Annotated in this window: 43 protein-coding genes (2 of these 43 cut by a window edge); 13 read left to right on the plus strand and 30 right to left on the minus strand. The window is 71.8% G+C overall.

From position 1 onward, the window contains the following. Positions 1-964: the 5' portion of an MFS transporter gene (locus ACH4U8_RS35150; RefSeq protein ID WP_395782449.1), read on the minus strand. Its footprint begins 485 nt before the window's first position; 964 of the gene's 1449 nt are visible here — the first part of the coding sequence; its start codon is at positions 962-964; its stop codon lies off the left edge, out of view. Between the two features lie 199 nt (positions 965-1163). On the opposite strand from ACH4U8_RS35150, the gene ACH4U8_RS35155 reads away from it, so the two are divergent. The 3 genes from ACH4U8_RS35155 to ACH4U8_RS35165 all read left to right on the plus strand — a co-directional run bounded on the left by ACH4U8_RS35155 (position 1164) and on the right by ACH4U8_RS35165 (position 4143). Further along, on the plus strand, positions 1164-1901 hold the full coding sequence (locus ACH4U8_RS35155) for a TetR/AcrR family transcriptional regulator (protein ID WP_360309329.1): 738 nt from the start codon (positions 1164-1166) through the stop codon (positions 1899-1901). Between the two features lie 75 nt (positions 1902-1976). Next, the gene (locus tag ACH4U8_RS35160; RefSeq protein WP_379989230.1) at positions 1977-2732 is read left to right on the plus strand and encodes a sulfite exporter TauE/SafE family protein; all 756 of its coding nucleotides are present in this window, start codon (positions 1977-1979) and stop codon (positions 2730-2732) included. 97 nt (positions 2733-2829) lie between these two features. Continuing rightward, positions 2830-4143, plus strand: coding sequence for a DUF445 domain-containing protein (locus tag ACH4U8_RS35165; RefSeq protein WP_395782450.1), 1314 nt, complete (start codon positions 2830-2832; stop codon positions 4141-4143). 33 nt (positions 4144-4176) lie between these two features. Here the strand turns inward: ACH4U8_RS35165 and ACH4U8_RS35170 are convergent, their stop codons facing one another. Continuing rightward, positions 4177-5781 (minus strand): acyl-CoA synthetase, encoded by a 1605-nt coding sequence (locus ACH4U8_RS35170; protein WP_395782451.1) that lies wholly within the window; start codon positions 5779-5781, stop codon positions 4177-4179. 291 nt (positions 5782-6072) lie between these two features. On the opposite strand from ACH4U8_RS35170, the gene ACH4U8_RS35175 reads away from it, so the two are divergent. Next, positions 6073-7719, plus strand: coding sequence for a protein kinase (locus ACH4U8_RS35175; RefSeq protein ID WP_395782452.1), 1647 nt, complete (start codon positions 6073-6075; stop codon positions 7717-7719). A gap of 92 nt (positions 7720-7811) precedes the next feature. Here the strand turns inward: ACH4U8_RS35175 and ACH4U8_RS35180 are convergent, their stop codons facing one another. The 5 genes from ACH4U8_RS35180 to ACH4U8_RS35200 all read right to left on the minus strand — a co-directional run bounded on the left by ACH4U8_RS35180 (position 7812) and on the right by ACH4U8_RS35200 (position 13983). Then, positions 7812-8612, minus strand: a complete 801-nt coding sequence (locus tag ACH4U8_RS35180; protein ID WP_379989226.1) for a crotonase/enoyl-CoA hydratase family protein — start codon at positions 8610-8612, stop codon at positions 7812-7814. 75 nt (positions 8613-8687) lie between these two features. Beyond that, the gene (locus tag ACH4U8_RS35185) at positions 8688-9815 is read right to left on the minus strand and encodes an acyl-CoA dehydrogenase family protein (protein ID WP_379989224.1); all 1128 of its coding nucleotides are present in this window, start codon (positions 9813-9815) and stop codon (positions 8688-8690) included. A 33-nt stretch (positions 9816-9848) separates the two neighbouring features. Beyond that, entirely contained in the window at positions 9849-11039 is a 1191-nt protein-coding gene (locus tag ACH4U8_RS35190) for an acyl-CoA dehydrogenase family protein (protein WP_360309317.1), read from the minus strand. A gap of 111 nt (positions 11040-11150) precedes the next feature. After that, on the minus strand, positions 11151-13370 hold the full coding sequence (locus ACH4U8_RS35195; RefSeq protein WP_395782453.1) for an acyl-CoA dehydrogenase: 2220 nt from the start codon (positions 13368-13370) through the stop codon (positions 11151-11153). Between the two features lie 118 nt (positions 13371-13488). Then, entirely contained in the window at positions 13489-13983 is a 495-nt protein-coding gene (locus ACH4U8_RS35200) for a pyridoxamine 5'-phosphate oxidase family protein (protein WP_360309313.1), read from the minus strand. A 135-nt stretch (positions 13984-14118) separates the two neighbouring features. On the opposite strand from ACH4U8_RS35200, the gene ACH4U8_RS35205 reads away from it, so the two are divergent. The 3 genes from ACH4U8_RS35205 (at position 14119) to ACH4U8_RS35215 (ending at position 16274) form a co-directional block, all read left to right on the plus strand. Continuing rightward, positions 14119-14934, plus strand: coding sequence for an SDR family oxidoreductase (locus ACH4U8_RS35205; protein ID WP_360309311.1), 816 nt, complete (start codon positions 14119-14121; stop codon positions 14932-14934). A 162-nt stretch (positions 14935-15096) separates the two neighbouring features. Then, the gene (locus tag ACH4U8_RS35210) at positions 15097-15357 is read left to right on the plus strand and encodes a PIN domain-containing protein (protein WP_395782454.1); all 261 of its coding nucleotides are present in this window, start codon (positions 15097-15099) and stop codon (positions 15355-15357) included. 59 nt (positions 15358-15416) lie between these two features. Then, entirely contained in the window at positions 15417-16274 is an 858-nt protein-coding gene (locus ACH4U8_RS35215) for a 3-hydroxybutyryl-CoA dehydrogenase (protein WP_360309307.1), read from the plus strand. A 76-nt stretch (positions 16275-16350) separates the two neighbouring features. Here the strand turns inward: ACH4U8_RS35215 and ACH4U8_RS35220 are convergent, their stop codons facing one another. Then, positions 16351-17973 (minus strand): MDR family MFS transporter, encoded by a 1623-nt coding sequence (locus ACH4U8_RS35220; protein WP_395782455.1) that lies wholly within the window; start codon positions 17971-17973, stop codon positions 16351-16353. Between the two features lie 178 nt (positions 17974-18151). Here ACH4U8_RS35220 and ACH4U8_RS35225 point away from each other — a divergent pair, with 178 nt between their 5' ends. Together ACH4U8_RS35225 and ACH4U8_RS35230 are read left to right on the plus strand one after the other, a co-directional pair. After that, a complete protein-coding gene (locus ACH4U8_RS35225) occupies positions 18152-18388 on the plus strand; it encodes a LapA family protein (RefSeq protein WP_360309303.1) in 237 nt (78 codons plus the stop codon). Between the two features lie 22 nt (positions 18389-18410). After that, positions 18411-19538, plus strand: coding sequence for a hypothetical protein (locus ACH4U8_RS35230; RefSeq protein WP_395782456.1), 1128 nt, complete (start codon positions 18411-18413; stop codon positions 19536-19538). An 82-nt stretch (positions 19539-19620) separates the two neighbouring features. On the opposite strand, the gene ACH4U8_RS35235 is transcribed toward ACH4U8_RS35230, so the two are convergent. After that, positions 19621-21507, minus strand: a complete 1887-nt coding sequence (locus tag ACH4U8_RS35235) for an ABC transporter permease/substrate binding protein (RefSeq protein ID WP_395782457.1) — start codon at positions 21505-21507, stop codon at positions 19621-19623. Further along, positions 21500-22891 carry a glycine betaine/L-proline ABC transporter ATP-binding protein gene (locus ACH4U8_RS35240; RefSeq protein ID WP_360309297.1) on the minus strand — a complete coding sequence of 464 codons (1392 nt, stop codon included), beginning with the start codon at positions 22889-22891 and terminating at the stop codon, positions 21500-21502. The genes ACH4U8_RS35235 and ACH4U8_RS35240 overlap by 8 nt, the downstream gene beginning before the upstream one ends. Before the next feature lie 574 nt (positions 22892-23465). On the opposite strand from ACH4U8_RS35240, the gene ACH4U8_RS35245 reads away from it, so the two are divergent. From ACH4U8_RS35245 to ACH4U8_RS35255, 3 genes are all read left to right on the plus strand, one after another. After that, a complete protein-coding gene (locus ACH4U8_RS35245; RefSeq protein WP_360309295.1) occupies positions 23466-24245 on the plus strand; it encodes a hypothetical protein in 780 nt (259 codons plus the stop codon). A 70-nt stretch (positions 24246-24315) separates the two neighbouring features. After that, a complete protein-coding gene (bioA, locus tag ACH4U8_RS35250) occupies positions 24316-25629 on the plus strand; it encodes an adenosylmethionine--8-amino-7-oxononanoate transaminase (RefSeq protein ID WP_395782458.1) in 1314 nt (437 codons plus the stop codon). Between the two features lie 95 nt (positions 25630-25724). Continuing rightward, positions 25725-26087: a hypothetical protein gene (locus ACH4U8_RS35255; protein ID WP_360309291.1), complete on the plus strand. Its 363-nt coding sequence runs from the start codon at positions 25725-25727 to the stop codon at positions 26085-26087. Between the two features lie 119 nt (positions 26088-26206). On the opposite strand, the gene der is transcribed toward ACH4U8_RS35255, so the two are convergent. The 3 genes from der to cmk are packed head-to-tail and all read right to left on the minus strand — an operon-like array spanning position 26207 to position 29066. After that, positions 26207-27673, minus strand: a complete 1467-nt coding sequence (der, locus tag ACH4U8_RS35260; protein WP_360309289.1) for a ribosome biogenesis GTPase Der — start codon at positions 27671-27673, stop codon at positions 26207-26209. Positions 27674-27717: 44 nt separating this feature from the next. Further along, the gene (locus ACH4U8_RS35265) at positions 27718-28383 is read right to left on the minus strand and encodes a lysophospholipid acyltransferase family protein (RefSeq protein WP_360309287.1); all 666 of its coding nucleotides are present in this window, start codon (positions 28381-28383) and stop codon (positions 27718-27720) included. After that, positions 28380-29066 (minus strand): (d)CMP kinase, encoded by a 687-nt coding sequence (cmk, locus tag ACH4U8_RS35270; protein ID WP_395782459.1) that lies wholly within the window; start codon positions 29064-29066, stop codon positions 28380-28382. The genes ACH4U8_RS35265 and cmk overlap by 4 nt, the downstream gene beginning before the upstream one ends. Before the next feature lie 169 nt (positions 29067-29235). Between cmk and ACH4U8_RS35275 the strand changes: the two genes are divergently transcribed. Then, on the plus strand, positions 29236-30321 hold the full coding sequence (locus ACH4U8_RS35275) for a prephenate dehydrogenase (RefSeq protein WP_360309283.1): 1086 nt from the start codon (positions 29236-29238) through the stop codon (positions 30319-30321). Positions 30322-30435: 114 nt separating this feature from the next. Here the strand turns inward: ACH4U8_RS35275 and ACH4U8_RS35280 are convergent, their stop codons facing one another. The 17 genes from ACH4U8_RS35280 to ACH4U8_RS35360 form a co-directional block, all read right to left on the minus strand. Continuing rightward, a complete protein-coding gene (locus ACH4U8_RS35280; protein ID WP_395782460.1) occupies positions 30436-32520 on the minus strand; it encodes a hypothetical protein in 2085 nt (694 codons plus the stop codon). 2 nt (positions 32521-32522) lie between these two features. Next, the gene (locus tag ACH4U8_RS35285; protein ID WP_395782461.1) at positions 32523-34493 is read right to left on the minus strand and encodes a hypothetical protein; all 1971 of its coding nucleotides are present in this window, start codon (positions 34491-34493) and stop codon (positions 32523-32525) included. 1 nt (position 34494) lies between these two features. After that, the gene (locus ACH4U8_RS35290; protein WP_395782462.1) at positions 34495-36630 is read right to left on the minus strand and encodes a hypothetical protein; all 2136 of its coding nucleotides are present in this window, start codon (positions 36628-36630) and stop codon (positions 34495-34497) included. A 25-nt stretch (positions 36631-36655) separates the two neighbouring features. After that, a complete protein-coding gene (locus ACH4U8_RS35295) occupies positions 36656-37738 on the minus strand; it encodes a hypothetical protein (protein WP_395782463.1) in 1083 nt (360 codons plus the stop codon). Then, positions 37735-40191 carry a hypothetical protein gene (locus tag ACH4U8_RS35300; protein WP_395782464.1) on the minus strand — a complete coding sequence of 819 codons (2457 nt, stop codon included), beginning with the start codon at positions 40189-40191 and terminating at the stop codon, positions 37735-37737. Before ACH4U8_RS35300 ends, ACH4U8_RS35295 begins: the two co-directional genes overlap by 4 nt. After that, entirely contained in the window at positions 40188-44012 is a 3825-nt protein-coding gene (locus ACH4U8_RS35305; protein WP_395782465.1) for a tubulin-like doman-containing protein, read from the minus strand. The genes ACH4U8_RS35300 and ACH4U8_RS35305 overlap by 4 nt, the downstream gene beginning before the upstream one ends. Positions 44013-44072: 60 nt before the next feature. Then, a complete protein-coding gene (locus tag ACH4U8_RS35310) occupies positions 44073-46382 on the minus strand; it encodes a vWA domain-containing protein (protein ID WP_395782466.1) in 2310 nt (769 codons plus the stop codon). A gap of 376 nt (positions 46383-46758) precedes the next feature. Next, complete coding sequence (locus tag ACH4U8_RS35315; protein WP_360318693.1) at positions 46759-47745, minus strand: pseudouridine synthase; 987 nt, start codon at positions 47743-47745, stop codon at positions 46759-46761. After that, complete coding sequence (gene scpB / locus ACH4U8_RS35320; protein ID WP_395782487.1) at positions 47745-48368, minus strand: SMC-Scp complex subunit ScpB; 624 nt, start codon at positions 48366-48368, stop codon at positions 47745-47747. The genes ACH4U8_RS35315 and scpB overlap by 1 nt, the downstream gene beginning before the upstream one ends. Positions 48369-48520: 152 nt before the next feature. Beyond that, positions 48521-49534 (minus strand): segregation and condensation protein A, encoded by a 1014-nt coding sequence (locus ACH4U8_RS35325; RefSeq protein WP_395782467.1) that lies wholly within the window; start codon positions 49532-49534, stop codon positions 48521-48523. Positions 49535-49666: 132 nt separating this feature from the next. Further along, positions 49667-50233 carry a hypothetical protein gene (locus ACH4U8_RS35330; RefSeq protein ID WP_360318699.1) on the minus strand — a complete coding sequence of 189 codons (567 nt, stop codon included), beginning with the start codon at positions 50231-50233 and terminating at the stop codon, positions 49667-49669. Next, positions 50218-51192 (minus strand): ParA family protein, encoded by a 975-nt coding sequence (locus tag ACH4U8_RS35335; protein WP_020555592.1) that lies wholly within the window; start codon positions 51190-51192, stop codon positions 50218-50220. Before ACH4U8_RS35335 ends, ACH4U8_RS35330 begins: the two co-directional genes overlap by 16 nt. Before the next feature lie 354 nt (positions 51193-51546). After that, a complete protein-coding gene (locus ACH4U8_RS35340) occupies positions 51547-52476 on the minus strand; it encodes a tyrosine recombinase (protein WP_395782468.1) in 930 nt (309 codons plus the stop codon). Positions 52477-52756: 280 nt separating this feature from the next. Beyond that, entirely contained in the window at positions 52757-53872 is a 1116-nt protein-coding gene (gene ald, locus ACH4U8_RS35345) for an alanine dehydrogenase (protein ID WP_360318705.1), read from the minus strand. A gap of 200 nt (positions 53873-54072) precedes the next feature. Beyond that, complete coding sequence (locus tag ACH4U8_RS35350; protein ID WP_395782469.1) at positions 54073-56193, minus strand: tetratricopeptide repeat protein; 2121 nt, start codon at positions 56191-56193, stop codon at positions 54073-54075. Between the two features lie 176 nt (positions 56194-56369). Further along, complete coding sequence (locus ACH4U8_RS35355; protein ID WP_395782470.1) at positions 56370-57011, minus strand: NUDIX domain-containing protein; 642 nt, start codon at positions 57009-57011, stop codon at positions 56370-56372. 325 nt (positions 57012-57336) lie between these two features. Next, a protein-coding gene (locus ACH4U8_RS35360) for a CTP synthase (RefSeq protein WP_360318816.1) crosses the window boundary here: on the minus strand, positions 57337-57671 show its final stretch. The gene runs 1342 nt beyond the window's last position; 335 of the gene's 1677 nt are visible here — the last part of the coding sequence; its start codon lies beyond the right edge, outside the window; the stop codon is at positions 57337-57339.

The following is a 57671-nucleotide window of genomic DNA, read 5'->3' on the forward strand; positions in this document are numbered from 1 at the left end:
CTTCGAGCGCGCCGTAGTGCAGGTGCAGTTGCAGGAACAGGGACGTGATCAGCATGAATCCGGTGGTGCCGGCGAAGAACGCGAGGCCGAAGAGCATGCCGGACTTGTACGCGCGGTTGCGCAGCAGCGTGGCCTCGATCAGCGAGTGCGGGCTGCGGCGCTCGCGCAGGATGAATCCGGCGAAGGTGGCGAAGCCGGCGGCGAGGCAACCGAACGACCACAGCGGCCAGTCGGCTTCGGGGCCCTGGATGAGCGGCAGGATGATCAGCGTGGAGGCCGCGGTCAGCAGTGTGGCGGCGACGAGGTCGATCCGCACGGCGGGGTTCGGGGCGTCCCGGGGGATGTAGCGCAGGCCCCCGAGCACGGCGGCGAGACCGAGCGGGACGTTCATCAGGAAGATCAGCCGCCAGCCGGTACCGAACAGGTCGAGGTGGATGAGCGCGCCGGCCAGGATCGGGCCGCCGACCGCGGACAGGCCGAGCACCGGACCGAAGGCGGCGAACGCCTTGCCGGTCTCGGCGGGCGGGAAGACCGACTTGAGGATGCCGAAGCCCTGCGGGATCAGCAGGGCGCCGAAGGCTCCCTGGGCGATCCGGGCGGCGACCAGCAATTCCGGCGAGGGGGACAGCGCGCAGAGCAGGGACGCCACGGCGAAGCCGCCGGCGCCGAGCAGGAACAATCGGCGTCTGCCCCAGCGGTCGCCGAGTCTGCCGCCGACCACCAGCAACACGCCGAACGCGAGCGTGTATCCGGCGGCGAGCCACTGCAACAGCGCGGCGCCGCCGCCGAGATCGGCCCGGACGGAGGGGCCGGCGACGTTGGTCACGGTGCTGTCGAGCAAGTCCATCACCTCGGCGACGAGCACGATCGCCAGGATCCGCCACCGCCGGGCGTATCCGGCGGGGTGCGGGGCCTCGACGGCGGGAGTGGTGTCGGGCGAGTCGGCGGTGGCGGTGGGGGTCATCGGTACTCCTCGGTCGGGACGACGCGGCCTCGGACGAGGCGATGGCGTGCGGTGCGGTGCGGTGCGGTGCGGTGAGGTGAGGTGCGGTGAGGTGCGGTGAGGTGCGAGTGCGTTCGGCGAGCCATGTTCGTTACGAACGTTGTTCGTTACGAACAATGTACGTAGCGAACAGCGTTCCGTCAACGCGTATACTCGGGGCATGGCGAAATCACCCGGCGAACCGCGACCGTCCACCCCCGCTACGCCGGTCAGTCGGCGGACCCGACCGGCCAAGGCCGCACTCAGCGCGGACGCGCTGGTCTCCGCCGCGCTGGCGATCCTGGACGCGGACGGCCTGGAGGCGGTGACCATGCGCCGGGTCGCGCAGGCGCTGGACACCGGCGCCGCCTCGCTCTACGTGTACGTGGCCAACCGCGACGAGCTGCTCGCGTTGGTCTACGACCGGGTGCTCGGCGAGATCGCGCTGCCGACGGTGGCCGCGGTCGGCGAGCCGTTCCCGCACTGGCGCGCCGAGCTGCGCACGCTGATCCGCACGGCGATCACCGTGCTGGGCGCACATCGCAAGATCGCCGGCGTGGCCCTGGGCGACGTACCGACCGGCCCCAACGCGCTCGCGCTGGCCGAGGCCATCCTGGGGCTGCTGGCCGGCGCGGGCATCGACGACCCGACCCGCTCACTGGCCCTGGATCTGATCAACCTGCACATCACCGCGGCGGCGGTCGAGGAATCGGCGTACGCCGACAAGGCCGGCGAGGGGCAGAGCGAGGAGAGCGCGGTCGCGGCGATGGACGAGACGTTCGGGCGGTTGTCCGCGGCGGACTACCCGCACCTGGTCTCGATGCGCGACACGTTGACGGCCGGCTCCGGCGACGAACGCGACGCGTGGGGCATCGAAGTCCTGCTCAACGGCATCCTGGCCACCCCGGCACACGGCTGACCCACCCCGAGTCGCACCCACACCGCCCGCGACGGCGCCGAGCGGCGATCTCCGGTATAGCTGTCGGGTCGTCAGATGTCCCCGACCCGAGGATCGCCCGTGTCCGCTGCCTGGTCCCTCGCCCTGCTCCTGGGCGGGATCGTGCTCCTGGGCGCGTCGGTGCAACGCCTCACCGGCATGGGCTTCGCGCTGGTCGCGGCGCCCGGTCTGGTGCTGTTGCTCGGCCCGGCCCAGGGCGTGGTGTTGTGCAACGGCGGCGCGGGCGTGATCAGCGCGATCGGGCTGGCCGCCTCGTGGCGCCGGGTCCGGCTCGCCGCGATGGTGCCGCTGGTGGTCGCGGCGGCGTGCACCGTACCGCTCGGCTCGTGGGTGGCCGCCCGGCTGCCCGAGCCGTGGCTGCTCGCGGGCATCGGCGCGGCGGTGTGCGTGGCCGTCGGCTCGGTCATGCTCGGCGTGCGAATACCCGCCCTGCGCGCCCGCAGGGGCGCCGTGGTGGCCGGCGCCGCGAGCGGCTTCATGAACTCCTCGGCCGGCGTCGGCGGCCCCGCGGTGTCCCTGTACGCACTCAACGCGGGTTGGACCGTCGCCGAGTTCGTGCCCAACGCCCAGTTCTACGGCGTCGTGGTGAACGCCTTCTCGCTCGCCGCCAAGTCGCCCCCACACCTGAGCGCCCCGGCCTGGACCGGCATCGGCACAGCCCTGCTCGCCGGCGCCGCGCTCGGCCGGGTCCTCGCCGCCCACACCCCCGAACGCCAAGCCAAACGCGCCGTGCAATGGCTGGCCCTGGCCGGCGGCGCCGTCACCCTCGCCAAGGGCCTGTACACCCTGTGACCCCGACCCGTGCCGAACCCGGGGCGGCGGAAAGCACACAGCGCCGATCCGGTGTCGTGTGCGCGTCCCGTGTGGGCAGATCATCAGAATGACGGTCATGGAAGATCTTGCCGAATCCGAGTCCGTGGCTTCGTCTCGTTCGGGACCGGGGGGTGTGGTGCGTACCGCGGCGGAGTTGGCGAAGCTGCGTGGGGTGCGGCGGATGAAGGTGATCGCCACCGGGTTCCTGGTGTTCGCGATCGTGTTGTACGTGCTCGCGCGCTGGGCCGAGGCGCGTGGGGCCGGGGCCTGGGCCGGATATGTGCAGGCGGCGGCGGAGGCCGGGATGGTCGGTGCGATGGCCGACTGGTTCGCGGTGACCGCGTTGTTCCGCCGGCCGCTGGGGCTGCCGATTCCGCACACCGCGATCATTCCGACCCGCAAGGACGCGCTGGGCCGCAATCTCGGCGAGTTCGTCGGGGAGAACTTCCTCTCCGACGCGGTGGTGCGGCAACGACTGAGCCGGATGGAGGTCTCCCGCCGCGCCGGCACCTGGCTGGCCGCCCCCGGGCACGCCGAGCGGGTCACCGACCAACTGGGCGCGCTGGCCCGCGCGGCGTTGACCGTGCTGCGCGACGAGGACGTGCAGAGCGTGTTCGGCCAGGCGATCACCCGTCGGGTCTCCGCCCAGGCGGTGGCCCAGCCGATCGGCGAACTGCTCGACCGGCTGGTGCGCGACGGCGCGCATCGGGGCCTGGTCGACCTGGTCGCGACGAAGGCGCACGACTGGCTGGAGCAACATCGCGAGTCGGTGCTGCGGGTGGTCAACGAGGAGTCCCCCGGCTGGTCGCCGCGCTTCCTGGACCGGCAGATCGCCAACAAGGTGCACCGCGAACTGGTCCGGTTCGCGGGCGCGGTGCGCGACGACCCGGGCCACCCGGCCCGACTCGCGGTGGACAACTTCCTCGCCGAGGTGGCCCGCGACCTCCAGCACGATCCGGCGATGATCGCCCAGATAGAGCGGCTGCGGGACCGCACCATCGCGCACCCGGCGGTCCAGGAGCTGATCGCGTCGGTGTGGAGCGCCGCCCGGACGATGCTGGTCGAGGCCACCGAGGACCCGGACAGCGAACTGCGCAACCGGGTCACCACCGCCGTGCGTTCACTGGCCGGCCGGCTGGCCGAGGACCCGCGCGTGCGGGGCAAGGCGGATCGCTGGATCGAGCAGGCCGCCGTCTACGTGGTGACCACCTACCGCGACGAGATCACCGCGCTGATCACCGACACCGTCGGCGCCTGGGATCCCAAGGAGACCAGCCGCAAGATCGAGATCAACGTCGGGCGCGACCTCCAGTTCATCCGGATCAACGGCACCGTCGTCGGCGCTCTGGTCGGCCTGCTGATCCACACCCTGACCGAAGTGCTGAGCTGAGCCCCGGCCCGCCGGATCCGCCGCGGCACCCGACTACCCGGACAGTTCCTCGGCGCGCGCCTTGGCCGCCCGCAGGTCCACCTTGCCCGCCGCCGTGCGCGGGATCGACTCGACGAAGTGGATGCGCTTGGGCGTCTTGTAGCCCGCGATCATGGTCCGGGCGTGGGCGGTGATCGCCTCCGCCGCCGGCGCGGCACCCGCGCGCAGCACCACGAGCGCGGTGACCGCCTGGCCGAAGCGCGGGTCCGGGACGCCGACCACGACCGCGTCGAACACGTCCGCGTGCGTCTTGAGCGCGCCCTCCACCTCGTCCGGATAGACCTTCTCGCCGCCGGTGTTGATGGTCGCGCTGCCGCGCCCGAGCAGGATGATGCCGCCGTCCTTCTCCAGTTGCGCGAAGTCGCCCGGCAACACCCAGCGGCGTCCGTCCGCGTCCTTGACGAAGGTGGCCCGGGTCTTCTCGTCGTCGCCGTGATAGCCCAGCGGGATGTGCCCGCTGACGGCCAGTCGGCCGACGTCGCCGGAGCCCGGCTCGACCGGCACCAGGCGATCGTCGAGCACCGTCGTGGTCGCCGACGAGGCGAACCGCGTCGCGCTGCCCGGTCCGCCGGTCTGCCGTGCCGCGGCGCCCGTCTCGGACGCGCCGAAGCTGTCGATCACGAAGACGCCGGCCTGCTCCAGGGCGGTGCGCACCGCCGTGCTCATCGGCGCCCCGCCGTTGCTGATCGCCTTGAGCGCGGACAGGTCGTAGGTGTCCGGATTGGCCGCGAGCCAGTCCGCCAGCGGCCTGCCCATGCCGTCGCCGACCACCGACATCGACAGCGCCCGCTCCCGGGCCGCGAGCGCCATCACGGTGTCGGCGTCGAAGCTGCGCCCGGTCCACATCAGGTAGGTGTTGCCCATGTAGAAGGTGTTCCACATCGACCACTGCCCGCCGCCGTGCATCATCGGCGCCAGACCAAGCGTGGTCATCCCGGCCGACTCCCGAACCGTGTCGCCGAGTTCGTCCGGCGTGCGCAGCTTGGGCCGAGCACCGCGACCGGCCTGCAGGGCCGCGAAGAAGATGTCCTCGCCGCGCCACAGCACACACTTGGGCATGCCGGTGGTCCCGCCCGTGTACAGGCCGTACAGGTCGTCCTCGCTGCGCGCGCCGAAGCCGCGTTCCGACGAGGCCGCCGCGAGCGCGTCCTCGTAGGCCACCATGCCCTCGATCGACTCGGTCGAGCCGTCCTCCAGGATCACCACGTGGCGCAGCGCCGGGAAGTCGGCCCGGATCGCCCGCGTCGCACCCGCGAAGGATCGCTCCGCGATCACCGCGACCATGCCCGAGTTCTCGTACAGGTAGCGCAACTCCGCCTCGACATAGCGGTAGTTGATGTTGATCGGCACGGCCCGCGCCTTGTAGCACCCGATCATCGCCTCGACCCACTCGGCGCGGTTCCACGCGTGGATCCCGACGAAGTCGCCGGGCTCGATCCCGGCCTCGATCAGGTGGTGGGCGACCCGGTTGGCCCGCGCGTCGAGGCCGCGATAGGTCGTGCGCACCTCGCCCGCGATCAGCGCGGTGCGGTCGGGAATCGCGTCCACCACGACCTCGAAGAGGTCGGCGAGGTTGAACGACGGGCTGACGGGCGTCATGGTCGGCTCCCACGGCGGATGTACGGGTGCCTCCGAAGCGGGATCCCAGGCACGGATCCGATCCGGGGCGAAGCAGGGTCGGGTCAACTTACCCTTGACTCGATCAAAAGAATAGCTTCGCGATGATCCGGCAAAGCCCTGTCCGGGCCCCCTCCCAAGCGGTACTTTCTCGCCACGAAAGTCCCGAATCGCCGGCGCCGCCGCATCGCGCGGCCGGGCCGGCCCGGGCACCCGCACGCTCACGAAGACCCACGCGTCCAGGCACGGCACGCACCGAGTTCCGGGGCAGACATGCGCGTTCTGGGGGGACGGTACGAACTGGCCCAGTCCGTCGGCCACGGCGGCATGGGCGTGGTCTGGCGCGGTGTCGACCGCGAACTGGGCCGCACCGTCGCGGTCAAGGTGTTGCCCGCCGAGCTGACCCGGCAACAGGAGTTCCGGGACCGGTTCCGGCGCGAGGCCCGCACCGTCGCCGCGCTCTCGCACCCGGGCGTGGCGACGTTGTACGACGTCGGCGAGGACACCACCGACGGCGAGCCGACGCCGTTCCTGGTGATGGAGTTCGTCGACGGTCGCACGCTCGCCGAGGCGCTGCACGAGGGCCCGCTGCCGATCAACCGCACCGTGTCGATCGCCCGGGACGTCGCGGACGCGCTGGTGCACAGCCACGGCCACGGCGTCGTGCACCGCGACCTCGAACCGGCCAACATCATGCTGACCTCGTCCGGCGGCGTGAAGGTGCTCGACTTCGGCATCGCCAAGGTGCTCGCGGAGACCACGACTCGGCTCACCGCGACCGGGATGACCGTGGGCACCCCCGCCTACCTGTCCCCGGAGCAGATCGAGGGCCGGGACGTGGACGCCCGCACCGATCTGTACTCGCTGGGTGCGTTGATCTACGAACTGCTCACCGGACGGCCGCCGTTCCTGGCCGACTCGCCGTTCGCGGTGATGCACCAGCACCTGTCGAAGCCGCCGCCCCCGCCGTCCGCGACGCGCCCGCAGGTGCCCGAGGACCTGGACGCGCTGGTGTTGCGCCTGCTCGCCAAGCACCCCGACGACCGCTTTCCGACCGCGAGTCGGTTGCTGGGCGCGCTGGAGGAGATCCGGGCCCGATCCACCGCGAGCGCGCCCGCCCCCGACACCGCCCGCAACCCGAACGCGGCCCACCAGGCGAGGCGACCGGCCGAACCCGCGCCGATCCCGGACACCGCCGGCCACCGGCCGCCCGCCCCGGCCCCGGCCCCGGCCCCGGCCACGCAGGGTCCGCCCGCACCGGAGCCACCCCGGATGCCGGGCCTCGCCCCCTCCGCCGGCTCGGCGCCACTGCGCTCCGCCGGCGGCCCGTGGGCGATCCGGTTCCGGCTCGGCGGCGACGGCCTGCTCGCGGTGGCCGGTGGCGCGTTGCTCGCGGGCACGTGGCTGAGCGTGACCCCGGAGGGGTTCAAGGGCTTCAATTACCTGTGCCTGGCCGCCGCCGTGCTCGCCGCCGCCGCGCTGCCGTGGTCGGCGCGGCCGGCGGTGGTGCTGGTGTGGGGGCCGCTCGCCGTGTTGGCCGCGGCCCTGTTCGCGCCGCCCTACCGCCACAGCCATCGACGGCAGGCGTTCTCCGCCTACGGCGACTCCGACTACTGGAGCACGCGCGATCTCGGCAGCCAGGAGTTCGCCGCGATCGCGCCGTTCCTGCTGCTCGCACTGCTCTTTTTGGTCGCGTTCCTGCGCCGCCGCGACACCCCCGGCCTCTACATCGCGGCGTTTTGGCTGTTCGCCGCCCTGACCGGCTGGTCGTGTGCGTCGCTGACCAACGGGAAGCTGATCCTCACCCTGTGGATCGTGCTCGGCGTGCCGGCCTCGATCGAGCTCGTCGGCGAGGTCCGGGCCCGGCGGGTACCGGCGTCGGCGCCGAGATTGCCCCGGCATCCGACGCAACCCCGATGACCACTCGTGCGTCGACATGATGAGGACCCGCCGGGGGATTGCCGTCCCTGACCCGGCGGGCCCGTTTCATGCCGAAGTCTTCCGATGGCACATCAGGTGCCCTTGAACTCCGGGGTCTTCTTCTCCGCGAAGGCTCGCGGACCGATCTTCGCGTCGTCGCTCATGAACACCCGCATGCCGATCTGCGACTCCAGCTTGAACGCATCTTCCTCGGTCAACTGGTCGGTTTCACGCAGAACGCGCAGGACCGCCTGAACCGCGATCGGACCGTTGGCCGCGATCTGGTGGGCGATCTCCTTCGCCTTCTCCAGTGCGCCGCCATCCGGCACGACGTGCCCGATCAAACCGAGCTCCTTGGCTTCGGGCGCCTTGATGTGGCGGCCCGTCAGCAGCAGGTCGGCGGCGACAGTGTACGGAATCTGACGGCGCAGGCGCACCGCCGACCCGCCGAGCGGGAACAGGCCCCAGCGGACCTCGGATACGCCGAAGCGCGCCGACTCGCCGGCCACCCGGATGTCGGTGGCCTGAAGGATCTCGGTGCCGCCGGCGATGGCGGGCCCCTCGATCGCGGCGATCAAGGGCTTGGTGAGGGTGAAGCCCTTGAGACACCACTTCATCACGGACATGTCCATGCCCGGCTTGCCGTCGCCGCCCTTGAACGCGTCGCCCGGCGCGCGCCGGCTCATCGCCTTCAGGTCGGCACCCGCGCAGAACGCGCCGCCGGCTCCGGTGAGGATGGCGACCCGGATCTCCGGGTTGTCGTTGACCTCGTCCCAGGCGGCCTCCAGGATCTCGATCATCTCGCCGGTGACCGCGTTGCGGGCCTCGGGCCGGTTCATCGTGATGATCAGGACGTGGCCGTCCCGTTCGACCAGGGCGTGGGGTTCGCTCATGTCTGTTCGTCTCCAGGAATCACAGGGGTACGGCGCCGGTACGGCCGGGCCGAGGGCGGGCTCGGACGGGCCGGTTCAGGCGAACTCGCCCGCGGCCGTGGCGGCGAAGCCGGCGCCGATCCGCAGCGCCTGCTCGGTCGCGCCGCCGAGCGAGAGTTCGATCTGCTTGGCGTGGTTGAAGTAACGGTGCACGAAGTGCTCCTCGGCCACGCCCATGCCGCCGTGCACGTGGACGGCCGCGTGCGCGACGCGGTGTCCGCCGTCGGCCGCCCAGAACTTCGCGGTCGCGATCGCCTCGGCCGCGTCCAGCCCCTCGGCCTCCTGCCACGCGGCCTGCCACGTGGTCAGCCGGATGCCCTCGACGTCGATGTAGGCGTCGGCGAGACGATGCCCCACCGCCTGGAAGGAACCGATCGGGCGCTTGAACTGCACCCGCTCGCTCGCGTACTTCGCGCTCTCGCGCATCGCCTTCTCGGTCACCCCGAGCTGGGTCGCGCACAGCGCCAGGGTGGCCCGGTCGCGCAGCTCGCGGGCCGCGTCGGGGCCGCCGAGCGGGATGCCCGCGGCGTGCTCCAGGGTGACCAGGCCGGCGATCTCCTTGGCGGTGGTGAGCTGGGCCTCGACCCGGACACCGGCGGCCTTGGGGTCGACCAGGAACACGCCGCCGTGCCCCGCCACGTCCGCGGACACCAGCAGCAGGTCGGCCACGGTCGCCACCGGCACCCCGGTCTTGACCCCGTCCAGGTACCAGACCCCGTCCGTGTGCACCGCCGTGGTGGCGGGCGTGGCGCCGTCCCGACCGAACGGCTCGGCGAGCGCGTAGGTCAGGATCTTCGTACCGTCCACGGCGCCCGGCAGCCAGGCCGCCTTCTGCTCGTCGGTGCCCAACCGGTTCAGCATCGAGGCGGCGACCGCGATCGAGGGCCCGAACGGCACCGGCGCCAGGGTGCGGCCGACCTGCTCCAGGATCAGGCACTGCTCGAAGACGCCGTAGCCCGAGCCGCCGAACTCCTCCGGCAGGCCGATCCCGAGCAGGTTGGCCTTGGCCAGCTCCGCCCACAGGTCGCGGTCCAGGCGCGGTTCGCCGTCCTGCTCGACCCGCTTGTCCAGCGCCGTGAGCGCCTCGTGGGTGACCCGCTCGCCGAGGATCCGCCCCGCCAGGCCCACCAGGTCCTGCTGTTCTTCCGTGTAACCGAAGTCCATTTCACCTGTCCTTGTCAGCGTGGTGACGGCGGGTCAGCGGGGCGGTCGCGGCAGGCCGAGGCCCAGCATCGCGATCATGTCGCGCTGTACCTCGTTGGTGCCGCCACCGAAGGTGAGGATCAGCGCCGTGCGGTGCATCTTCTCCAGCCGGCCGCGCAACACCGCACCGGGCGAGTCCTGCTGGAGGTAGGCGTCCTCGCCCATGCACTCCATCAACAACCGGTAAGCCTCGGTGGCGAATTCGGTGCCGAAGATCTTGGTCGCCGAGGCGTCGGCCGGACCGACCTTGGTGCCGTGGTCGACCGACCAGGCGATCTTCCAGTTGACCAGCTTGAGGAACTCGACCTTGGCGTGCACCCGGCCGAGGTTGGCCTGTACGTGCTCGCGGTCGATCACCCGCGAGCCGTCCGGCAGCAGCGCCCGCTCGGCCCAGCGCCGGGTCTCGTGCAGCGCGAGCTGGATGCCCGCGGCCGAACACAGCGCCACCCGCTCGCGGTTGAGCTGACCGGTGATCAGCTTCCAGCCGCCGTTGAGCTCGCCGACCATCGCGGAGGCGGGCACCCGCACGTTCTCGTAGAACGTCTGCGACGTGGTCTGGCCGCCCATGGTCTTGATCGGGGTCCAGGAGAAACCCTCGGCGTTCGTGGGCACCAGGAACATGGTCAGGCCCTTGTGCCGCGGCGCGTCCGGGTCGGTGCGCGCGGCCAGCCAGACGTAGTCCGCGACGTGGATCAGCGAGGTCCACATCTTCTGGCCGTTGATGATCCAGTCGTCGCCGTCCCGGACCGCCTTGGTGGTCAGCGCGGCCAGGTCGGTGCCCGCGCCCGGCTCGGAGTAGCCGATCGAGAAGTGCATGTCGCCGGCGAGGATCTTCGGCAGGAAGAAGTCGCGCTGCTCCTGCGTGCCGTACTCCATCAGCGTGGGGCCGACGGTGTTGATGGTCAGGAACGGCACCGCCGCGCCGGCCAGGGTGGCCTCGTCGGTGAAGATGAGCTGTTCCAGCATCGAACGGTCCTGGCCGCCGTACTCCTTGGGCCAGCCGATGCCCAGCCAGCCGTCCTTGCCCATCTGCTTGACGACGCGGCAGTACGCGCCGTCCTTGCCCATCAGGCTGGTCTCGCCCGCGGCCTGCTCGGCCCGGATCTCGGGCGTCATGATCCGCGCGAAGTACTCGCGCAGTTCCCGCCGCAGGTCCTCCTGCTCGGGTGTGTAGGCGATGTGCACGTGGTCTCCCTGGTAGCCGTGGAAAGCACTGACAGCCGGTGGTCGATCGCCGGTTGCCGGGACGGAAAGCCGAACGCCGGGCCCGGACCCGGCCCGGGCGAGCGCCGCCGGTCAGCCCCTGGGCAGGCCCAGGATGCGTTCGGCGACGACGTTGAGCTGGATCTCCCGGGTGCCGCCGCCGAGCAGGACCGCCGGCAGCGAGAGGTAGGCGGTGAGCAGTTCGCCGCCGAGGTCGGCGTGGTGGGTGCCGGCCGCGCCGATCCGGTCCAGCCGCGCGGTGACCACGGCCCGCTGGTGTTCGGTGACCGCGAGCTTGAGCACGCTGGAGGCGGCGCCCGGGTTGAGCCCGGACAACTGCTGGAGCGTCGAGCGCAGGGTCAGCGCACGCAGCGCGAAGTGCTCGGCCGCGAAGGCGCCCAGTCGACTCGCGAGCGAGGTGTCCGCGGCGCCGGTCTCGCCGATGTCGTCGAGCAGCTTGCCGAACGCCTGCATGCCCGGGCCGCCGGCGATCATCACCCGCTCGTTGGCCAGCGTGGTGCGGGCGATCCGCCAGCCCGCGTGCACCTCGCCGACCACCTGGTCGTCTGCGACGAACACGTCGTCGAGGTAGACCTCGTTGAACTCGGAGTGGCCGTTGGACTGCTTGAGCGGACGCACGTCGATGCCGGGCGTGGCCATGTCCACGATGAAGTAGGTGATGCCCTTGTGCTTGGCCGCGTCCGGGTCGGTACGGGCCAGGCAGATGCCGAAGTGGGCCTCGTGCGCCTTGGAGTTCCACACCTTCTGGCCGTTCAGCCGCCAGCCGCCGTCGACCCGGGTCGCCCGGGTGCTCAGCGACGCCAGGTCGGAGCCCGCGCCCGGCTCGCTGAACAACTGGCACCAGACGATCTCGCCGCGCAGCGTGGCCGGCACGTAGGCGTCGCGCTGCGCGTCGGTGCCGTGCGCCATGATCGTCGGCAGCGCGAACTCGCCGATGATGGTGCTGGGTTGGGTCAGCCCGATCCGGGCGAACTCCTGCTGGATGACCACCTGCCGGGCCGGGTTCGCGGCGATGCCGTACGGCTCGGGGTAGTGCGGGGAGACGTAGCCGAGTTCGGCCAGCCGCCGCCGGCGGGCGGGCTCGGCGAGGGTGTTCGCCTCGGCCAGGTGCGCGGCCACCTCGGCCCGGAAGGCGGCGATGTCGCCCTCGTCGAGTTCGAGGTCGAAGCGCCGGGTGGGGCCGCCGCCGACGCTCGCCAGCGCGGCGCGGCCCAGGTGTGCGGTCCACTCCCCCGCCGGGCCCAGCCACTGGGCCAGGAAGACCGCGCGGCGCCAGTAGAGGTGGATGTCGTGTTCCCAGGTGAAGCCGATGCCGCCGAGCATGGTGATGCAGTCCAGGGCCACCTCGCGAGCCAGCGGCAGGCAGACCACGGCGGCCTCGGCGGCGGCCAGACGCAGTTGCTCGTCGGCGTCGGCGACCACGTCGTCGGCCGCCCGGGCCGCGTCCCAGGCCGCGGCCGTGGCCAGTTGCAGCTTGGTGAACAGCGTGGCGGCCTTGTGCTTGATCGCCTGGAACGACCCGACCGCGACGCCGAACTGCTCGCGGATCTTGACGTAGGCGAGCGCGGTCTCGAAGCACCAGCGGGCCACGCCGACCGCCTCGGCGGCGGCAAGCACGGCGGCCAGGTCGCGCACCATGGCGGCGTCGATCCCGGTCAGCGCCCGGGACGCCGGGAGCTCCAGGTCGTGCGCGTGCACCCGGGCCACGCCGCGGGCGAGGTCGACCGGGTCCAGCGGGACGATCTCGATGGCCGCCTCGGCGCCGGGCTCGACCACGAACCAGATCTGCTCGTCCCGTTCGGCGGCCTCGACCCGCGCCCCGAGCAGCAGATACGTCGCACCGACCGCGCCCAGGACCGGTTCGGCGACGCCGTCGATCCGCCAGCCGGCCTCGGTGCGGTGCGCGGTCAGGCTCGGGACGACGGCGACCGCGCCGGTGGCCCCCTCGGCGAATCGCGGCAGCAGCGCCTTGCCGACCTCGGGGCCGGCGCAGCGGGCCAGGACGGTGCCGGTCAGCACGGTGGACAGGTACGGGCCGGGCAGCAGGCCGCGGCCGGCCTCCTCCAGGGCGACGGCGAGTTCGAGTACGCCGGCGCCCGCACCGCCGTGCTCCTCGGGCAGGTGCACGGTGGTCAGCCCCTGGCCGACCAGCGCGTCCCAGCAGTCGGGGAGGGCGCCGGCGCCGAGTTCGTCGGCGGCTGCGCGGGTGGCCTCGATCGAGGCGTGGCGGGCGACGAAACCGGCGACCGATTCCGCGAACGCCTGGTGCTCGGTGGCGAATCCGATCGGCACTGTGTACTCCCTCACCAATACTTGTCTCGATCAAGTAAGCGGACAGGCTACCTGACTGGATCCGGCGTTGCCAGATCCGTCCCCGCCTGCGGTCGGCGGCGGGGTCGGCGGGTGGGCGTCAGCTCGGGCGGGTGGACGGCAGGCCGAGCTTGCGGTGATCCCAGGACACGATCCGGTCCGGGACGACCTTGATCACCACGCGCTTGTTCAGCATCATCTCCACGGCCGGGCGCATCTCCTCGGTGTACGGCGCCGCGTAGCGGCCGAACACGCTCACCCCCAGCTCCCAGATCCGCTCCGGCTCCTCGACCACCTCGGCCTTGCCGACGATGGAGACGCCGCGCAACTCCTCGTAGTACTCGCCGGCCTCGACCAGGCACGTGATGGTCGGGTTGCGGCGCACGTTGAGCACCTTCTGCGCGCGGGCCTTGCTCTCCAGGGCGACCTCGCCCTCCAGGAAGCCGTACCACATGCCGATCGAGTGGATGCTGCCGTCGGCGCTGAGCGTGGACATCGTCATCGAGTGGCGCTCGGCCAGGAACGCGGCGATCTCCTGCTCGGTCATCCGGACCCGGTCGCGCTGCTTGACGCCGTGGCCCATGTGCTCGCCCATGCGGACTCCCCTTTTTTGATTGCTTGGGTCAAACATTGCCACGCCGGGAGCATGATTGACAGACCGTCAGTTCCGCGCCGGCCCGCCTCCCCACCATGATTGACACTGCGTCAGGTCCTGCCTAGCGTCGGCGCCATGACCCGAACCGACGACTCCGACGTCCCCGACTACCCGGCCCGGCTCCGGCTCGACGGACGCGGCGTCGTCGTGCTCGGCGCGGGCCAGGGCATCGGTCGCCAGGCCGCGCACGCCCTCGCCCAGTCCGGCGCGCGGGTGTTCGCGGTGGACCGCGAGCCGGACCTGGCCGCCGACATCGCCGCGGAGGTCGACGGCCTCGCCTGGTCCGGCGACGCGACCTCGCGCGCCGACGTCACCCGCCTGTGGGCCGACGTCGAGGCGCGGCTGGGCCGAGCGCACGCGATCGTCGACATCATCGGCATGAGCCGGTACGCCGACCTGCTCTCCACCACCGACGAGGACTGGACCTGGCACCAGGACATCGTGCTCCGGCACGCCCTGCTCGCCCTGCAACTGGGCGGCGCGCACCTGGCCGCGCACGGCGGCGGCGCGATCACCTTCGTCGCCTCGGTCTCCGGCCTGACCGGCGCCCCGATGCACGCGGCCTACGGCGCGGCCAAGGCCGGCCTGATCTCCCTGGTCCGCTCCGCCGCGGTCGAACTGGGCCCCGCCGGCGTCCGGGTCAACGCGGTCGCCCCCGGCGTCGTCTGGACCCCGCGCGTCTCCGCCTACCTCGGCGAACCCGGCCGCGCCGCCAACGCCGCGAACGCCCCCCTGCGCGACGTGGCCCTGCCCGCCGACATCGCCGGCCCCCTCCTCTTCCTGACCGGCGACCTGTCCCGCTACGTCAGCGGCCAGACCCTCACCGTCGACGGCGCGGTCGGCGCCAAGTTCCCCTACCCCCTCCCGGACATGGCGGCAGCCCCCCACTGAGCGAAACCACACTCACCCACAAGGCCGAATCCCCGAACCACCACGAGCCCCACCACCCCAAGCCACACCCCGGGATCCACACACCCCACCGAAGAACCCGCCCCCTCCCGCCCCCATGGAGATGTACTCTTCCCGATTTCGTATATACCAAGGGGTGCGGCAATGGCCGACTTCCACCAAGCCGATCATTTCCTTACCGAGATGTTTCCGTACCACCTCGTGCCGGATTCGGTCTGGTCCGAAAGCGCCGAGCTGCAAAGAGCCCTGGGAAATTCGAGTCGGCACGAGAGTGCGAGCGTGGTGGATCTCGTGGTGGCCGTGACGGCACGCCACCACGGATTGACCCTGTTGCACCTCGATCGCGACTTCGACGTCATCGCCAAGCTCACCGAGCAACCGGTCCAGCGCGTCGACGAGGCGTGACCCGCACCTGAGAGGATGCCCGGGAGGCCGACGGCAGTAAGTGGAGCGAGGAGTACGCGGTGTCCGATGTACGGCGTGTAGGGGTGGTAGGGGCCGGGCTGATGGGGGCCGGGATCGTCGAGGTCTGTGCGAAGGCCGGACTGGACGTGTTGGTGGCGGAGACGAGTACGGCCGCGGCGGAGGCCGGGCAGGCTCGGGTGACCAAGTCGATGGACCGCGGCGTGAAGGCGGGCAAGCTCGCCGAGGCCGATCGGGACGCGGCGCTGGCCCGGATCACGTACACCACCGACCTGGGCGACTTCGCCGACCGGGACATGGTGATCGAGGCCGTGGCCGAGCTCGAGGAGCTCAAGACACAGATCTTCGCCACGCTGGACAAGGTGGTGGTGCGCGAGGACGCGATCCTGGCGTCGAACACGTCCTCGATCCCGATCATGAAACTCGGCATGGCCACCGCCCGGCCGCAGCAGGTGATCGGCATCCACTTCTTCAACCCGGTGCCGGTGCAGAAGCTGGTCGAACTGGTGCCCTCGCTGCTCACCGACGAGAGCACGGCCGCCCGCGCGGAGGCGTTCGCGGGCGAGGTGCTCGGCAAGACGGTGATCCGCTCGCAGGACCGCGCCGGCTTCGTGGTGAACTCGCTGCTCGTGCCCTATCTGCTGTCCGCGATCCGGATGTTCGAGTCCGGCTTCGCCTCCGCGGAGGACATCGACAACGGCATGGTGCTCGGCTGCGCGCACCCGATGGGCCCGCTGCGACTGACCGACCTGATCGGTCTGGACACGATCAAGGCGGTCGCGGACAGCCTCTACGACGAGTTCAAGGAGCAGCTCTACAGCTCGCCGCCGCTGCTGCTGCGGATGGTCGACGCGGGGCTGCTCGGCAAGAAGACCGGTCGCGGCTTCTACCAGTACTGAGCGACGCGCCGAAAAACGCGAAACGCGGCTCGGGGTGGACCCGAGCCGCGTTTCGCGTTTTCCCGTTTCGCCGGCGCTACGGCGTGCGCGCCTCGACCTTGTCGATCCGTACCGCGGCCGCCGACTGCCCGCCCGTCGCGGGCACCGGCACCGGCACCGGCGGTTCGGCCTTGGCCACCACCACCGCCTGCGCGGTCTGCAGCGGCACCTCCTTGATCAGCAGCACCGCGACCAGCGCGAGCAGGCCGAACGGGGCCGCGAACAGGAAGATGTCGCCGACCGCGTGCCCGTACGAGGTCTCCACGATGCCGCGCGCCGGCTCCGCCAGGTGATGCACGTTCGGGATACCGCCCCCGCCACCCGCACCGGACTTGAGCCCCGCGTCGGACAGGTAGCCGGTGACCTTGGTCGCCATCACCGCGCCCAGCGCCGAGACGCCGACCGCGCCACCGAGGCTGCGGAAGAACGCGACGACCGAACTGGCCGCCCCCAACTGGTGGATCGGCACCGCGTTCTGCACCGCGAGCACCAGGTTCTGCTGGAGCGCACCGACGCCCATGCCGAGCACGAACATGTACACGCCCAACACCCACAGGTTGGTGTCCGCGCGAGCGGTGCTCATCAGGGCCAGGCCGATGGTCAGCGAGATGCCGCCCATCACCAGGTAGCGCTTCCAGAAGCCGGTCGCGGTGATCAGCTTGCCGACCACGGTCGAGGCCAGCACCAGGCCGCCGATCATCGGCAGCGTCATCAAACCGGACACCGTCGGCGACTTGCCGCGGGCGATCTGGAAGTACTGGCTGAGGAAGACCGAGGAGCCCATCATCGCCAGACCCACCGCGAGGCTGCCGAGCACGGCGAGCACGATGGTCCGCTCCTTGAACAACCACAGCGGGATGATCGGTTCCTTCGCCCGGCCCTCGACCCGGATCGCCAGCGCGATCAGCAGCAGCGAACCGAGCACCATGGCCGCGGTCTGCCAGGAGACCCAGGCGTAGTTCTTGCCCGCCAGCGAGACCCACACCAACAGCAGCGAGACACCGGCGCTGATCAGCGTCGCGCCCAGGTAGTCGATGGTGACCTCGCGCTTGACCACCGGAAGCTTGAGGGTCTTCTGCAGGATCACGATCGCGGCCACCGCGAACGGCACGCCGACGTAGAAGCACCAGCGCCACCCCAGCCACGGGGTGTCCACGATGACGCCGCCGATCAGCGGACCGCCGACGGTGGCGAGCGCGAAGGTGGCGCCGAGGTAGCCGCTGTACCGACCGCGCTCGCGCGGCGAGATCATCGCGGCCATGATCACCTGCGCGAGGGCGGTGAGGCCGCCGACGCCGATGCCCTGGATCACCCGGCAGCCGATCAGCATGCTCGTGTTCTGCGAGAGGCCGGCCAACGCGGAGCCCGCCACGTAGATCACCAGCGCGAGCTGGACCAGCAGCTTCTTGCTGGTGAGGTCCGCGAGCTTGCCCCAGATCGGGGTGGTCGCGGTCATCGCCAGCAGGGTGGCGGTGACCACCCACGTGTAGGAGGTCTGGCTGCCATGCAGGTCGGAGATGATCCGCGGCAGCGCGTTGGACACGATCGTGGACGACAGGATCGCCACGAACATGCCCAGGAGCAGCCCGGACAGGGCCTCCATGATCTGCCGGTGCGACATCGGCTGCGCCGCCATCTCCGCCGCCGGTGCGTCGGTCATACCTTCCCCTTTGCTTCGCTTGCCTCGGATGCTCTGCGCCCGGACGCGGCTTCCCCACCCCCGACACTCGTTGCTTGCTACAACCATAGCGTCCTTTGTTGCTGCAAGCAACTTTCAAGAGATGGTCAAGTCGGCGCGCCTCACCGTGATCGGGCGATCACGCAAATAGCATCGCGGCATGGCAAAGACCCCTCGATCCGGCGGTACGGGCGGCAATGTCGGCGGCGTGTCCTACCGCACGATCGGCATCGCGGTGATCGTCGTACTGGCCGTCTGGTTCGTGCTGGCCAACACCGCCTCGGCGACGATCCGGTTCTGGATTCCCACCGTCGCCGCGCCGATGTGGATCGTCCTGGCCGGCACCTTCGCGGCCGGCGTGCTGACCGGCTGGTGGGTGAAGGGAAACCGCGGCTGAGCGGCCCGATATCCTGAGCGGCATGCTTCGCTCCAGGCTTCGTCCGGCCGTATCCGTGGCGATCCTGGTGACCGCCGGCGTGCTCGTGGCCGGTTGTTCGAGCACGGGCTCGCCGACCGCCGAACCCACCTCGGTCACCCCCACCGGCTCGAACACCACCCCGGTCGGCGCCACCGTGTGCGCCGGCATCCTGCCCACCCCGGCGGTGACCGCCGTGCTGCCGGCGGCGCCCGCGTTCACCAACAAGGACCAGCCGCCCGAGGAGCACTACCCGGTGCTGCGCTGCCAGGTCTCGGCCGGCGACCAGACCTTCATCGGCTCGGCGTACCTGTTCAACATGGCGGGCGCCGAACGGGTGCAACTGCCCGGACTGACCACGACGGGGTCCGCGCCGCTGGGCGACAAGGACCACGATCTGTACGGCATGGCCGGTGCGGACGACGCGTGGCTCGTCCAGAACTGCAAGGTGCAGAACGTCGAACAACCGGTGCCGATGCTGGTCCGCGCCCGCACCATCGGCCCGGCCGGCGCACCGGCTCCGCCCGACCGACGGCAGCAGTTGGCCGACCTGGCCGTCGACCTGGCCAACGGCGTGGCCAAGGCGGCCGGCTGCGGCAACGAGAAGCCGACCCCGCGCCCCGGCGAGATCAAGCCCGCGACCGAACCGAAGCCGATCACCGACGCGCCCGTGTGCGGCATGTTGGAGCCCGCCGCGCTCGGCCCGCAGGCGGCCGGCGGCCAACGCGCCCGCTGGAGCGCGAGCGCGACCCCCGAGGGGCCCGGCGCGATCCAGGGCTGCGACCTGTTCCTGGACGGCAAGCGGGTGTTGTCCTTCGCCATAGTGCACGGCTACCTGGCCCCCGGCGCCGAGATCCCCGGCGAACGCGCCACGCTGTCCGAGCGGTTGCCCACCGGCGGTGTCCCCAACGACGCCCAACTCGCGGGCACCGTCGAGGGCAAGGTGCTCGGCATGTGCGACGGCCACACCGTCGCGTACCAACTCAGCCGGCACAACGGCGAGGATCCCCCCGGCCTGACCCTGGGCCAACCCACCGAGACCTTCTTCAAGGCGTTCGCCGACGGCGCCTCGCGCTGGGGCTACAAGTGCGAACCCATCCCGGCGAACGCCGACTGGCAGATCCGCCGTTGACCGACGACGACGGGGCCGCCGCACGACTTGCGTGCGGCGGCCCCGTCGTCGGTTCACCGGGTCGGGCCGAGGCGCCGAACCGTCAGCTCACGCCCGCCGACTCCCGGGTCGGCGCCGGCAACGACTGCGGCCGGGCGCTCCCGCCCTGTCCACCCTGATCCGGCTTCCTCGGCTGCTCCCCACCCGCGGGCGGCAGGTCCGCCAGGAACTTCTTCTCGACCTCCGGATTCTCCTTCAGGTATGCCTTGACCCCCTCCGCGGCGGCGTTCGGCTTGCCCTCGAAGTCGACGAAGACCTTCTTCTCCAGCGGCCCGAGCACCGAGTCGTCCAGCTTGAGGTTCTTCACCCAGGTGTTCACCTCGGGGAAGTCCTTCGCGAAGCCCTGGCGACCGATCGAGCTGATCCACCCCGGCGCGCCATAGGACTGCTTCGGGTCGGCCAGCGGCTTGATGTCGTACTTCGTGTACGCCCAGTGCGGACGCCACATCGTCACCACGATCGGCTTGCCCGCCGCCATCTGCCGGTCCAACTCGGCGATCATCGCGGGTGTGCTGCTCTTGACCAGGTCGAAGTCGAGCCCGTAGTCCGGGATCAGCTTCTTCTCGGTCAGGTCCATGATGTTCGCGCCGGGCTCGATGCCGACGATCCGACCGTCGAACTCCTTCTCGTGTCCCTTGAGATCCTCGACCGAGTCGTACGGAAGGTTCTTCGGGACGGCGAGCTGCACGTCGACGTTGTTGTACCACTGCCCGATCTGTTCGAGCTTGGACCCGTACTCGTCCAGGTACTTCTTGTGCAGCGTGGGCAACCACGCGTCCAGGAACAGGTCGATGTCGCCGCGCGCGATGCCCTGGAACAGCGGGCCCACGTCGAGCTGCTTGAGCGTGACGTCGTAGCCGCGCTTCTCCAACAACTGCTTGTACATGTTGGTGACCACGACGTCCTCCTCCCACGGGATCCAGCCGATCGTGATCTTCTTGCGACCGTCCTCCGCCGCGCCGAGGCCGAAGCCGCCCAGCAGCCCGGCGACCAGCGCGACCGCGACCACGCCGCCGACCGCGACGACCGGACGCGGACGCCAGTCCAGCAGCCACTTGGGCGTGAAGCCGTCGGCCGCACGCTCGGTCGCCGAACGTTCGGCCCGCGCCTCGACCCGCCGGCCGGCCGCGCTGACCGTACGGTCCAGGTAGATCGCGAGCACGACCACCGCGACACCGGCCTCGACGCCCAGGCCCACGTTGTTGTTCGACAACGCGCCGAACACCTCGCTGCCCAGGCCGCCCGCGCCGACGATGCCGGCGGTGACCACCATCGACAGCGACAACATGATGACCTGGTTGACGCCGGCCATGATGGTCGGCAACGCGAGCGGGAACTGGATGTCCTTGAGAATGCGCCACTCGCTGGTGCCGAACGCCTCACCGGCCTCGACCATCTCCGCGTCCACGCTGCGGATGCCCAACTCGGTCATCCGCACGCCGGGCGGCAGCGCGAAGACCACGGTGGCCACGGCGCCCGGTACCTCACCGATACCGAAGAACGTGATCGCCGGGATCAGGTACACGAAGGCCGGCATCGTCTGCATGAAGTCCAGCACCGGCTTGACCACGGTGCCCACCGCGCGGCTGCGCGCGGTCAGGATGCCCAGCGGGATCGCGATCAGCAGCGCGACCCCCGCCGAGACCAGCACCAGGGCCAGCGTGGACATCGCCGGATTCCACATGTCCAGGCCGTCGATGAGCAGGAACCCCACCGCCGCGAGCAGCCCGAACAGCAGGCCGCGCACCGCCCAGCCGATCGCCGCGAACAACACGACCACGGCCGGCAGCGGCGAGTCGGTCAGCCAGTCGGCGAGGTGCGTGATCGCACCGCCCACCACGTTCTGGATGAAGTCGAACAACCAGGAGAAGTGGTCGCGCATGAAGTCGACCAGGCTCTCCGCCCAGTCGCCCACGTGGATCCTAGGCATCGTCGCGCACCTCGCCCTCGCCGACGACCCGCTCGCCGGCCGGAGCCGGGACGAGCGGGCCGGCCACGACGGGCCGCGCCGCGCCGGCCACACCCGCGGGCAGCAACTTCTCCGCCGGTCCCGCGGGCACCAGCATCTTGACGCTGCCGGTGTCGGTCACGCCCAGCGTGCCGCCCTCGGTGTCGCCCGATCCGCTCTGCGCCGCGTTGCCGAGCGCGGCCAGCAGGCTCACCCGGGGGATCACCCCGACCAGCCGCATGCCCTCGTCGACCACCGCGAGCGGCAATCTGCTCTCCGCGCACGGCGTGAACAGTTCGGCCACCGGGGTCTGCGGGGTCACCGTGACCACGTCCAGGCTCGGATCGGCCCCGACACTGCGTTCGCCGATCCGCGCGGCCTCGGTGACCGCGACGTCGGTGACCGCGCCGAGCAGCCGACGGCCGTTCTCCCGCGAGTCCACCACGAAGGCCGCCGTGGTCTGCGCCTCGCGCATCGTGCGCATCGCGACCCGGGGGCCCTCGCCGCACGTCACCGTGGCGCGCGAGTCCTCCATGATCGAACCGGCGGTCAGCACCCGGGTCCGGTCCACGTCCGCGACGAAGGACGCCACGTAGTCGTTCGCGGGGTCGGTCAGGATGTCCTCGGCGGTGCCGATCTGCACCACCCGCCCGTCGCGCATCACCGCGATCCGGTCACCGAGCCGCATCGCCTCGTTGAGGTCGTGCGTGATGAACACGATGGTCTTGTGCAACTTCTCCTGGAGTTCCAGGAGTTGGTCCTGCATCTCGCGACGGATCAGCGGGTCGAGCGCGCTGAACGATTCGTCCATCAGCAGGATGTCGGCGTCCGTGGCAAGCGCGCGGGCCAAGCCGACCCGCTGCTGCATGCCGCCGGACAACTCGCCCGGCGCGGACTCCTCCCAACCGGCCAGCCCGACCAGGGCCAGTGCCTCGCGGGCCCGGCGATCGCGCTCGGCCGCCGGCACCCCCTGCACGGACAGCCCGTAGCCGGCGTTCTCCAGCACCGTGCGATGCGGGAACAGCGCGAAGTGCTGGAAGACCATGCTGATGCGCCGGGCGCGCACGTCGCGCAGTTCCTTGGCGGGCAACGAGGTCAGATCCCGGTCGTCGATGTAGACGGCGCCTGCCGTGGCGTCCAGGAGACCGTTGAGCATGCGCAGCAGCGTCGACTTGCCCGAACCGGACAGGCCCATCACCACGAAGATCTCGCCCTCGGCGACGTCGAACGAGACGTCGATGACAGCCGGCGTGGCATTGCTCTTGCGTACGTCGTCACGGCTCTCGCCGGCGCGAAGCCGCCGAACCGCGTCGTCGGCGCGCCGGCCGAAAACTTTGTACAGGCCCTCGGCCCTGAGTCTGGACACACATACCTCGTCGTTAAGGCCGCGGGGAAACGGAACCATCTGTTTCGGTTCCGCGCCGGAGCACCGCCGTGATGAGGGCACCGGCGCCGCGGGCTGCGATTGCGGGAGTACGGCCGCCGCAGAAACGTCACGGCAGCGGCGCACGTCCGGGGTCGAACGCCCGTTCCGGGTCCGAACCCGGAAAAGTTGTATCCCGCATTTGTTACCGGGCGTGACTTGCCCGAGTCGTTCCGATGAGAAACATATGGAGATTCTCATCTCATCAATCCATTCGGAAATGTCCGAATTAATGAGATAACACCAGATTCACCTCTCCGTATTCATGTCTCTCGCCCATCGAACCTACATCCGATGCCGACCTCTCCAAACTCTCCGAGTCGACCGTCACGCACGGGCGTGCACTCCGGCGCCGTCCCCCGAATGGCCGTGGCGCGGCCGGGGCGCACATGCCCCATAGGAGTGACGTTCGCGCATTCTCCAGGTGACACAACGTCACCAGGCGGTAACGTCCCGGCGCGAGAACGCAGGCGGCGATCCCCCACTGTCGCACGCACCCCTACCGATGGAGCCTTCCGTGTCACGCTTGCTCGACGTCAGCCCCGAGGTCCGCGCCGAGATCGGCGACGACGAGGCCGCCCGCCTGGTGGCCGGGGAGACCGGCCCCCAGACCTACGCGTGCGCTTCGTGCCGCGGCGAGGGCGACACCACCTCCGTGGAGACCAGTGCGTTGTTGTACCTGGCCGAGGAGACCGCGGTGCTCGCGTTCGCGCACACGCGCTGCATCCCCTCGCAGGTGATCCCGGTGTCCGAGGCGGCGGTCGAGCCGCTGCTGGCCGCGCAGGCCAATCCGGGGCCGGCCGTGCAGACGGTGGTGCCCGGCGGTCCGGTGCCGATCTCGATCACCGGCAGCATGGTGGTGTGCGCGGGCGTGACCTACGCGGCGCTGGTGGTCGAGCCCGGCGCCGCCGTGGCCCGGCCGGGCACGCCGGGCGCGCAGGACGAGTTCCTGTCCCTGCTCGGCGAGCGCGGATTCGCGCCGATCGCCACGCCGGACGAGACCCTGCCGCCGCTGCTCGGCGGCTGGTCGGTGCAGATGACCGACGGCTACCTGACCGCGGTGCTCTTCCCCGGCGCGGGCGGCCGGACCGAGGCGTGGTGGCAGGCGCAGTCCCCGGCGGAGGTGCCCGAGGCGTGGCTGAACGCGGCCAAGACGCACGGCGTGGTGTTGCTGTTCGCCGCCCCGGTGGGCACGATCGGCATCCACACCGGCAACGACGAGTTGGCCGCCGCGCTCAGCGAGGCCGGTCGGCGCAACCTGCTGGCCGCCGGATCGGTGCCGGTCAGCGGCATCTGAACGATCCCGAACACGGTGGGGGGCGGCCGATTCCGGACCGCCTCCCGCCCTCCGATAGCGTGCCGGGCCTATGGAGCACTACGACGCGGCCTACGGCGACGAACTGGTTTCCCTCGACCGGCGGCACATCTGGCACCCGTACGCGAGCACCGAGGGCGAGGCACCGCTGTTCCCGGTGGTCGGCGCCGAGGGGGTGCGGCTGCGGCTCGCCGACGGTCGCGAGCTGATCGACGGCATGTCCTCGTGGTGGGCCGCGATCCACGGCTACAACCACCCCGTGCTGAACGCCGCCGCCCACGCGCAGGTGGACACCATGGCGCACGTGATGTTCGGCGGCCTGACCCACCCGCCGGCCGTGCGACTCGCTCGCCGACTGGTGGAGATCACACCCGAACCATTGGCCAAGGTCTTCTTCGCCGACTCCGGCTCGGTCGCCGTCGAGGTGGCGCTGAAGATGGCCCTGCAATACCAGCGCGGACGCGGGCGGCCCGAACGCACCCGCCTGCTCACCGTGCGTGGCGGCTACCACGGCGACACCTTCGGCGCGATGTCCGTGTGCGACCCGGTCGGCGGCATGCACCATCTCTTCTCCGACGTCCTGCCGACCCACCTGTTCGCCCCGATCCCCCCGGCCGGCTTCGAAACCGAACTCCGCCCCGAGGACACCGCCCCCATCGAGGAACTCCTCGACCGGCACGACTCGACCATCGCCGCCCTGATCCTGGAACCCATCGTCCAGGGCGCCGGCGGAATGCGTTTCCACTCCCCCGCCTACCTCCGCCGGATCCGCGAACTCTGCTCGCAACACCACGTGTTGCTGATCGCCGACGAGATCGCCACCGGCTTCGGCCGAACCGGCGAACTGTTCGCCTGCGAACACGCGGGCGTCGCCCCCGACATCATGTGCCTGGGCAAGGCCCTCACCGGCGGCTACCTGACCATGGCCGCGACCCTGTGCACCGACGAGGTCGCCGCGACCATCTCCCGCGGCGAAGGCGGTGCCTTCATGCACGGCCCGACCTTCATGGCCAACCCCCTCGCCGCGGCCATCGCGTCGGCAAGCGTGGACCTCCTCCTGTCCACCCCCTGGCGCGACCGCGTCGGCACCCTCTCCGAGACCCTGCGAACCGGCCTCGCCCCCGCCCGCGACCTGCCCGGCGTCCTGGACGTCCGCGTCCTCGGCGCCATCGGCGTCATCGAACTCGCCACCCCCGTGGACATGGCCACCATGCAACCCGCCTTCGTCGAACAGGGCGTCTGGATCCGCCCCTTCGGCCGCCTCGTCTACACGATGCCGCCCTACGTGATCACCCCGGAGGAGCTCACCAAGGTCACCACCGCGATGATCGACGCGGTCCGCACCCACACGGCGCCGGCGACCTGACCCACGACTCGACGGGCCGGCCGGCCCTCCCGCACCCACGACTCGGCCCCGACCCCACCCCGCAACCGTCGAGCCGTTTTCTCGTTGGTCCCGGTATGTTCAGTTTCGACGACTCCATCAGCACCTGGGCACTCGGCCACCCCGTGGTCACCGTCGGCTCCCCCGCGACCCCGGCCCACGACGTCCTGACGCCGATCTACAACGCGCTGGAGACCGAGTGGCGGCGGATGTTCCGCGCCGTCCCGCACGAGCGCTCGAACGAGGACGTCGCCGCGAGCCGCCCGTCCTACGGCGCCCCCGCCGCGATCAGCCACTCGTACGCCCAGGACCCCCCGTTCCCGAACTTCTCGCTCCCCACCCCGGGCGGCTACACCACCTACGGCCGACACCGCGGCGCCTCCCTGGTGCCCGCCCAGCCCCCACGCGTACCCGCGCCGCACGGCCACCTTCCGCTGTAACCGGCGTGCCATCGAATCCACGCGGCCAAAAGCACCCACCGAGGAACCCCGCCGAACCCGAAAAGGCCCGGACGCCACCGGCGTCCGGGCCTTTCTCGTATCCGCGGTCGGCTCCGCGATCAGCGACCGGTCTTGCGACCGCGCTTCTCCCTGACCTTCATCCGAATCTCGATCGGCGTCCCCGGGAACCCGAACTCCTCGCGCAGCCGGCGCTCGATGAAGCGGCGGTAGCCGGCCTCCAGGAACCCGCTCGTGAACAGCACGAACCGCGGCGGCTTCGTGCCCGCCTGGGTGCCGAACAGGATGCGCGGCTGCTTACCGCCCCGGATCGGGTGCGGGTTGGAGGCCACCAGCGTGCCCAGGAACGCGTTCAACTGCCCCGTGGGGATGCGCTTCTCCCAGCTCGCCAGCGCCGTCTCGATCGCCGGGACCAGCTTCTCCATGTGCCGTCCGGTCAGCGCCGAGACGTTCACCCGAGGCGCCCAGGTGACCTGGACCAGGTCCTGCTCGATCTCGCGTTCGAGGTAGTAGCGGCGCTCCTCGTCCATCAGGTCCCACTTGTTGTACGCGATCACGATCGCGCGCCCCGCCTCGACCGCGAGCGAGATGATCCGGGTGTCCTGCTCGGTCAGCCGCTCGCTGGCGTCGATCAGGATCACCCCGACCTCGGCCTTCTCCAGCGCGGCCGTGGTGCGCAGCGACGCGTAGAAGTCGGCGCCCTGGGTCAGGTGCACCCGGCGGCGGATGCCCGCGGTGTCGATGAACTTCCAGGTCTTGCCGCCGAGCTGGATCAACTCGTCGACCGGGTCGCGGGTGGTGCCCGCGATCTTGTCCACGACCACCCGGTTCTCGCCCGCGACCTTGTTCAGCATGCTCGACTTGCCCACGTTCGGGCGGCCCAGCAGCGCGACCCGGCGCGGCCCGCCCTCCAGCACGCCGAAGCGCTGTGCGGGCGCCTCCGGCAGGATCGCCAGCGCGGCGTCGAGCAGGTCACCGCTGCCGCGGCCGTGCACGGCGGAGACCGGCCACGGCTGGCCCAGGCCGAGCGACCACAGTGCGGCGGCGTCCGCCTCCTGCGCCATGTTGTCGACCTTGTTCGCGGCCAGGACCACCGGCTTGCCGGACTTGCGCAACACCCGGACGACGGCCTCGTCGCTGTCGGTGGGACCGACGATCGCGTCGACCACGAACATCACCGCGTCCGCCGAGTCGATCGCGTACTCGGCCTGGACCGCGACCGACAGGTCGATGCCGACCACGTCCCGCTCCCAGCCGCCGGTGTCGACCACGGTGAACCGTCGGCCGTTCCAGTTGGCCTCGTAGTACACGCGGTCGCGGGTCACCCCGGGGGTGTCCTCGACGACCGCTTCGCGGCGCCCGATGATGCGGTTGACCAGCGTGGACTTGCCCACGTTGGGACGACCGACGACGGCGAGCACCGGCAGCGGTCCGCCGGAGTCGTCGCCGTGCTCGCCTCGTTCGGGGGCGTCCCCGTCCAGGTCGACCCATTCCTCGGGGTCGTAGCCCGCCTCCCACGCCTCCGGGTCGAAGGCGCCCTCGGTCGTGGCGTCGGCGTGCTGCTCCATGGGGGTGTTCCTCGTTCGGGTAGCGGTACGGGTGAAGATCGTGGTCAGCCGGCGCGGCCGGTCATCCGCTCGGCCTCGCGCAGGTGCGCGGTGAGCCGTTCGACGATGCGGTCGGACGCGGCCTGGACGGCCTTGCGGGTGGCCCGGCGGTCGGCGTTCTCGACCGCCTGGAAAGGCTTGCCGTAGACCACGTCGATCCGGGAGCGCAGACCCGGCAATGCACCGATCGAGGATCCCCGCGCACCGGTGCCGAGGCAGGCCACCGGGACGACGGGTGCCCCGGAGCGCAATGCCAGATATGCAAGTCCATTGTGCACTGCCGAGAAGTCGGCCTGTCCCCGCGTGCCCTCCGGGAAGACGCCCAATGCGCCGCCGCGCGCCAATACGTCGAGTGAATCGGTGATCATCTTGCGGTCGGCGACCCCGCGCTGGACCGGGATGTGGCCGATCCCGCGCAGTATCGGGCCGAGCGCGCCGGTGAACATCTCGCGCTTGACCAGCACCTGCGTGGGTCGCGGAGCGAAGGCGAAGAGCATCGGCCCGTCGACGAAGTTGGCGTGATTGCCCGCCAGGATCACCGGGCCGGCCATCGGTACGTGCCACGCGCCCAACGCGCGCACCCGCCAGAAGCTGCGCAGCAGCGGTTCGCCGATGAAGTGCGCGGCCCCGGCGAGCGGGGGCTTCGAGGTGGTCCCGAGGGCCGCGGTCACCGCACGTGTTCCGCGACCAGGGCGAGCAGGTGGTCGACCACCTGCTCGCGGTCCAGCTCGGTGGTGTCCACCAGGATCGCGTCCTCGGCCATCCCGGCCGGCGCGACCGCGCGACCGGAGTCCAGCGCGTCCCGGCGGGCCAGGTCGGCTCGGGTCGCCTCGACGCTGGTGGCCTGGGTGCCGGTCAGTTCGGCGTTGCGGCGGGCGGCGCGGGCCGCCTCGGACGCGGTCAGGTAGACCTTGACCGCCGCGTCCGGCGCCACCACGCTCGCGATGTCGCGGCCCTCGACCACGATGCCGCCTCGGCCGATCTCGGCCCGCTGCAACGCGACCAGGCGGGTGCGCACCTGCGGCACCGCGCTGACCGCGCTGACCGCCTTGGTCACCTCGTCGGTCCGGATCGGGCCGGACGCGTCCAGGCCGTCCACCGTGATGGTGGGGCCCTCCGGCGCGGTCCCGGAGACGATCCGCGGTCGGTCCGCGACGGCGGCCACCGCGGCGGGGTCGTGGATGTCGATGTCGTTGTCGAGCATCCACCACGTCATCGCCCGGTACATCGCGCCCGTGTCCAGGTAGCGCAGGCCCAGCCGGGCGGCGACCGCGCGCGAGACGCTGGACTTGCCGGACCCTGACGGACCGTCGATGGCGACCACGGCGGTCGCGAGCGGCGTACGGGCTTCCACGGTCGCCGACCTTTCGCTTGTTGCCGGCACGGGGGCCGTCACGGGTATTGCCGAACCGGGCGGCGCAGTGGAGGCCGCGGGGCGATAGGACACCGCCCGAGGGTACCGTCACGGATAGCCTTGATCGGTTCGCCCATTATTCCGTCACCCGCCCTTTGGAGTTCCCGTCGTGCGTACCGCCGCCGTGGTCGGCACCGGACTGATCGGTACATCCGTCGCACTCGCGCTGACCGCCCGCGGGATCACCGTGTATCTGCGGGATCGGGACAGCACCGCGGTCAAGACGGCGGCGGCGATGGGCGCGGGGCTGGAGGCGACGCCGCCGGAGCCGGTGGATCTGGCCGTGCTGGCGGTGCCGCCGGGGCTCATCGCCGAGACGTTGCGGTCGGTGCAGGCGGAGCGGCTCGCGCTCAGCTACACCGACGTGGCCAGCGTCAAGGAACAGCCGCTGCGGGCGATAGCGGATCTGGCCTGCGACACGACGCGCTACATCGGCGGCCATCCGCTGGCCGGGCGCGAGCGCTCGGGACCGCTGGCCGCGCGGGCCGACCTGTTCGACGGCCGGCCGTGGGTGCTCACCCCCTCGCGCGAGACCGACACCGAGACGCTGAACCGGGCGCTGGAGATGGTGTCGTTGTGCCGCGCGGTGCCGGTGGTGATGGCGCCGCGCGACCACGACCACGCGGTCGCGCTGGTGTCGCACGCGCCGCACCTGGTGTCCGCGCTGATGGCCGCGCGCCTGGAGCACGCGCAGGACACCGACACCCGGCTCGCGGGCCAGGGGGTGCGGGACGTGACTCGGATCGCGGGCTCGGATCCGCGGTTGTGGATAGACATCCTGGGCGCCAACGCGAACGCGGTCGCGGATGTGCTCGCCGGGCTGGCGACCGATCTGGACGGCGTGGTCGGCGCGTTGCGTTCGCTGGCCGCGGACGACGAGGCCAAGCGCGAGCTGGGGTCGCGCGACGTGGAGGCGCTGCTGCGCCGCGGCAACGCGGGGCACGGCCGGATTCCGGGCAAGCACGGGCAGCCGGCCGCCCGGTACGAGGCCGTGCCGGTGGTCGTGCCGGACCGGCCGGGCGAGTTGGCCCGACTGTTCGCCGACGTGGGCCGCGCCGAGGTCAACATCGAGGACATCCGGATCGACCACGCCCAGGGTCGCCCGGCCGGCCTGGTCGAACTCCAGGTGGACCCGCAGCGGGCGGAGGCGCTCACCACGGCGCTGCGGGCCGGCGGCTGGACCGTGCAGCGCTGACCCGGGGCCGCCCGCCGGTGCCGCCCGTCGACCCGGCGGGCGGCCCCGGCGGACGCGCTGCGGGCCCACCCGGTTGGTGGGCGTGGCGCGCTGCCCCGCCGGCTCGCGCTCCGCTCAGCGCAGCGGGTTCTGCTCCGCCCAGCGGCGCCCGATCTCGGTGCGGAACGCCTCTCCCCACTGGGAGTTGAGCAGGATCTCCTCGATCAGCGGGTTCGGCGAGCGGTCCCGGCGTTCGGAGAGCACCCGGATCGCGACGTCGCGCAGCACGCCCTTGGTGTCGGCCTTGGGCGCGAGCACCACCACGAGCAGTTGCTCGACCAGCTTGCGGGTGCGCTTCTCGCCCGCCCCGGCCGCTTCGAGGCGGTCGCCGAACTCCTCGGCGTCCAGCAGCGTGTTGCGCATCGCCTTCAGGTCGTCCGCGTTCCACGCCTCCGGCGCGAGTTGCCGGCGGCGCTGTTCCAGCCGGGTGGTCAGCCGGTCCACGATCACCGGCAACACCCGCAGGTCGGCGAGCCGGAGCGCGACGGCGAGCGTGACGATGTTGTCGATGGCCGCGACCTCGGTCTTGGCCGCGCCGCCGCCGAGGGCGCGTTCGCGCAGGGTCGGCTTGTCCGGGAGGCGCTTGACCGCGCGCCGTATCTTGTCCACCTCGGTGTCCGGGACACCGTGCTCGGCCCACATGCCCCACGACGCGTTCCCGGCACTGGCGGGCAGCGCGCCCGGGATCGGCGGGCTCCCCCGTCCGCCGCCGACCTCGCGGGCCGGGTCGGCATCCGGGTCGTCCTCGATGAGCGGCAGCGCGGGTATCGGCAGTTCGCCGCGCTCCTCCTCGAAGCCCGGCCACGGCCCGGTGAAGGCGTCCTCGATCTCCTCGAAGCCCTCGTCGGCACGCCAGATCACGTCCGGGGTCTCGGTCGGCTCGGCCGGCTCCGGCACGCGCACCGGCTCGGGAGCACGTACCGGCTCGGGCGACGCCTTCGAGGCCACCGTCGGGCGAGGCACCCGCTCCTTCGCGAGGGACCTCGTGCGGGCCGGTTCGGCCGCGTACGGAAAGGCCGGCTCCTCCTCGGCGGCCCCCGCCACCGTGACCACCCGCGGCTCGCGCCCGGTCCGCCCGACGCGCTCGGCCCGTTCGACGCGCTCGGCCCGGGCCACCCGCGCGACGCGCTCGGCCCGCCCCGTCGCCTCCGCCGGCTCCGCGCGTGTCGGCGTCGGCGCGGGCTCCGCGACCTCGGCGGCCGGCGGCCGGGGCGTGCCGCGCGGCCGGCCCAGCCGGGCGCAGATCTCCCGGGATCGCTCCTCGGCCCGCTCGCGCGGGAATCGGCGCAGGTCGAGCATGCTCTCCAGGAGGCCGTGGATGCCCGGCCAGTCGGTGTCGGTGTACCGGCTCACCAACAGCCCCGCCGCACGCGCGTGCACGTCCGAACCCGTCTTGGGCTCGTCGCGCAACAGCAGCCGATAGCGGCCGGCCCACGGCTGCGCGTCCCTGGGCCGGCGCGGCAGCACGACGAACCGCGGCTTGGCCGAGTGGTCCAGCGTCTCGAACGTGGAGAACGTGAAGGCTCCCGGCACCAGCCACAACAGCAGGTCGGAGAGTCCCCACAACATCGGCACCGGGTCGATGCCCACGTCCCCCTGTTGGAACGAGAAGAACCGGCCCGGGTGGCGCAGCACGGCGGCGACCGTGACCTCCAGCAGGTGTGCCTGCTCGCGGGCCCGCGCGCGCAACCGTTCGGCGTGCGCGTCCCGCGCGTCGGTCACGAAGCCCGGGGCCAGCGGGGGCAGTTCGTAGCCGCGCGGGATGTCCTCCAGGGCGGTTTCGTCGGCCCACACCGGGTCCTGGCTGAGCACCAACGCGGCGTGCGGACCCAGATCGCGGCCCGGGTCGAGCAGGACGCGCGCGTTGTTGCCCTCGACCACGTACTCGCGCCGGATCGCCGCGGCGCCGCGCCCCGTGTGCACGAGCGCGACGCTGGTCACCGGCGCGCCGCGGTCGTCCGCGTCCACCGCCACGTGCTCGCGCAGGTCGTCGTGCCAGGCCAGGAGTTCCTCCCGGGGCACCGAGGACGCGATCGGCCCGAGCCCGCGCCCGCCGAGCAGGCCGTCCTCCTGGCGTCGGTAGACGATCTGCCGAAACCCGCCCGCGTCGGCGGCGGCCGGCGCTTGATTCCCTCGCGGCTGCCCCGCCCGTGCCGTCATGGCTACGCTTCCGTCCTGTATGGCGTGATGCCGAGTTCCTCGAACATGAGTCGACCACATTCGCGCTGCAGCGACCCATAACAGTCGGCGGCCGACATCGCGTGCACCAGGACGCTTTGATAGTGCGCCCACTCTCCGTCGAACGTGCGAAGTCGCATGACCGTGCCCGCGATCACCGCGACGAAGTACGGGAAACGATCCTGGTCCTCGGCGACCATCCGGGTCATCCGCCACAACAGGGTCCGCAGCGCACCCTCGTCCACGCCGCAGTCCGCGAGGGCGGCGATGCCCTCGTGCAGCCGGCCGAGCACCTCGCCGTAGGAACGCAGCGAGCGCCACTCCCCCCGCGGATTCGCGTACTCGCGTTCGACCCGCGCGATCAGGCGCCGCACCACCGGTCCGAGCAGCGGTTGTTCGACGAGCAGCAGCGCGACGGCCAGCGAACCGGTGTCGGCGCGGTCGATCGCCTTGTCGACCCTGGGCGTCTCCCGGCCACCGTCCTCGGCCAACCGTTCGGCGGCCTGCCGCAGCGCGAGGAATCCGTCCCAGGTCGCCGTCAGGTCGTCCCACGGCTCCCAGTCCCACCGGCCCCACTCGGCCCAGACCGGCGCGTCCCGCGCCAGTTCGGGACGATTCACCGGGCCGATCGACTCCGGCCGGCCCTGGCGAGCCGACCCGGTCACGGGCGGACCGCTGCTGAGCCCGCCGGCCCACGACCCGAGCGCTTCGTCCGATTCCTCTTTCCCGTGAACGTCCCGCCGGCCACGCGCACCGTGCGCGGGCGCGGCACTCGCCCGGTCCGGCGCGTCCGGATGGAAATACCCGCCCGGCTCGCCCTGTTCACCCAGGTCGCCCGACTCGTCGTACCGACCCTGCCGGTGATACCCGCCCTGATCGTGCGGCTCGTCCTGCTCGTCCGGGCCGTGGGTCCAGGTGTCGTATTCGGTCACTCCCGTATCCCGGGAATGCCCCATCTTCGCCCACCCCAGGACCGGGCTGTCCACCTCGCCCGCCGGGTCGTCCCGCGACACCGGACCGGCCGCCGGCGCCACCGCCCCGGAAGGGCGTCCGAGCACGTACTCGGCACGCTCCAGGTTCGACGCGTCGGCCCCGACCGCGTCGTCGAGTTCCCGCAACGTGCCGAGCATCTCCTCCCACGACCACTCGCGATAGCGCCGCACCAACAACCGGGCGGCCTCCCGGAACACGTCCCCGACCGGCTCGGCACCCGGGTCGATCCGGACCCGGTTGGCCGGCTCCGGCGCGTTGGGCCAGCGCGGCACCACCACGAAGCTCGGCTTCGTCGCCGCGTCGCTGGTCTCGTACGTGGAGAACGTCCGCCCACCCGGCGCCACCCACCCGGCCAGATCGAACACACCCCACAACAACGGCACGATCTCCGCGCCGACGTGCTCGGTGAGCAGCGTGAACTTGCGCGCCTCGTTGCGCATCACCGCCGCGAGCACGACCTCGACCAGCGCCCCGTTCTCCCGCGCCTGCCGGCGAATCGTCTCGTGCACGTCGTCCCGATACGCCTCCGGACGGATCGACGCCCCGCCCAACACCACGTCCTGGTCCGGGATCCCGGTACCGGTCAATCCTCCCTCGTACCGCTCGTGCAACCACACGGCCGCCAACACGGTGTGCGGCCGGATCAGCCGCTCGGGGTCCAGCAACACGTGCGCGTTGTTGCCGCGCCGGTTGCTGCCGTGGATCGCGGCCTCGCGCAGGATCAACGCGTGCCGGTCCCCCGGCAGATGCACCTGACACATGCTCCACTCGGGCGTCTCCGGCAGCGAACGGTCCATCGAGACATGGCTGTTCAGTCCCTGGTCCCATTCCCGAAGCTCCCGGGGATCCGGCGAGCCGGCGACCGGACCCATGCCCTGACGGCCGAACAGGTCCCCATAGCTCCACCGATACACGACCTGATCGAGCGGATCGCGCTCGTCCGCTCCGGTCCCCGACGCCATCTCACACCCCCACGCGTTCGACCCCGGCCTGGTCGAGCATGTCGCACATCGCCAGGATCGACACGACGGGTTCGAGAACACGACGCGGCCGAATGCCGCCGGGGAAGCGGCCGTCCCGGTCGCGCGCCCCGGTGGCGGACACGAAATGCATCGTGCAGCGCCGGAATTCCTCGAACGGACTGAGCCAGGCGACCGCGTCGTGGGCGTAGAGGAACGAGTACACGTCGCGGCTCTCGGCGTCCATCCTGGCCGGGTCCACCCGGCCGGGCCTGGGCGAGTGCGAGCCCAGCCAGGCGTCCACCGGCGGCTCGAACCGGATCAGGTCGGACTTGGTCACCGCGACCGCGACCGGCTGGGCGAGCAGCTCGGCCTCCCTCGGCAGCCGGTCCATCACCGCGGCGAAGGTCCGGTCGCCCCGGTAGGCACCGAACGGGTCCTCGCCGTCGCCGGTCAGCCGGCGCAGCTCGGGCAGGTCGACCGCGACCACGGGGTCCACCACGAAGACGAACGCGTCGGCGGCGGCCAGGAATTGCATCTCCCGGCCGCCCCTGGCCAGGTCCTCGCCACTGACGTCGAAGAAGGCGATCGGCCGGGTCCGGCCCGCCGTGCGCAACAGCAGCGCGTCGGCGAACTCCACCAGGTTGCCCTGGTGGTTGACCGTGGTCGCGAGCATCGTCCCGCGCCGGAGCGGGTCGACCCGATTGCGCAGGTAGTCCAGGTGCTGCTCGGGATCCACCGGCAGATGCGTCACGCCGTACGGGCGCAGTCCGCCCGCGTCGATCTCGGCGATCATCGCGGCGAGCAGGTGTGTCTTGCCGGACAGACCGTCACCGATCAGTCCGATCACCAACGGTGGTTCGTGGATCAGGTAGTTGGTCGGCAGGTAGTGCTCGCGGTCCTCGTCTCCGGCGGGGTTGGGACAGCGCATGAAGGTGGCGCGCATCCGGTCGTAGCGCTTGACCGGGTCGGTGACGGTGCTCAGGTCCACCCGTTCGTAGCGCAGCCGGTCGTCGCGTTCGTAGAGGTCGTTCTCGTTCCACCGGATCAGGTCCAGGCAATAGGGGCAGCGCACCTCGGGTCGATTCGGGTCGATGGGGCCGGTCGCCGCGGCGGCGGCCGGTGGGGCGGCGGCGGGCGGCGTCCGGGGTGGCACCCGGGGCATCTCCCGAGTGCCCGCCTCCGGCGGCTCCGCCCGAGCTCCGGTCGTCGCGCGCCTGGTCCGGGTCTCCTGGCGGACGCCGAGCGCGTCCAGCCGGCTGCGGATCTCCGCCACCCGGTTCGCCTCGGGCAGCGTGTGCACCTCGGTGGGGGTGTTGAGCAACCGATGGAAACCCGCCCACCCCTCGCCCACGTAGTGCTTCACCATCCGCCGGGCGAGTTCGCGATGCGTGTCGAACGGCTCGTCGCGTCCGGTCAGGTCGACCCGGACCCGGGTTCCGGGCCCGGCGGCGGGCGTCCGGGGCAGGGTGACGAATCGGGGCGCGCCCTTGGGATCGGGGGCGGTGTCGTCGATCTCGAAGGTGGAGAACGTCCACGGCCCCGGCAGCAGCGCGGTGAGCAGGTGTTGCAGGCCCCACAGCAGCGCCGTGCCGTCCTCGGCGGAGGCCGGCAGCAGGGCCACCCGGGCCCGGGGACGGCGCAGCACCGCGGCGGTGAACACCTCCAGCGGGTCGCCGAGCCGGCGGGCCCGCTCGTGCAGACCGCCGGCGGCGAGTTCGAACGCCTCGGCCAGCCGCTCGTCGGCGAGCGGCCGGAGGCCGTAGCCGGCCGGGACCCGGTCGGGATCGAGCGCGCCGGGCGCCGACGCCTCCAGCGAGCCCCACGCGATGGCGTCGAACGGCGCGATGCTGTCCCGGGGACCGACCAGGACGTGCGCGGAGTTGTTCAGGCGTTGCCGGCGCGCGTCGGCGGTGAACGCGCGGCGCACCAGCGCCACGCCCAGCGGGGTGTCGAGCAGACACACGCTGGAGGCCGGGCAGGCCGGGTCGCCGTAGTCCATCGTGACCGCTTCGGCCAGCCGGGTGCGGCTGTGCCAGCCGAAGAGCTCGTCGCGGCCCAGGGAGGTGGCCACCGGGACGATGCCGCGCCGCCCGACCAGCCCGTCGGGGTCCCAGCGGTACACGATCTGATGCAACATCAGCCGACCTCACCTGCCGTCGCGTTCAACTCGGTTGGTTCTTTCCGAAGAGCCGGAACCGGCCCGGCCTCGGCTCGGGCACCGGTGGATTCGCCGGTTTCGGCGGGATGCCGCCCGGTGGCGGGAGGTGGACGGTCGGCGGGGTCTCGGAGCCGGTGCCCGACGGCGGCGGTTGGCCCTGGACCGGCATCCTTCGGCGTTTGCGCTGCAGGGCCGCCTCGTAGCCGCGGCGCCCCTCGGCGAGCGGGTCGTACTGGGCGTGGCCCTGTACGTACGGGTCCGGTTCGGCGAGCCGACGCAGCAGTTCCGCCGCGCCCGGCCGGCGCTGCGGGTCCACCTCGAACACGCCCTGGAACAGGTCGTACAGCAGACCCTGGCTCTCCACCCCGGCCGGGACCATGCCCTGTCGGACCGGGCGGCCGATGGTGACGTGATAGGCGACCTGGGCGGCCGACCACAGATCGTCGCGCGGGTCGGCCGGGCCGGGGCCGCGCAGTGGGCCCGGCGCGGCCCACAGTGCGGTGCCCAGGCTGCTGCGCGGCTCGCCCGCGAGTGCGGCGTGGTCGAAGTCGGCGACGTACAACCGGCGCTGCTCGCGTTGCCAGCGCACGCTGGTGGGGGTCAGGTCGCCGTGTACGACGCCGGCCGTCTCCAGGTGCCGGACGGTGCGAAAGAGCGCCCGTCGGAAGGCGTCCTGTTCCTCGGTCAGCAGCTTGCCCACCACGTCCTCGGCGGGCGGGCAGGGCACCGACTCCAGCAGCAGGAACGGCTCGACGCCGTCGAAGTCGTGCCCGGCGATGCGGGCCAGTTCACGCGGGTGATCGTGCGGCCCGAAGGTGCGCGCGAGCCGCAGCAGCACCCGGATCTCGGTCTCCAGGCCGGCCTCGGCACCGGCCCGGCGACGTGCGTCCAGCGCACCGAGGCGCTTTTGCACGAACGTGCTGCCGTCCTCCAGGTCCCGCACGTCGCGGACGCGGAAGAGTCGGCCGGGCACGGGCGGGTGGTCCGGGCCGAACTCGACGCGGCGTTCCACCGACCGGCCCTCGGGGTCGGTGTAGCCGAGCTTTTCCTCCCCGGCCTCGCCCGGCCGCCCGGCGGCCGGGCTCACGAGGCCCATCCGTCGTCGCGCCGGGCACTCGATCCGCCCGCGTGGTCCGGGCCGCCGCTCGGCCCGCCGTCGACGCTCTCCTCCCACATCCGCGCGTCGTCCACCGAACCCGGCAGCAGCGGCAGCAGGCGCAACACGCCGGCCATCCGACCACCGCCGGTCCACACCAGCTCGTGGTCCACGAGTTGGCCGTCGCCGCGCTCACGCAGGGCCTCGCGAACGGCCGGCCGGACCCCGCGCGGCGCGAAGCGCACACTGCGAATGTGCGTGGGGACGTGGTCGAGCAGCATCAACTGGTCGGTGGCGCACAGTTGCAGCATGGACCGGTCCGCGGGCTGGGCGAGCAGCCCGGCGATCCGGTCCGCGTCGCCGCCGGCCGCGTTCGCGACGTGCGGGCGGTCCTGGGTACGGCGCGCGAACGGCGGCGCGGCCTGGATCCCGTGGTGCGCCAGGTGGTCGGCGTACGAGCGCAACACGCGCCGCAGTTCGGCCTCCGTGCCCTGCCGGGACGCCTCCGCCGGGTCCCCTTCGAGCAGCGCCCACATCGGTTCGAACGCCGCGTGCAGCCCGTCCACCAGGTCGCCGAGCACGACGTCGTACAGACTCGGGCCCGCGCTCGGCGGCGGCGTCGAGGGCGGCGCGGGGCGACCGGGGGTCGGCGGGCCGCCGATGCCGTACCCGGTCGTGGTCGGTTCGGGACCGGGCGCCTCGGTGCCGAGTTGCCGCTCGACCGCGGTCGCGTCCTCGGCGAGCACCTTGGCGCTCTCCTCCAGCAGCGCGGCCAGCACGATCGCCCGGTCCACCGCCTCGCGGCGCGGACCCGCCAGCGCCCAGTCGTTCCACATCGTGCGCACCAGCAGCGCGTGCAGTGCGTGCAGCGCCCCGCCGGCCGCGCCGAGCGCCAACATCCGCTCCCAGCGCCGCACCCGCTGGGTCCAGTCCAGGCCGGGCAGCACCACGAGCACGGCGAGGCCGAGCACGAGGGCGAGCGGACCGACGCCGGTCGGCGGCTCCCAGGCACGCCCGGCGAGCACCCCGCCGACCGCGCCGACCAGCGCGATCAGGCCGGCCGGCACGATCATCGCCAACGCCTCGGCGGGCAGCATGGCGTGGCCCGGCCGGTCGGGGCGGCGCAGCGCGATCAGCGTCGACCCGAACACCACGAGCAGCACCGCGAGCGCGGCGCCGACCACCGCGAAGGCGGGCCACAGCGCGGTCAGGAACGCACCGACCAGCAGCCCGCCGGCGACCCCGACGTGGGCCGAGCCGAGCGGGAAGGCGGGCGGGCGGGTGTAGTGCGCGAGGAAGGCGTCCGAGCAGATCCGGTCCACCTCGAAGGCTCGGGAGGCACCCGCGCCGGGGCTGATCCGGTCGGCCAACTCGCGCAGCCGCTCGGCCAGTCCGCGCAGCCCCTCGGGTCGGTCGAAGGCGGCGGCGGTGCGCTCGCGCAGCGCGCCGGCCACCGAGGTCACGCTCAGCCCGGCGGGCTCGGGGAGCAGCACGCCGACCTGGTCCAGCCAGGCTCGTCCGTCCGCGTCGAAGCCGGCCGCGCCCCGGCCCACGGTCTGCCGGACCAGGTCCCGATATTCGCCCAGCGCGGTTGCGGACTCGACGACCCCGTCGTGGATCGAGCGCCCGTCGCGACCGGCCGTGCCGTACAGCGCGAGCGGTCCGGCCAGCGCGGCCAGGCGCCGCTGCGCGTGCCCGAAACCCTGGTCGGCGTGCGCCCACCGGGCGCCGAGCGGGCTGTCGGCGCGCACACATTCGCGGATGCCGCCGCCGGCCGCGGCGAGCCCGGCGCCCTGGTTGTCGGCGAGGGCCGCGAGCGGCTCGGGCCAGGGCTCGTCCACCCCGCCCTCGGTGCCGACCAGCCGCTGTGTCGCGCGGATCCGGGCCCGCTGTACCGCGTCGTCGCGGATCCGGTGCACGAACGCGTTCAGTCCCGGCGCCGCGATCGAGCGGGGCATCTCGGTCACCCCGGCGAGCACCTGATCGAACACCTCGGGCTCGGTGAGCACGTCCACCAGCGGCGCGAGCGCGTCCGCGTCGTCCGGGCGCAGCGTGGTCCCGGGCGCCCGGCCCGGGGCCCAATCGGTGCCCCGGACGTCGCCGACCCACAACGTGGCCGCGTCGGTGCCCACGAGTTGGCCCGGGCGGCGCAGCACGATCGAGCCGTCCACGGGCGAGCCCACCGCGACGCACACGACCCGGATGTAGTCGCTGCCGAAGATGCGTTCGTAGGCCCGCCGGTGGGCGACCAGTTCGTCCACGGTGTCGAGCACGAGCACCCGGTCGGCGGCCACGTTCAGGGTGCCGGCGGGCACCCGGGTACGCGCGTACGCGGTCTGGACGTCGGCGAACCGCCGGGCCGCCATCACCGCTTCGTACTCGGTGCGCAGGTCGACCACGACCACCAACGGGTGTGGTGCGCCCGCGTCGACGGAGTGGGTCACCAGCCACCCCCGGGCAGTTCGCGCTCGTCGTGCTCGTCCGGCAGCGGCCGCGTGCGGTCCAGGCCGTCCAGCCGCACCGTGCGGTCCTCGGGGTCGCGGTCGTCGCGCCCGGCCCGCTCGCGCGGGTCGAACGGGCCCCGGGCGTCCCGGGCCCGGTAGGGATCGTGCGGATCGCCCGCGCCCCGCGCGTCCAGCGGCCCCCGGGTCTCGCGCGACTCCCCCGGGTCGTACGGGTCGTAGGGGTCGTACGGCTCCCGTCGGGCCCTCCGCTCGGCGGCCGGCGGCCGATCCGGGCGGTCCGACCGATCCGGGCCGTCCCGCTCGTCCCGGTCGCGGTCGCGCTGCCCGGGCTTGTCCAGGTTCGGCCGGCGCACGTCGCCGGTCTCGGGCAACTCGCGCGGGTCGCGCGCCTCGCGCCACTCCTGCGGGTCACGCGGCGGTCGATCCCGCCATTCGCGCGGACCGCCAGGGTCGTCCCGATCATCGCGATCGTCGCGAACCGGCCGCGGGTCCCGTCGCCCGGTCCACTCGTCCCGATCGTCGCGCTCGTCGCGCACCCGCTCGGCCGACCGCCGCTCCCGGCCGGTGCCGCGCTCGTCCCGGTCCCGGTCCCGCCGATCGGACCCGTCGCCGCGCCCGCCGAACCCGTCGCCGACGCCCGCCGCCGGGTCGTCGTACTCCAGCTCGCGCAGCGAGTCCCGGGTGCTGCTCTGGTGCGGGAAGGACAGGTCGAGCGCGGCGGGCAGGGTGACCTCCCACAACCGCAGCAGCTCCTCCGCCCAGCCCCGACTGCGCTCCGGCAGCCGATCGCGCAGCTCCTTGAGCACCTTGATCTGTCGCGGTGCGACCTCGTGCACGAAGTGCCGGTACAGCGGCGCGGGTTCACTCACCCGCGAGCCCAGGCCCTCGGGATAGGTGAGCATCAGTTGCTTGGCGAACTCCCGGCGCACCGAGGCGTCGTCGGTCAGCGTCCACTCCTCGTAGGCACGCAGCAGGCTGCCCCACGAGGAGGCCCGGTCGAACGGGCGCAGCGGCAGCTTCATCACGGTCGGCCCGTGCGGCAGCCGGATGTCGATCACCTCGGGCGAGGACCGGTCCCCGCGCGCGACATCGACCTGCCCGTTCCACATCGCGCACAACAACCGGTGCAGGATGTACGCCCGGTGCCCCTCGGTCGTGGCCAGCCAGTCGTAGGTGAAGCCCAGCCGCTGACGCCACTTGAGGAAGTCGACCGGATCCTGCCGGTCCAGCGAGCGCGACCACTGGGCGAGCACCTGGCGCACCTCGGGCACCTCGGTCAGGCTCATCGCGCTGCGGAAGAGCACCACCACGATCGACTCCTGCTCGACCGCGCGGAACTCGATCTTGCGGGACGGCTCGTTGGGGATGTTCAGCATGCGTTCCAGGTACTGCCGCACCTCCATGTCGTGCGAGGTGCCCGGGTGGGCGATCAGCACCTTGAGTTCGCCGCTGCCCTCGGGCGAGAAGCCGTTGGGCAACATGCCCGCGAGCTTTTGCACGAACTGTTCGAGGTCCTCCTCGCCCACCGCGGCGCCGCGCCGGGTGGCCGCCCGGGTGAGCAGGTCGCGCACCGGCGGCAACAGCGGCTGCGCGTTGAGCTCGCCGGCCTGCACGAACAGGGTCTTGACCAGTTGCTTGATCTGGTCGCGCACGTAGGTGACGGCGAGCTGGCCGCCCTCGCGCTCCTCGCCCAGTTCGTAGGCGCGCTGCCAGATGCCCGCGCCGAGCAGCTTGCCGACGATCTGCGCGGCGCCGGCCGTCTCGGGCAGTCGCTCGCGGTCCACGAAGCGGCGCAACACCTGGCGGTAGAACGACTCCAGGTTGCCTTGCGGCGGCAGCAGGTAGGAGACCCCCGAGCGCTGCCGGTAGAGCTCGCGGGTGGCCCGGCCGAAGTTCGCCTCCTCCTGGTCGCGGTGGTCGTTGAACGCCTGTCCCAGGCCGTCCACCACCTGCCGCAGGTAGATCATCTTGCGGTCCCACACCTCGGCCTGACCGCCCCACTGGGCATGCCAGTTGCGCCGCGAGCGCCACTCGAACCACTGCTGCTGCGCACCCAGTGCGCGCTGCACCTCGGGGTCGCCCCACTTGGCCTTGACCACGCCGCCCGCGCGGTCCTTGATCGCCGGTATGTGCGGCGCGTTCACGGTGATCCCGGGGGGCGGCGTCGGTTCGGTGCTGCAGTGCGCGAGCAGTCCGGCCGCCCCGGGCCGATCCGAGTCGCTGTACAACCGTCGATCGCCGAAGAGCACCCGGCGGGCCCGGAACAGGTCGCCGTCGGCGAGCAGTTGCCGAATCCCGCGGGCGTGGTTGAAGTCCTCGGCCAACTGTGCGGCGTGCGAGCGCAGTTGGGCCTCCTGCTGACGCAGGGCCTGCTCCATCGCCCGGGTCCGCGCGTTGAGCGCCTGCATGATGCCCGCGGCGCCCTTGGCCGGCGCCGGGTCGGCGACGTGCGGCGGTGCGCACAACCACAGTTCGCCCAGGCCGGACACCGACATGAAGGACTTGATCTGCTCCAGGTTGGCCTCGGCCGACACCCGCACGTCCGAGGTCAGGTCGCGCACGGCCTGGGCGAGCAGTCGCCCCGCGACGATGTCGGCGAGTTCGTCCACCGGTACGGCCATCGAGGCGACCAGGCTGGTGGACACCCCACAGGCGCCGATCCCGCTGGGCGCCGGGATCTCGCGGCGGACCCCCTCGTTGATGAAGCTGTCCGCGAACGACTGGTACAGGTCGCCCTGGATGACCGCGTTCTCCAACTCGGGTCCGCCCGGGTTGAGTCCGGTGCCGATCAGCGACATCACCAGGGACACCACCGAGCGGTGCAGGTCCTCGCGCTCGATCCCGCTGGTGCGACTGAACAGGAAGCCGGTCTGGACGGTGCCCGCCTTGAGCCGGGTGGACTCCAGCCCGGGGTAGCGCACCGCCAGGTTGCCCGCCGGCGCGCCGAGCCCGGTGTCGAGTTCCTCCTGCGCGTACTGCCCGTTCTGGTCGTCGACCAGTTGGAACAGGTCGAGCAGCGCCCGTCCGGCGTTGAGCACCGCGGGTCGCCCGCCGCCGCGTTCGTCGTCGAACGCGGACGGCATCAGCACCAGCGGATAGATCTTGATCCCGTCGTAGCCCTGCGAGAACGCCTCGCCGATCAGGTGCAGGTAGTCGTAGAAGATCCCGCAACCGGTGCCGCCGGCGACCGAGAAGGCGACGAACACGTCGCACGTGTTGCGGTTGTTCTGGCTGCCGCTGAGCGCCATCAGGTGGTCGTTGCCGTTGCTGATCAGGCCGACCGCACGACGCAACGGGTCCATCGCGGGCGCGAGTCCGTGCCGGAAGGTCTCGAACAGGGCCGCGCGGCCGACGGTGGGCAACTGCCCCGCGCCGCGCCGCAGCGGCGTCACCCGCGGCTCGCCCTCGCGGGCGGGCAACCACGGGATGGTCTCCTCCGCCGCGTTGATCCGCAGCGAACGGGCCACTTCCGGATAGGTGTTCAGCGGCGGTACGAGCTGGGTGGTCAGGTGCGCGTTGCGGTCCGCGGCGGCCCGGTGCGCGGGCGGCGCGGCGCGCAGTCGCTGGCGCTGCAACTCGTTCTCGTTGAGGTCGGCGTAGACGAACTGGATGCAGTTGGGCAGTTGGTACGGGGCCAGTTGGCCACCGAGCCGCTGCATCAGGCCGGTGCCGTCGGCACCGCACAGCTCCTCACGCAGCCGGCGTTCGAGTTCGGCTCCGATCAGACATCCGGTACCGCCCAGACCCACGAACAGCATGGACTGGTGGATGGACATGCCCCTGCGGCCTTGCGCTGCCACGGGCCCTCCTCGAAAAGTGCGTGACGTGCGAGTTCAGGTGCCGGGGACCCCGGTTCGCGCTCAGCGCGGGGGTCCGTAGCCGAACGTGGTGTCGTCGGGGCCCGCGCCGGGCGCGGGATCCGCGGCGGGTCCCGTGCCGTACGGGCCGTACGGGTTGTACGGCCGATCGGATCCGTAGGCGTCCTCGCCGTACGGTCGCGGCGACCCGGTCGGGGCCGCGCCGTACGAGCCGTAGGGATCACCCGAACCGGGACTCGCGTCGGCGGGCGGCCCGTGCTGGACCCGATCGTCGGTGAAGCCGAGCGCGAGCCCGGGCTCGACCTCGGTGGGCCGGCCCGCTTCCAGGTGCAGATGTGCGCCGAGCGGAGTCTCCACGTCCAGAGTGCCGGTCGCCGCGGTTCGCCGCACGATCCACGCGGTTCCGGGTTCGTGCATGTACAGCGGAATCAACTGCGGCGGGAAGCCGGTGGTGTCCAGCCGGAACCACATCGCCTCGGCCCGCTCGTTCAGCGGCCGGGTCTCCACGCCGATCGGCTGCCCGTCGCGGTACAGCCGCAGCGCGATCGGTCCGATCCGACGTGCCCGCCCGCGCCGCTTGGCGAGGAAGCCGAACAACGCGAGCAGCAGTGCGAGCAGCACGACGCCCCCGATCACCAGCCACAGGTACTCGTCCCAAAAGCCCGGCGGCGGTTCGACGGTGATGGTGCGGGTGGTCTCGAAGAGCACCCGGTCGCCGTCGGTGGTGTCCAGCACCCGGACCCGGCCGGTGTGGTCGCCCTTGGCGATGTTCTTGCCGAAGGCGAGTTCGAAGCCGAAGTTGTCGGCGCCGGTGGTCACCTTCTGCTCGGCCCCGGTGATCCGCAGCCCGGTGTCGGCCGGGAAGTCGGCGAGCACCCGCAGGTTGTGCGGCTTGTTGTCGTTGACCTTCCAGGAGACGGTGCCGGCCACGCTGCCGCCGGGTTCGATCGTGTTGTCGCCCCACTTGATCTCGGCCGAGACCGCGGCCGGTCCCCCGCCGAGGGTGACCGTCTTGACCTCCCGGGTGCCGGCCACGCCCGGCGCGGTGATGGTGCCGGTGAAGCTGACCGGTCCGGTGATGCCGCCCGGGATCCGGTAGTCGCTGAAGAACTCGCCCTTGTCGCCGGGGCGAAGCGGGATGTCCGCCTTGAGTCCGGGTCCCTCGACGTGGCCGGACACGGTGACGCCCTTGAGCGCGGCCGGATCGGTCAGGTTCTTCTCCCGGGTCTGGAGGAAGACGCTGAACTTGACCGACTCGTCGGCGCTGGGCTGCGGCGGGTTGAGCTGGACGTAGGACTTGACCACGCCCTGCCACAGCGCCGCCGCGCTGACCGGCCCAAAGACCCCGGGGCGGGCCTTGAGGTGGATCCGCCACTTGCCCGCGACGGGATCGGTGATCCGCAACGTCTCGGTGCGCGAGCCCTGCCCGCGCCGCTCGGTGCCGGGCGCGTTGTCGGCCTGCTTGCCGTCCGGATCGAAGAACGTGGTCTCGATCTCGCCGGCGGCCTTCTGCACCTGGATGACCACGTCGGTGGCGATCGCCGGGATCGTCACGTTCAGGTCGGCCTCGCCGTTCACCTCGGTCGAGTCGGTCTGGGTGACCCCGGCGCAGCGCGCGGTCGCGAACGCCTTCTGCAGGGTCTGCACGACCTCGCCGGAATCCTTGACCGTGATCGCCGCGGGCTTGTCCCCGGGCCGTTCCGAGCACGTCGACGGCGCGCCGCCGGCCGCCATCCGGGCCAGTTGCGCGGCGTCGATCCCGCTGCCGAAGCCCAGTGGCCAGATCTGTACGCCGGCCGCCTTCGCCTGGGCCAGCGCGGCGGTCAGGCCCTTGTCCAACTCGCCCGGGATCCGGGCGGGGTCGTTGCCGTAGCCTTCGCCGGGCCCGACCGACATCGCGCCGTCGGTCAGCACGAACAGCACCTTGGCCTGCCCTGCGGGTGCCCCGGCCAGCATGTTCACGCCCTGGCGCAGTGCGGCCGGGATGTCGGTGTTGTTGCCCTCCTGGTCGGTGCGCGCGTGCAGCTTCTCGGCACACTTGGCCGCCGCCGGGTCGGACACCACGGTCAGTGCGCAGACGACGTCCACCGGCGGGTTCGCGCCGGCGCCGCTGCCGAAGCCGATCACGCCCACTCGCGAGTCGGGTGAGAGTTCGCCGATCGCGGCGAGCGTCGCGGCGTCCTTCTCCCGGTCCAGGTCGGGGCCCTTGAGACTGCCGGACTCGTCGACCAGGACCGCGTACGAGATCGGCTCGACCTTCAGGCTCGGATCGCCCACCGCGGGGTCCGCCGCCCGGGCCGCGCCGGGTGTCAGCGCCACCACGAGCGCGCCGAACAGAACTGCGGTGGCCAACCGCCGTGGACGCCGTGTGGAGGGCGCCGGCCGTGGCGCTCCCCGGCGGACAGGCAGCACCAAAGTGGCGTCCCCCCTGCTGTCGGCCCCGCGTGCGCGAGGCACACCTCGGGTATTCGGCAACGTTCTAGCAGCACATGGGGGGTTGCGGGCACCGATCGCGATCACTGGCACACGCTCGGTTCCGAACCGTTATTCGGCCAATACCCGGGCACCCCCGTGCGGGCTTCCACGATGCACCATCGGGCAGGCCGGCGGAACCGAATCGGCCAGATACGAACAACGGCCGCAGCGGTTCCACCCGGAAGTGGAACTACTGCGGCCGTCAAGGCAGTTGGCTGCCCGCGCCGAAACGCGACGAAACCTGCGAAGGGTCCTACAGGTCGACCTGGCGAAACAGCAGGCCGATCTCCTCGTTGGACAACCGGCGGGTGCGGCCCGGCTTCTGGTCGCCGAGTTGGATCGGACCGAACTGGGTGCGCACCAGCCGCTCGACCGGGAAGCCCAGCTCGGCCAGCATGCGCCGGACGATGTGCTTGCGACCCTCGTGCAGCACCACCTCGACGAGGTAGTTGTGCCCGACGCTGTCCACGATCCGGAAGCTGTCCGCGCGGGCGACGCCGTCCTCCAACTCGACCCCGGCCTTGAGCTTCTTGCCCAGGTCGCGCGGGATCGGGCCCTGGATCGAGGCGAGGTAGGTCTTGCGCACCTCGTACCGGGGGTGGGTCAGTCGGTTGGACAGCTCACCGTGGTTGGTGAGCAGGATCAGGCCCTCGGTCTCGGTGTCCAGCCGGCCGACGTGGAACAGGCGCTGCTCGAACTCGGTGATGTAGTCCGCGATGGTGAACCGGCCGTCCGGGTCGAACATGGTGGACACCACGCCGGTCGGCTTGTTGAACGCGATGTAGGTCTCCGCCGGGCGGGTCGGGATGCGCATCCCGTCGACCTTGATCTCCACCGTGTCCGGGTCGACCCGCTTGCCCTGCTCGGTGACCCGCTCGTCGTTGACCTGGACCCGGCCGGCCTCGATCAGGTTCTCGCAGTGCCGGCGGCTGCCGATGCCCGCGTCCGCCATCACCTTCTGCAGGCGGACGCCCTCCTGCTGCTCGCGCTCGTTGCGCTCGGTGGAGCGCATCGTGGTGGGACGGCGGTCCGGGCGACCGGTGCTAGCCGACGGGCGGCGGTCCTTGCCACCCGCCGCGCCCGACTTCGGCTGCCCACCCGCGCCGCCTCGACGATTGTCGTCGGCGACCCGGCGGGGCTGCGGAGTGTTGCTGCCGCGCCCGGTGCCCCCGCGCTTGTTCACCGAGCGTTCGTTGCCTCGGTCGTTGCCGCCGGAGCCTTGCCTGTTGGTGGGTGCCATCAAACTTCCGTAGTCGTCTCGCCGTCGTCGAGGTCGGCGTGCACCGCCCCGGTATCCCTCCCAGTATCCCCGCTCCGCGCAAGCGGGGACGCCGCGCGGGTCGCGAAGCCGTCCGGGGCCCCTTCGCCCTCCGCCTCCAGCGCCTCGATCTCGGGCAGGAAAGGGGCCAATTCCGGCAACTCGTCGAGCGAACGCAGGCCCATCCGCTCCAGGAAGAACTCCGTGGTGCGGTACAGCGTGGCCTGGGTCTCGTACTCGACGCCGTATTCCTCCACCAGGCCGCGCGCCAGCAGCGTGCGCATCACCCCGTCGCAGTTGACCCCGCGCACCGAGGAGATCCGGCCGCGGCTGACCGGCTGGCGATAGGCCACCACGGCGAGCGTCTCCAGGGCGGCCTGGGTCAGCCTGGACTGCCGGCCGTCCAGGACGAAGCGTTCGACGGCGGCGGCGTGCTCGGGGCGGCTGTAGAACCGCCAGCCGCCGGCCACCTCGCGCAGGTCGAAGCCGCGGCCCTGGGCGGTGTACTCCAGCGCCAGGGTGCGCAGCGTGGCCAGCACCTCGGCGAGCGGGCGATCGAGCACCTCGGCGAGCAGGTGTTCGGAGACCGGCTCCTGAACCACCATCAGGATGGCCTCCAGAGCCGCCGGGAGCGGACCGTTGGACACCGGCAGGGTGGGCGGCGGGGTCCGGACCCGAGCGGCCCTGGGAGCGGGCACGGCGGCCTCCGGCCCGGCCGTCTCGTCGTCCGGCTCGATCCAAAAGCCCTCGTCGTCGCTCACGCGTCCTCCTCGCCCTCGCGCACCACCGTGTCGAACTCGTCGAACTCGTCGAACTCCCGGCCCACCATCGACTCCCCGTCCGAGCCGGCCGTCCAGCGCACGGTCAGCTCACCCAACGCCTCGGCCTGGTCGAACCCCACCGCCAACTCGCGAAAGAGTTCGAGCAGCACCAGGAATCGGGCGATCACGTGCAGCGTGTCCGGTGCGTCCCGGGCCAACTCGGCGAACGTCGCGCTGCCGGTGCGCCGCAGCCGTTCGACCACTATCGCCGCCTGCTCCCGCACGCTCACCCGCTGCACATGGATGTGTTCGATCGACACGATCCGCGGCGCCTTGGGGGTCATCGCCTTCGCCGCCAGCCTGGCGAACCGGTCCAGCGACGTGGTGATCACCACCTCGGGCAGCAGGCCCCGATAGCGCGGCTCCAGCGAGACCTCACGCGGATAGCGGCGGGACTCCTCCGCCCAGCGATCCTCCAGAATGCCCGCGATCTGCTTGTACGCCCGGTACTGGAGCAGCCGCGCGAACAGGAGGTCCCGGGCCTCCAGCAGGGCCAGGTCCTCCTCGTCCTCGACCTCGGCGGCCGGGAGCAGCCGGGCCGCCTTCAGGTCGAGCAGGGTCGCCGCGATCAGCAGGAACTCGGTGGCCTGGCCCAGGTCCCAGTCCGGGCCCTGGGCCCGGATGTGGGCGATGAACTCGTCGGTGACCCGGGACAGCGCGACCTCGGTGACATCCAGCTTGTGCTTCGCGATCAAGCCGAGGAGCAGATCGAACGGGCCCTCGAAGTTGGCCAGGCTGACCCGGAAACCGGTGCCGTCGTCCGCCGGGGGCCCAGGATCGGGCGCGGGAGCGGCGGGAGCGGGGACGGGGACTGTCGCCGGGACGGGCCGCGGCGCGGATTCCGATCCCGTCCGCCCGGCCGCCGCGGCCGGCTCCCGGGGTGCGGCGGGCCGACCCGGGCCGCGCCCGAGGGTGCGTCGGGTGGGGTCGGGACGGTTGTCGTTGGACATGGTGCGCTCAATGGTGCGGGCCGCGACTGCGGGAAACGGCACGGACCCGCCGGGCGGTGGTCCGAATTGGGCCACTCGGGGGACCGGCGGGTCCGTCGAGACTTCGCGAAGCGGGGTTCGCTCGAATGTCGCTTAAGAGCCACGCAGACGACGGACGAGAATGCTCGCCTCGCCGCGCGCCTCCAGGTCGGCCAGGACCACCGCGACCGCCTCACGCACTATCCGACCGCGGTCCACGGCCAGGCCGTAGTCGCCGCGCAGGCTGAGGCGTGCGTGTTCGAGGTCCATCAGTTCCTCGGCCGACACGTAGACCGTGATCTTCTCGTCGTGTCGCTCGCGTCCGCTCGGGCGGCGCTGCGCACGTGTCCGTCGGTGCGCCGGGCGCGCGTTGGGATCGACTCCCGCGGCGGCGGCGGACATCGAGGACGCGCCCGAGGGCGTGGGTGCTTCCCGGCGACCGGGCACGGGATGCGGTTGTACGGCGTGCTGTTCGGCCTCTCCGGGGCCACCGTCCGCGCCGGACGACTCGTGTCGCTCGGTGCTGTCGGAACCTGCTCCGACCGGCGGGACCTGTGCGGGCACGGTGCCGCGCGACTCCCCCGAATCCCCGCCGGCGTTCTGCTGCTGTTGCCGCAGCATGGCGCCACCGGTGGTCCGGAACAGTTCGTCGGCACCCGGGAGACTCACTCGGCGCGACACCGGGCGAGCACCTCCCTGGCCAGTTGGCGATAGGCGGCTGCGCCCACCGAGTTGGAGGCGTAGGTGGTGATCGGTTCGCCCGCGACCGTGGTCTCGGGGAACCTGACGGTGCGTCCGATCACGGTGTGGAAGACCTGGTCGCCGAACGCCTCGGTGACGCGGGCCAGGACCTCCCGGCCGTGCACGGTGCGCACGTCGTACATCGTCGCCAGAATGCCGTCGAGCACGAGGTCGGGGTTGAGCCGCTCGTGCACCTTCTCGATCGTCTCGGTCAGCAGCGCGACGCCGCGCAGTGCGAAGAACTCGCACTCCAGCGGCACGATGACGCTGTTCGCCGCGGTGAGCGCGTTGACCGTGAGCAGACCGAGCGAAGGCTGGCAGTCGATGATGATGTAGTCGTAGTCGTTGACCAGCGGCCGGATCGCGCGCGAGAGTGTGGTCTCGCGGGCCACCTCGGTGACCAGTTGCACCTCGGCGGCCGACAAGTCGATGTTGCTGGGCAACAGGTCCATGCCGGGGATGATCGTCTTCAGCAGGACGTCGTCCGCGCTGAGATGACTCTCCATCAGCAGGTTGTAGACCGTGAGTTCGAGCTCCATCGGGTTGACGCCCAGGCCCACCGACAGGGCGCCCTGGGGGTCGAAGTCCACGAGCAGCACTCGTCGACCGTATTCGGCCAGCGCGGCACCCAGGTTGATGGTCGACGTGGTCTTGCCGACGCCGCCCTTCTGGTTGCACATCGCGATGATCTTCGCCGGGCCGTGCTCGCTCACCGGCGCCGGAATCGGGAAGTACGGCAGGGCGCGGCCGGTCGGGCCGACCCGCTCGCGCCGCTGCGTGGCGGCGTCGGGGGCGAGGGTCGCGGCGTACTCCGGATCCGGTTCGTAGTCCGCGTCGGGGTCGAACGGTCCGCCACGCAGTTCCTCGGCGTAGCGCAACTCGTCGTCGTAGTAGTACATGTCGTAGGCGTACTCGTGCGCGTCCGGACCATCGAGCCCGTCTTGCCCGGCCTGGTTGGCCGGGGCGGTCTGGCCCACCTGAGCGGCGCTGTCCGTGCGCGTCCCCTGCTGGTCCTGTAGGCCGTCGGCGGGCCCGTAGGAAGAGGTAGTCGGCGCTGCACGGCCCGGCGCCGCCCCTGGCTGGGCACCCCCGGGAGCAAATGTCGACTCGTTCACAAGTCGTCTTACCTCCTTGCCGACCAGGTCATTTCTTGCTTCGTCAGCCTGAATCCTTGCCGACGGATCGCGACTCTATGGCGTTGCGGACGGTCGCAGCAAGGCGAACCGCCCGACGTATGCAACATGTGAGGCGATCTAGTCAAGCGCCCGAGGGTGGGATCCTGCGTACACCTGACGGGGTCCATCGGGGGTTTCGCGGCCGTAGACCCGGGTCGTGGACACCGAGGAATGACCCAGGAGTTCCTGGACGACCCGGACATCGGCCCCACCGTCGAGCAAATGTGTGGCGAACGAACGCCGCAGTGTCCGCGGGGAGATGGGCTCCGACAGCCCGGCCCGCGCGGCGGCGCCGCGGAGCACGGCCCAGCCGCTCTGCCGTGACAATCGGCCGCCTCGCGCGTTGAGAAAGACGGCGGCGCCGCCGGGCCCCGCGGCGGCGAGTTCGGGGCGCGCCCGGGTCAGGTACACATCGAGCGCGTCCAGGACGGGCACGCCCAACGGCACCACCCGCCGGCGACCGCCCGGCCCGACCAGGGCGACGGTCCGCGCGGACAGGTCCAGGTCGTCCAGATCCGCCCCGATCGCCTCGGAAACGCGCGCACCGGTCCCGTACAGCAGTTCCAGCAAGGCCCGGTCGCGCGGCCCGTACGGCGCGGCACCCGTCGAGGCAGCGGCCAACAACGCCTCGACCCGCTCGACCGAAAGCGCCTCGCCCCGCCGCGACTTCGGCACGCCCGGCCGCACGTCCCGCGCGACGTCGACCGCGACCAACCCCTCGCGCAGCGCGAACCGATGCAACCCCCGCACCGCCACCAGAGCCCGAGCCACCGACGCCTCGGCCGCCCCCGCCTCCCGCAACGCACCCGCGAACGCGGTCACATCCTCCCCCCGCACCCCCTCCGGCGAACCGACCCCCCGCCCCCTCAACCAGGAGAGGTAACGCCGCAAATCCCCCCGATAAGCCGCAACCGTCCCCCGCCCCACTCCACCCCCACCGGCCACACAAGCCAAATACGCCCCGACAACCCCATCCACACCCTCATTCTGCCCCCCAAAACACCACATGCCGCACACCCACGCCTTTGTGGATGTACGGCACGCAATGCAACCAACCAAGCAACCAGCCCAACACCTCAACCCCAACCGAGCCCCTCAGCCCGGCCGGCGCTTGAGGCGAATCAGCCCCGCCGGCGCTTGAGGCGAACCCAGCCCGGCCGGCGCATGAGGCCACCCAGCCCCGCCGGCGCTTGAGGCGAACCCAGCCCGGCCGGCGCATGAGGCCACCCAGCCCCGCCGGCGCTTGAGGCCACTCAGCCCGGCCGGCGTTTGAGGCCAAGCCCGGGCGTCAGCCCAGGACGTCCTCCAACGACACAGCCGGCAGGCCAAGTGCCTCGCCGACCGCAGCGTTCGTAAGCCGCCCCTCATGCGTCGAAAGCCCAAGCGCCAACGCCCGGTCCGCCTTCGCCGCATCCCGCCACCCACGGTTCGCAAGCTGCACGATGTACGGCAGCGTCGCGTTCGTGAGCGCATAGGTCGACGTGTGCGGCACCGCACCCGGCATGTTCGCGACGCAGTAGAAGATCGAGTTGTGCACCTTGTACACCGGGTCGTCGTGCGTCGTGGCGTGCGAGTCCTCGAAGCACCCACCCTGGTCGATCGCGATGTCGACCAGCACCGAGCCCGGCTTCATCCGCGACACCAGCTCGTTGGTGATCAGCTTCGGCGCCTTCGCACCGGGAATCAGCACCGCGCCGATGACCAGGTCCGCGTCCAGCACGGCCTTCTCGATCTCGTACGTGTTCGACGCGACGGTCTGCAGGTGACCCTGGTAGATCCGGTCCGCGTCGCGCAGCGCCTGGATGTTGCGGTCCAGCAAAAGCACCTCGGCCTGCATGCCCAGCGCGATCGCCGCCGCGTTCATGCCCGAGACACCGGCGCCGATCACGACGACCTTCGCGGCGTAGACACCGGAGACGCCACCCATCAGGGTGCCGCGACCGCCGCCCTGCGCCATCAGGTGGTACGAGCCGACCTGCGGCGCGAGCCGACCGGCCACCTCGGACATCGGAGCGAGCAGCGGCAGCGCCCCGTTGGGAAGCTGCACCGTCTCGTACGCGATGGACGTGGTCCCGGCGTCGAGCAGCGCCTCGGTGCACTCCTTGCCCGCGGCGAGGTGCAGGTAGGTGAAGAGCGTCTGGTCCTTGCGCAGCCGCCCGAACTCCGACGCGATCGGCTCCTTGACCTTCAGGATCAGGTCGCCGGTCGCCCAGACGTCGTCCGCCGTGGGGAGAATGGTCGCCCCCGCGGCCACGTACTCCCCGTTCGGGATGGAGGAGCCGACGCCCGCGTCGTGCTCGATGTAGACCTCGTGCCCGTTACGCACGAGCTCGTGCACGCCGGCGGGCGTGATCGCCACGCGGTACTCGTGGTTCTTGACCTCGCGGGGGATACCGACCTTCACGGCTATCAAGTCCTGTCGACAGAGGGTTGGGCACCAGCGAGCCCAGGCATGCAAATGCACGCCGTACCTCGTGGTGTTCCTAGCTTAGTGCGGTTGGATCGCCCCGCCAACCTTACAAAGTGGCAGTGAGGGGCCTACCGCTTGTCTATTTCGTAGGTTGCGCCCGGGCGGATGGACGAGAGCGAGTACCCCCGACGGCGCTATTCGTCACCCAGAAAGCGGCGAACCTCGTCCACTTCGGGCGCGCCCGCGTCCACGAGCAGGGCCAATGCCTGCCGGCGACGCGAACGGGCGTCCCGGACGTCGCCGGCTTCGAGCGCCAATTCGGCGCTCTGCAACAGGGCGAGTGCCTCCAGGCGCTCGTCGCCCGCCGCCCGAAACGCCTCCATCGCGTCCCGATAGACCGCGAGCGCCTCCGCCGCGCGGCCCGCCTCGCCGAGCACCGCGGCGATGTCGGTCAGCACCCGGCCGATGTCGGCCGGGTCGCCGATCCGCCGGCGCACCCCCAGCGCGGCCCGGTGATCGCGGACCGACTGTTCGAATCGGCCCATCCGGGCGTGCAGCCGGCCCAGGTGGGACAACACCCGGGCCTGGCCGGCCGCGTCGCCGATGGTGCGGCGCAGCAGCAGCGAACGGTCGTACCAGTCGGCGGCACGTTGCAGGTCGCCCAGGTCGGCGTAGGCGTTGCCGAGGTTGACCATCGCCCGGCCCTCGCCGGCCGGGTCGCCCAGTCCGCGGGAGACCTCCAGGGCTGCCCGGTAACAGGACAGCGCCTCCTCCAGTTCCTGGCGCGCGACGTGCAGATTGCCCAGGTTGAGCAGGGCGACCGCCTCCTGCCGACCGGAGCCGGCCCGGCGGGCGGTGGTCAGCGCGAGTTCGTGCAGTTCGCGCACGTCGCTCCAGTGCGCGCGGCGATCCAGCAGCCGGGTGAGCACCGAGACCAGTCGACGGGTGGCCGCGTCCAGGCCGGCGGCGGCCGCGACCCGGGCGGCGGCCAGCAGTTCCGGGCGTTCGTCGCGCAACCAGGCGCGGGCCTCGTCGGCGGAGCCGAAACGCACGTCCGCGCCCGGGTCCGGGCCGTCCGTGCCGACGATGATGCGCTCGGCGGACCGGGCCAGGCGCACGTACCGGTCGAGCAGGCGCACCCGCGCGTTGCGTCGTTCGCCGGGCCGCTCCTCCGCGTCCAGGCGTTCCTGTACATAACCGCGCACCAGGTCGTGGAAGCGGAACCGGCCCGGCACCGAGCCCTGCTCCAACAGATGCAGCTCGCGCAGCTCGATCAACGACCGGGTCGCCGCGTCGGGCCCGCAGTCGGCCAGCGCGGCGGCGGCGTCCGCGCCGAACTCCCGCCCGGGCACCAACGCGAGCAGCCGCAACAACCGCGCGGCGGAGGGCACCAGTTCGCGGTGGATCAGCGAGAAACACGCCCGCACCGCGAGGTCGTCGCCGGCCTGCTCGTGCAACCGCAGCCGTTCGGCCCGCAACCGGCGACCCACGTCGGCCATCGCGTAGCGCGGCCGGGCCCGCAACCAGGCCCCGGCCATCCGCAACGCGGCCGGGTGGAAATCGCACAGCGCGGCCAGCTCGTCCGCGGCGCGCGGATCGCACGCGACCCGGGTGTGCCCGGCCAGGTTGCCGAGCAGTTCGGCCGAGGCGCGGGTGTCCAGCATGTCCAGCGCGCAGGTGCGCACGGCCGCGGCCCGGCCGAGACCGGTGAGCGGGGACACCGACGTGGTCACCACGAGCGCGGTGGGACTCTCCGGGAGCAGCGGGCGCAACTGCGCGGTCCCGGTCACGTCCTCCAGCAGGATCAGGAAGCGTTTTCCGTCCAGATGCTCCCGGAAGAGCCGGATCCGCTCCTCGTGCGCGGAGGGTATGGCCGGCGTGCCGAGCGCGTACAACAAGGATTCGAGCACGTCGCCGGGCGGGATCAGCTCACCGCGCGGCCCGGTCAGCCGGGCATAGAGCCGCCCGTCCGGGAAGTGTGGGGCCAGCCGGTGCGCGAGTCGCACCGCGAACTCGGTGCGGCCCACGCCGACCGGTCCGGTGATCGCGACCACCCGGTCGCGAGGCAGCCAGACGGTACGAGTGGTGCCCGGGTGCTCGGGGTCGGTCGGCGCGAGTTGCGCGGGGATCGCCGCACCCGGTCCGGTCACCCAGCCGTACAGCGTGTCCAGTTCGTCGGCTCGGCCGACGAAGTCGGGTCCTCCGGGCGGCAGTTGGTCCACGATGGCGGGCAACGCCTCGGCCGGCGCGCGCATTCCGGGAACCAGCCCCTCGGCCGTCGCGCAGCCGACCCCGGACTCCCCGGTCACACCCACCGCAGACGCCCCCTGTCTCACCCACACCCAGCCCGCAGGCTACGACCACGCGCGGGTCCACCGGGCCCGACTCGCCAACCCCGAGGCACCGATTCCGCAGCGTTTCGGGCCGGACCGCGCGGGTGGGGCCGGCGAGTACGGGAATCCCCACTCCACCACGACGCGACCGCCGCCGGTCAATAGGGTCGGGCGGCCCACGGCGCGTCCGCGGCCCGAAGCGCGTCCAGCCCGTCGCCGGCCAGCGCGGCGGAGAGCGCCAGTGCGCCGGAAACCAGTATCGGATTGTGCAGTTCGCCCGCCAGGATCCCGGTGATCGCCTCGTCCAGGGGCAGCCAGGCCAGTTCCATCCCGACCTCCTCGTGCTCGACGGCGAATCGCTCGGCCCGCGACTCGGCCAGTCCGCGCGCGAGGAACACCCGGATCGCCTCGCCCGAGGAACCGGGTGTGGTGTAGACGTCCACCAGCACATTCCAGGTGCCGGCCTCGTGGTGGGCCTCCTCGAACAACTCCCGCTGGGCCGCGTGCAGCGGGTTCTCCCCCGGCACGTCCAACAGCCCGGCCGGGATCTCCCACAACTTGTGCCGGACCGGATGCCGATACTGGCGCAGCACCAGCAGTCGCCCCTGCTCGTCCAGCGCCACCACGCCCACCGCCCCGGGATGCTCCAGGTAGTCGCGCCGCGCACTGCTGCCGTCCGGCATCTCGACCAGATCGCTGCGCATCGACCAGGCCCGCCCCTTGAACGGCGTCTCGCTCTCCGCGACGGGCCACGCCTCGGCGGTGTCCACGATCCTCGCCCGAGTACCCGACTCGCCCACGATGCGCTCCCCTTCACCCGGCCGCCGGCCGAATACCGCCGCCCCGATCGATCACCCTAGTCCTCCGGGATCAAGCCACCCGTACCCGACGAGCCGAAGCCCGCCACCGCGACGCGACGTCCGCCGCGGCCGGCCTCCGGAACCACCCGTGCCGTCGCCGCGCGCTTCGATCCCGTCCGTCGATTTCGCCGCGTTCCCCGGGTCCGTTCACCGGGTCCGTTCACCGCCGGGCGTGCCTACCGCCCGAACGCCGAGAAGCCACCCGCCCGGGGCCCGGGTGGGTGGCTTCCTCGCGTTGTCGGTCAGGTCGAGTGCCGACGATCGGTCAGGACGTGGTCTCCGCGACGCGGTCCTCGCCCTTGATCCGGCGGACCGCCGCCGCGACCAGGCCCGCGAAGAGCGGGTGCGGGCGGGTCGGGCGGGACTTCAGCTCCGGGTGGGCCTGGGTGGCGATGAAGTACGGGTGCTGCTCGCGCGGCAGTTCCACGTATTCCACCAGCCGACCGTCCGGCGAGAGCCCGGAGAAGACCAGACCGGTCTCCTCCAACTGCCCGCGGTAGGCGTTGTTGACCTCGTAGCGGTGCCGGTGCCGCTCCTCGGACTGCGCCGCGCCATAGACCTCGCGGGCGATCGAGCCCTCGGCCAGGTCCGCGGTGTACA

This window comes from Embleya sp. NPDC020886, assembly GCF_044333915.1.
Lineage (GTDB): Bacteria > Actinomycetota > Actinomycetes > Streptomycetales > Streptomycetaceae > Embleya.

Excerpts from the sequence above, each read along its gene's own strand:
- ACH4U8_RS35155 (WP_360309329.1), top strand. The coding sequence starts at position 1,164 with ATGGCGAAATCACCCGGCGAACCGCGACCGTCCACCCCCGCTACGCCG.
- ACH4U8_RS35160 (WP_379989230.1), top strand. The coding sequence starts at position 1,977 with ATGTCCCCGACCCGAGGATCGCCCGTGTCCGCTGCCTGGTCCCTCGCC.
- ACH4U8_RS35165 (WP_395782450.1), top strand. The coding sequence starts at position 2,830 with ATGGAAGATCTTGCCGAATCCGAGTCCGTGGCTTCGTCTCGTTCGGGA.
- ACH4U8_RS35170 (WP_395782451.1), bottom strand. The coding sequence starts at position 5,781 with ATGACGCCCGTCAGCCCGTCGTTCAACCTCGCCGACCTCTTCGAGGTC.
- ACH4U8_RS35175 (WP_395782452.1), top strand. The coding sequence starts at position 6,073 with ATGCGCGTTCTGGGGGGACGGTACGAACTGGCCCAGTCCGTCGGCCAC.
- ACH4U8_RS35180 (WP_379989226.1), bottom strand. The coding sequence starts at position 8,612 with ATGAGCGAACCCCACGCCCTGGTCGAACGGGACGGCCACGTCCTGATC.
- ACH4U8_RS35185 (WP_379989224.1), bottom strand. The coding sequence starts at position 9,815 with ATGGACTTCGGTTACACGGAAGAACAGCAGGACCTGGTGGGCCTGGCG.
- ACH4U8_RS35200 (WP_360309313.1), bottom strand. The coding sequence starts at position 13,983 with ATGGGCGAGCACATGGGCCACGGCGTCAAGCAGCGCGACCGGGTCCGG.
- ACH4U8_RS35205 (WP_360309311.1), top strand. The coding sequence starts at position 14,119 with ATGACCCGAACCGACGACTCCGACGTCCCCGACTACCCGGCCCGGCTC.
- ACH4U8_RS35210 (WP_395782454.1), top strand. The coding sequence starts at position 15,097 with ATGGCCGACTTCCACCAAGCCGATCATTTCCTTACCGAGATGTTTCCG.
- ACH4U8_RS35220 (WP_395782455.1), bottom strand. The coding sequence starts at position 17,973 with ATGACCGACGCACCGGCGGCGGAGATGGCGGCGCAGCCGATGTCGCAC.
- ACH4U8_RS35225 (WP_360309303.1), top strand. The coding sequence starts at position 18,152 with ATGGCAAAGACCCCTCGATCCGGCGGTACGGGCGGCAATGTCGGCGGC.
- ACH4U8_RS35230 (WP_395782456.1), top strand. The coding sequence starts at position 18,411 with ATGCTTCGCTCCAGGCTTCGTCCGGCCGTATCCGTGGCGATCCTGGTG.
- ACH4U8_RS35235 (WP_395782457.1), bottom strand. The coding sequence starts at position 21,507 with ATGCCTAGGATCCACGTGGGCGACTGGGCGGAGAGCCTGGTCGACTTC.
- bioA (WP_395782458.1), top strand. The coding sequence starts at position 24,316 with ATGGAGCACTACGACGCGGCCTACGGCGACGAACTGGTTTCCCTCGAC.
- ACH4U8_RS35255 (WP_360309291.1), top strand. The coding sequence starts at position 25,725 with ATGTTCAGTTTCGACGACTCCATCAGCACCTGGGCACTCGGCCACCCC.
- der (WP_360309289.1), bottom strand. The coding sequence starts at position 27,673 with ATGGAGCAGCACGCCGACGCCACGACCGAGGGCGCCTTCGACCCGGAG.
- ACH4U8_RS35280 (WP_395782460.1), bottom strand. The coding sequence starts at position 32,520 with ATGACGGCACGGGCGGGGCAGCCGCGAGGGAATCAAGCGCCGGCCGCC.
- ACH4U8_RS35285 (WP_395782461.1), bottom strand. The coding sequence starts at position 34,493 with ATGGCGTCGGGGACCGGAGCGGACGAGCGCGATCCGCTCGATCAGGTC.
- ACH4U8_RS35290 (WP_395782462.1), bottom strand. The coding sequence starts at position 36,630 with ATGTTGCATCAGATCGTGTACCGCTGGGACCCCGACGGGCTGGTCGGG.
- ACH4U8_RS35315 (WP_360318693.1), bottom strand. The coding sequence starts at position 47,745 with ATGGCACCCACCAACAGGCAAGGCTCCGGCGGCAACGACCGAGGCAAC.
- scpB (WP_395782487.1), bottom strand. The coding sequence starts at position 48,368 with ATGGTGGTTCAGGAGCCGGTCTCCGAACACCTGCTCGCCGAGGTGCTC.
- ACH4U8_RS35325 (WP_395782467.1), bottom strand. The coding sequence starts at position 49,534 with ATGTCCAACGACAACCGTCCCGACCCCACCCGACGCACCCTCGGGCGC.
- ACH4U8_RS35335 (WP_020555592.1), bottom strand. The coding sequence starts at position 51,192 with ATGTACTACTACGACGACGAGTTGCGCTACGCCGAGGAACTGCGTGGC.
- ACH4U8_RS35340 (WP_395782468.1), bottom strand. The coding sequence starts at position 52,476 with ATGTGGTGTTTTGGGGGGCAGAATGAGGGTGTGGATGGGGTTGTCGGG.